Below are 57671 nucleotides of genomic sequence, written 5' to 3'. Positions count from 1 at the left end.
TCTCCGTGAAGTTCCGCAATTCTTCGGCGAGATACAGCCAGACGACTGCTCGATACCTGTTCAGGTAGAACTTCACCGGCGTCAGGAAGCCGGCGCGGGCGAGCCGGGTGAATCGGGCCGTAGTGATGTCCATGAGCTCCGCGGCTTCTGTGGTGCCCATGACTCTGACGCTCTCCCGCAACGCGCCGGGATAACTTTCGCTGCCGCGGACACGCTCGATCTCCGCGCGGGTGACTCGACGCTGTGCTCCGGGCGAGTCGGCGACGACGCGGATACGCCCGAGCAGTACGGCGAGATCGAACTCGCCGCGTTTCAAGCCCAGTTCTTTCGCCGCACCGCTCAGTGCGACGGAGGGCGGTGCCGCTGTCGTGGTGGGCGGCTGTGTGGTCATGACGTCCGTCATGTTCGTTCTCCCCCGCGAGACGTTCTTGCTCTCGGGAAAGACCGTAGCCCGGTCACGACGACCTCCGCTGGGCCTGTGGATAACTCCTGACAGGACAGCGTCAGGGCTGGTCAGAGGTCCACGACGGGTGCGCGCTCAGGCTGCCGTGCCTCCACGGCCAGATGCTCTCCGACGCGATTGACGAGCAACGTCATCTCATAGGCGACCTGGCCGATGTCAGCCTCCGCGGCGCTCAGGACGCACAGACAGCTGCCGTCGCCCGCCGCCGTGACGAAGAGAACCGCGTCATCGAACTCGATCATCGTCTGACGGACGTTGCCCGCGTGGAAGTGGCGCCCTGAGCCCTTGGCGAGGCTGTGCAACCCCGACGAGACCGCGGCCAGGTGCTCCGCGTCCTCCCGCCTCAGGTCCGAACTGGCCCCGGTGACCAGCCCGTCGTTGGACAGCACCAGCGCATGGCGAACGTGCTCCATCCGCTGCGTCAGGTCGTCCAGCAGCCAGCCCAGCCCCGTGCTCTGCACCATCGTTCCTGTCTCCCCGAGTCGGTCCTCCTGGCTGGAGGATCTGACCCGCCAGCCTTCCCCACGACCGGCGCCCCGGCAAGCATGATGGGAACATGGCACAAAAGATGACCGATGACCAATGGCGGGCATTCGTCTCGCAAGGCACGCGAACCGGCAAGCTGTCGACCGTCAGGGCCGACGGCAGCCCGCACATCGCACCGATCTGGTTCCTTCTCGACGGTGACGACCTGGTGTTCAACACCGGCAAGGACACTGTCAAAGGCCGCAACCTCGCCCGCGACGGCCGCGCGGCCCTGTGCGTGGACGACGACGAGCCACCGTTCGCCTTCGTCGTGCTGCAGGGCCGCGCCGAGCTGATCGAAGAGATCGACCAGGTCCGGCACTGGGCGGCCAGGATCGGCGCACGTTACATGGGCGAGGACCGGGCCGAGGAGTTCGGCGAACGCAATGGCGTGCCCGGTGAACTGCTGGTGCGCATGAGCATCGACAAGGTGCTCGCCCATACTGGAGTCTCCGAGTGAGGGCTTGTGCCGGCACCGGTCGTCGGCTCGCGTCGGCATCCGTCCTGAGGGCTCACCGACCGCGGCCCGTGGGTGCGGATCACCAACCGGACTGACGGTCAGCACCTCCTTCGAAGAGCAGGCTTTGAAGGACCACGCCACGCTCGAACGAGTGCACCGCTCGCACGTGCGGTGCACTGCGCAATCATGGGTCGCATGAGTGACGACCACGCAAAGGTCCAGGAGTTCTTCACGGCCCGAGCCGCCGATTGGGACGCCCGTTTCCCCGATGACGGCCCCGCCTATCGAGCCGCGGTCGCCGAACTCGGCCTCCGCGAGGGAGCGAGGGTGCTCGATGCGGGCTGTGGCACAGGGCGTGCCCTGCCGGCACTCAGGGAAGCCGTGGGGTCTTCGGGGGCGGTGCTGGGCGCCGACCTGACTCTCGCCATGCTGGAAGCAGCCCGGCGGGCGGGGAGGGACCGCGAGGGGCGGCTCCTCCTCGCCGATGTGGCACGCCTGCCGCTGGCCGCCGAATCGCTCGACGCCGTCTTCGGTGCCGGACTGATCTCACATCTCCCCCAGCCGACGGAGAACCTGGCGGAGTTGCGGCGTGTGGTGCGCCCCGGAGGGCTGCTCGCCCTCTTTCACCCCATCGGCCGTGCGGCGCTCGCGGCCCGGCAGGGGCGGCAGATCACACCGGATGATCTGCGGGCAGAGACCAACCTCGGCCCGCTGCTCGCACGCTCAGGCTGGCGCATGACGTCGTACGTCGACGAGGACGCGCGGTTCCTCGCGCTCGCCGTACGCGCGGATTGAGCAAGGCGCCTGAGGGGCCACTGTGTGGTTCTTGTGCAGCGGGTCAGGGGCGCCCCGCGACCGCGGTGGCGAACGCGTCGGCGTTGTCGAACATGACGTTGTGGCCCGCGTCCGGAACGGTCATGACCTGGACTCCGGTCGCCTCCAGGACGGCGCGCCCCACGAGGTCACCGCTGGACGCCCCCTGCAAGTAGACGCGCTCAATGGTCAGTCCTTCGAGCATCCGGCGCATCGTGGGCCGCGTGCCTCTGATGAGGCCGACGGCACTCCGATGCAGGGCACGCGGGTCGGCCAGGCGCATGGTGGCCGCCCAGGTGGGACCGACTTCTTCCAGCACGCGCGCGTAGCCGCCGTTTTCGACGAAGTCGTGTTCCTCGAAAGCGGCGATGCCGCTGCTGCCCGCTGTCGCCGGCGGATGCGGATCCAGGTTGGCCTCCGTGAGCACAAGGCGTGAGACCAGTTCGGGGCGCCGGTGCGCCAGGACGATGGCGACGGAACCGCCCATGCTGTGCGCGATGATCTCCGCTCCGGTCACACCGGCCTCGTCGAGAACCGCGGCCAGTGCGTCCGCGTGGTCCTCGAGCGTGTAGCCGAAGCCCGCGGGGCGGTCACTGATGCCGTGGCCGGGAAGGTCGACGAAGAGCGAGCGACGCCCCGCCAGTTCGGGCCTGGCGGCGATATGCGCGTGGTAGATCGTCGACGCCGCGCCGAGACCGTGCACGTACACGCGAGCGGCGTCGACGCCGTCGACCTCCGTCCATCGCACGCAGCTGCCCCCAGCGTCGAACCGTGCCTCACGCATCGTCGGGTCCCTCTCATGCCGAGCCGTCATGTCCACCGCCCACGCGGACGGGTTCACCACCCGACAATACATCGGTATCGATGTATTGCGGCCATGATGTACACCGCTCAGTGGGGTGAGGTGCGGCAGAATGCGAGCCATGCTCGAACTGGCCATCCTCGGATTCCTCTACGACGCCCCCCTGCACGGCTACGAGCTGCGCAAGCGCATCACCGCGCTCACCGGCCACGTACGACCCGTCGCGGAGAGCACTCTGTATCCCGCCATCAAGCGCCTGGAGAAGGCAGGGCTATTGGCCAGGGAGACGCAGCCGGGGGCGGTGGCCGCGCCGCGTCACGTCCTGAATCTCACGGAGGACGGCAGGCGGGAACTGCGCAAGCGCCTCGCGGAACCCGCGACAGGGGACATCACCGACGAGAACCGATGGTTCACGCTCCTCGCCTTCCTCCGCCACTTGGACGACGCGGCGGCCCAGGCCGCGGTACTGCGCAGACGGCTGGCCTTCCTGGAAGAGCCCGCCAGCTTCTTCTACGACGGGGAGCGGCCGCTGCGTGCGGAGGAGCTCGACGACCCCTTCAGGCGAGGCATCCTCACGATCGCGCGCGCCACCAGCCGAGCCGAACTGGCATGGCTGCAATCGACGCTGGCGTCACTCGGCGGCGCGGCCGCTCGCTGAGCTGTCCCCGTGCGGCACCGGGCACCCTCGGACACCGGGGACCGGGAACGTTCCGAGCGCGGAGACCTGGTAGCCGTTCGGGTACCCCTTGATCTCCCGGTTCTGCCGCGCGTAGTGCGGAGCCCTGCGCGGAGGCATCAGACGCACCGCGCGCCCCCTGAGCCGCACCGCGCCCCTGACCAGCGAACGAGAGATGACGCCCGGCCGCTCATAGCGGAAGGCCCGCAGCAAGGGCTCGTCGAGAAGCGCGAGAGTGGCGGTACGCAGCATGGGTGCCATCGGGCGCGGGTACCACGACGCCATCAGATCGAGGGTCGCGTCGGACACCTCGCGCGCTCCCTGGTCCCAGCCGAAGTGAGCCGCTTCGTAGTCATCGAGGCATTTCTCGAATGCGGCGTAGGAGGCCGGGATGCCCTTGATACCCATGTGCTGCCCGAGCGTGCGGTAATAGACGGCTGAGGCGGTCACCTCGTGATGCGAGAGCCTGCGCCAGCCGTAGGTGTCGATCCATCGCTTGGGCACCACGACGAACGTGCACAGGACGTAGCGCATGTCGTCATTGCTGATGTCATAGCTGCGGTGCATCTGGTTGATGCGACGGATCGCGGCCCTGCCTTCGTCGCCGGTGAAACCGTGCTCCACGACGGCGTCGAGCAGCAGAGCCGTATCGTCGTACCTCTTCTGCGTGCGGGCCGTGAGTTCGGCTGTCCTGGCAAGCAGGCGGCCGATGCTGGGGACGGCGTAGGTGCGGTAGAGGGCCAGTTCGAGGGCGCGGGTGTAGTCCCACGGGAATTCGAGCGTGGCGGTGAGCCGGTAGATCTCGAGGAAGTCCTTCTCCGGATCGAGGCGCCTGATCTGCTCCAGCCGCTGGAAACGCTTCACCGCGAAGCCCCCTTCTGTCACCGGAGCACTCACTCTACGTTGGAGTATGGCCATGCAGGCCTCCAGCGGCGGGAAGCTGTGCCCGGGAGAAGGTAGTCCAAAGTGATCGACAAGCTCCGTAAGTTCTGGCGTGCCGACAAACCTGCTGATGAGCGGGGCGCACCAACCGCCGGAGGGCAGAAGCGCACACACAATCTCTTCGAGGCGGCCGCCGTCTACGCCGCGGCCTGCGCCGAGGACGATCAGGACGAGATGGACCGAGCCAGGCAGTGGGTCTCTCCTGAGGCCTTGTCGTTCGGCCTCAGCGAGCTCGCCTGCCGAGCGGTCATCGCCCTTGCCCGGGAACGCGACGAGTCACCCCAGGAGGTGGCCCGCTCGCTCATGGGACTGCCTGCCGCCTGAACCCTCACCGCGGCCCCTGCGCGCTCGAAAGTCGTCGAACAAGGCTGCTCCTCGGTGATTTTCCTGGTCATCCGCCTCTCGACGATCTCTGGGGCGACTGGTTAGGGTGCGCCGACGGATGAAGCGATGCGGAGGCAGCCATGGCCGGGACAGATGACGCCGTCGGCGCCGGGGACGACGCGCTGTACGTGCTGACCGCGGTGCTGCTGACACCCGCGAAGTTTCCCAGCGTGCTGGGCGACGACTATCCGGAGGCGTGTGCGGCGCTCGGCCTCGCACCCCTCGCCGCGGGCTACGGCCTGGTCCTGGGCCAGGACGGCGAGGGGGCGCGCTGGACGGTCGTCGTCGACGACGTCTCCCTGGTGGCCGTGGCGATCGCTTCCTGGGACTGCGGCATGGAGTACGACCTGTCACCCGACGAACGCACCGTGGTCACCGCGCTGCCCGGCTGGCCTCTCGCGGTCGCCGTCGCGGCTCCTGGCGTCCCGGCGCCGCACGACCCGGAACCGGGAGCCGGCGAAGGACAGCCGCTCGCGCCACCGCCCTCCGACACCTGGGGGCCGGCCCAGCGGCGGCTGGGGGCCGACGAGATAGCACTGCAGTGGGCGACCTGGCGGGAACAGCTCGACGAGGCCGACTTCGCCACGGACGGCTCACCGGACCCTTCGAGCAGCCCGGACGGGGCTCCGCTGACCGGTGTGCGACGCGTGATGGCCGAAGCCCACTCGTACCTGGACTCCCCGCCGCCTCTGGGACGAGTCCGGTCGTCCTTCGCCTCCGGGGAAACACGCATCCTGCGTGCCGACGGGCCCGGCTGGTCGCTGGTCGCGAGGACCGACGACATCGCGTTCGTCCTGTTGGACGAGGAGCCCGGTGAAGTGCTGCCGGTCGGCCGCGGCCCGAGACTCCCCGCTCTGCTCGAAGCCCTCGACAAGATGGCGGTCCGCCCTTCGTAAGCCGGTCCGCCGCTCCCTCGTCACATCGGAACCAGTCGGCCCCCCGGAAGAAGCATTCCCCGCCTCACCGCTCCAGGGCCCTCAGTGGCCTACCTCCTTGCGTGTGACGCGACGCAGCCTGCGCCGCTGCCCGGGATCGAGCGCAAGATAGGCCGCGGCGGGGACCCCGAGCACGATCAGAAATGCGGCCCACCACGGCAACCAGATCAGCAGGATGAGCCCGGCTGCCACGCCCCCTGCGGCGATCTTCGCGTTCTTCGACATGTGCGTCGCCTCCTTCGCGGCTGCTGCCGCTCTCTGTCCGGAAAAACGGCCGTGGCGCTGACTCAGTTCCGGGCATCGACCCTGAGAGGTCCCTGAGTCCCGACCCCTACTGGTTCCGGGGCAGGGCAGCTCCCCACGACAGTGCGAGTGCCGCCCCAGTCCGTTCGACCACCTGCAGCCGCCTTCCCTCTACTCGGCCTGCTCGGCCTACTCGACCCGCAGGGGCTCACCGACCTCGTACATGTGGCGCAGCACCTGCCGGTAGGAGTCGACGAAGCCGGCTTCCGTGTAGGGGATGCCCACGGCGGCGCAGTGGGCGCGCACGGCCGGCTTCGCGAGCCGCAGGTGGGGCCGGGGCATGCTCGGGAACAGGTGGTGCTCGATCTGGTGGTTGAGGCCGCCGAGGAACCAGTCGATGACCGGGTTGCCGCGGATGTTGCGCGACGTCAGCACCTGGCGGTGCAGGTGCCCCCAGCGCTCGCCGTCGGGGTCCGGCATTTCCATGCCCTTGTGGTTCGGGGCGAAGGCGAGACCGAGGTGCAGACCGAACAGCGCCTGGTGCACAGCGGCGAACGCGAGCGCGTGGCCGACCGGCATGGCGGTGAACAGCAGCGTCACATAGCCCACCAGGTGAGCGACGAGGAGGAAGCCTTCCATCAGGCGCTCACGCGGAGGCTGGCGGCGCAGATCCTGGAAACCATAGATCTTCATGGCGATGCCCTGGAGGAGCGTCAGCGGGAAGAAGAGCCATGCCTGGTTCCGGGTGAGCCAACGACGAAAACCCATGCGGACCCTGGCCTGCTTGCTCGTCCACACGAGGACGTTGGCGGCCACATCGGGGTCCTTCTCGATGTGGTTGGGGTTGGCGTGGTGCCTGTTGTGCTTGTCGTTCCACCAGGCTGAACTCATCCCGAGCAGGAGGTTGCCGTGTATGAGGCCGATGGCACGGCCGACGGAACGCTTGCCGGTGATCTGGGAGTGCCCGGCGTCGTGCCCGATGAACGCCGTGCGGGCACACAGGACGGACAGCACGGGGGCGAGGAGAAGCACCCACCAGGAGCCGCCCACGAGGTACATCGCGATGCCCACCGCCGTGAGGGCGATGGCGTTGACCGCGATGGTGCGCGTGTACCAGCCGATGCGGCGATCCAAAAGACCCTGGCCCTTGACGGTACGCAGGAGGGGCGCGAAGTCGCTTCCGGCGGGCTGCCTGCCAGTGGATGATGGGGAGCGTTCCGCTACTGCTGCGGCCTGGGGCATGAATGGGTCTCCGGTCTCCGTAATGGCGGTCTGACCCGTTGAAACGTACGGATCGACACCTCGGGGCGACCATGGCGGCACCACCCGAGTCAGGGCGGGGGTCAGCCCCACCGCACCGGGGGGTTGCCCCCACCACCCCTGCCGCAGTGACGTGGATCACCCGGGAGCTGCTTCCCTATCGCCTCACCCGTCAGGTACTCTCGGCGGCTCCGGTTCAGTAGTCAAATTTGAGGAATGCGCTATCGCTGTGCAGAGGCTCCCTGTCGTCTCCCCTTCCGAGATCTCCGAACTGTCACGCTGTTCCGTCCTCTTCGCACCCGCCGACCCCGCTCGCGGCGGCAGGGTCGCCTTCTGGCGCCCGGACGGCACCGAGCCGCCTGCCTCTTCCGTGGGCACCACCGAGGAACTGGACATCGCCGTCCCTGGCGACGACGGCGCCGAACTCATCGCTGTGCCTGTGCTGCTCCTCCCGGTCCGCGACGCGCTGCCGGTCCTCACACGCGCGCGTGCCTCGTCCGAGGCACACCCGACGGCCCTCTTCTGGGGTACGGCCGGAGTGTTCGCCCTGCAACTGGCCGCCCGTGGACTCCTCCTCCCGGGGCTCACCGCCAGTGACCACGACGCCTGGCGTGCCGGCCCCCTGGGAGCCGAGGACGTGCGACGACTGCGCGAGCTGGCCGCGGCGATGCCCCCGGCCGCGCACGCGCTGCCATTGAGCGACGACGCGCCACTGCGGCTGCCCGAGCCGGAGCGTCTGCTGCGGCAGTTCCTCGACGCCGTGGCCGACACGCTGCCGCGCTCCCCCGCCGCGGTCGTGGCTGCTGGCGGGCCTCTCTTCGCGGCACGGGAGCCGCAACGGGCTCCGGAGCAGCGGGCCTGGGCGGCAGACGTCGCGGCCGGGCACGACGCGGGAGTGCGGATCTCGCTGCGGGTGGAGATCCCGGGCCTGTCCTCGGTAGCCGAGGAAGGCACCCGCCTGCCCTTCCGCGCCGTGCTGCAACTGCACAGCGTCAGTGACCCCACGCTCGTCGCGGACGCCACGGAGGTGTGGAGTGGCAGCGCAGCCTCGGAACGCTCCTTCGGGCCACGTGCGAAGATGGACGCGCTCCTCGCACTGCGCCGTGCCACGCGTGCGTGGCCACCTCTCGCTCCACTGCTCTCGGCCACCGTGCCCGACGCGATCGAACTCGCCGACGATGAGGTCACCGAACTGCTGGGCGAAGGGGCGCGCATGCTCGCCGCGGCGGGTGTCGACGTGCACTGGCCGAGGGAACTGGCCCGCAGCCTGACCGCGCGAGCCGTCATCGGCCCGCCGGACGACGGGCGGGACGGCACCGGGAAGAGCCTGGACAGACTGGCATCGGGCACGCCCTCGTTCCTCTCCGCCGACGCGCTGCTCGCCTTCAACTGGCGCTTCGCGCTGGGCGACCAGGAACTGACCCGCGAGGAACTCGAACGGCTCGCCGAGGCGAACCGTCCTGTGGTGCGCCTGCGTGACCAGTGGGTACTCATCGACCCCGAAGAACTGCGCCGCGTACGCAACCAGCAGGACCGCAAAGTCACCCCGATCGACGCCCTCAGCGCCGCCCTCACGGGTACGGCCGAGGTCGAGGGGCAGCACGTGGAGGTGGAGCCGACGGGATGGCTCGCCACCCTGCGCGAGCGCCTCGCGGACCCGGAGGGCATGCAGCCCGTCGGCCAGCCCGAAGCGCTCGCCGCGGAGCTTCGCGACTACCAGCTGCGAGGGCTGAACTGGCTCGCCCGCATGACCTCGCTGGGCCTCGGCGGTTGCCTGGCCGACGACATGGGGCTCGGCAAGACCATCACGCTGATCTCGCTGCACCTGCACCGTCAGACACAGCAGGACTCCGCCGGCCCGACGCTGGTGGTCTGCCCGACGTCGTTGATGGGCAACTGGCAGCGTGAAATCGAGAAGTTCGCGCCCGGCACACGCGTACGACGGTTCCACGGCGCCCAGCGCGGCCTGGAGGACCTGGCCGACGGTGAGTTCGTGCTGACTACCTACGGCACGATGCGGCTCGACGCGGAGAAGCTGGGGCGGACTTCCTGGGGCATGGTGGTCGCCGACGAGGCCCAGCACGTGAAGAACCCGTACTCGGCGACGGCCAAGCAGTTGCGGACCATCGAGGCACGCGCGCGTGTGGCGCTCACCGGAACTCCGGTGGAGAACAACCTCTCCGAACTGTGGGCCATCCTGGACTGGACCACGCCTGGACTGCTCGGCAGGCTCGGTACCTTCAGGACGCGCTACGCCCAGGCCGTGGAAGGCGGCTCGGACCCGGGCGCCGCCGAACGGCTGGGTCAGCTCGTACGCCCGTTCCTGTTGCGTCGACGCAAGTCGGACCCGGGGATCGCGCCGGAACTGCCACCGAAGACAGAGACGGACCGGGCAGTGGCCCTGAGCCAGGAACAGACAGGTCTCTACGAAGCGGTGGTTCGCGAGACCCTGGCGGAGATCGCGGAAGCCGACGGTTTCACGCGGCGCGGGCTGATCGTCAAGCTGCTCACCGCGCTCAAGCAGATCTGCAATCACCCCGCGCAGTACCTCAAGGAGGAGGAACCGCGCATCGCGGGCCGCTCCGGCAAGCTGGAGCTGCTCGACGAACTGCTCGACACGATCCTCGCCGAGGAAGCCGGCGTGCTCGTCTTCACGCAGTACGTCCAGATGGCGCGACTCATCGAGCGCCACCTCGCGGACCGCGGGGTCCCGTCGCAGTTCCTGCACGGCGGGACCCCGGTCGCCCGGCGTGAGGCAATGGTCCAGCGTTTCCAGAACGGCGAGGTGCCCGTCTTCCTGCTGTCCCTGAAGGCGGCGGGTACCGGGTTGAACCTGACACGTGCCGAGCACGTCGTGCATTACGACCGCTGGTGGAACCCCGCCGTCGAGGCGCAGGCCACCGACCGCGCGTACCGCATCGGGCAGACACAACCGGTGCAGGTCCACCGGCTGATCGCGGAGGGCACGATCGAGGATCGCATCGCCGAGATGCTGCTGCGCAAGCGTGAGTTGGCGGACGCCGTCCTCGGTGCGGGCGAGGCCGCCCTCACCGAGCTGACCGACGCCGAACTGTCGGATCTGGTGGAGCTTCGAGGGGGCACGCGATGAGTGACATCCATGACGACACGTACGGAACCGAAAACGACGACACGCGCGTGGACGCGCCCGCCCCTGAGCGCACGTTCGCAGCCATGCCGCCCGCGCACGGTCGTGCCTTCGCGCAGAGCTGGTGGGGTCAGGCCTGGCTGAAGGCGCTCGAAGAGACCGCGCTGGACAACGCCCAGCTGAAAGCGGGGCGCAAGCTGGCGCGCGCGGGCGCCGTGGGCGCCGTCTCGGTGCGGCCCGGCCGTATCACCGCGGTCGTCAAGGACTCCGACGGCACACCGCACCGGTCCGACGTGCTGCTCCAGGAGCTGAGCCCGGAGGAGTGGGACCGCTTCGCGGAGATGGCCATCGAGCGGGCCGGGCACATCGCGGCGCTCCTGGACCGCGACATGCCGCCCCACCTGGTGGAGGACTCGTCGGCCGCCGGCATCGACCTGCTGCCCGGCATCGGTGACCTGGAGCCCGAGTGTGACTGCGAGGCGTGGGACCACTGCGGGCACACATCGGCGCTCTGCTACCAGGTGGCACGCTTGCTCGATCAGGACCCGTTCGTCCTCTTGCTGATGCGGGGACGCGGGGAACGCGAGCTCCTCGATGAGCTCCAGGTACGCAGCGTCGCGCGGAGCGACGCGCCGCAGCGCAGTGAGGCGCCCCAGGGTGCCGTCCTGGAGGGCGTCAGCGCCACGCAGGCGTACGCGGAGGGCGACATCCTGCCTCCGCTGCCCGCTCCGCCCGAGCTGCCCTCAGGGCCCGGCCTGCCGCCGACGCTCGACACGGAGGCGGAGCCGGGTGCGGGCCTCGACGTGGCGGCGGTCGAGTTCCTGGCGACGCGGGCCGCAGCGGAGGCGTACCGTCTGCTGGCCGAGGCGCTGGCTCCGGGCCATGAAGAGCACGCCGTGCAAGCAGAGTTGCCCGCGGACGAGGACGCCGTGCGACTGGCCGCCGCGGAACCGGAGACCGAAGTGAAGAACCGGCTCGCGGCGGTGTCCGGGCGCGGACGCGAGGGTCTCGCGCTTGCGGTGCGGGCCTGGCGGTTCGGCGGCCGGGCGGGCCTGCACATACTGGAAGAGGAGTGGTCACCGGAGGCTGAGGCGCTGGCACGCGCGCGTACCGCACTGGACGCGGCCTGGGACGAGGGCGAACGGCCGCCGCTGCGGGCCTCGCACAACCACTGGACCGTGGTCGGCTCGAACGTGCAGTTGCGGCTTGGGCGTGACGGCCGCTGGTGGCCCTACCGAAAGGAACGCGGCCAATGGACCCCGGCAGGGCCGGCCGCGCACGATCCCGCCACTGTGCTGGCCGTGGCGAGCGGCAGTGAGTGAGGCGCTTCCGGCGAGTTGAGCCGGGCGCCGCCCCAGGAGCGCCTACCGGCGCGTGACGACCGTCCGACCGCGCGCCGGGAACACCGGCACGCGCGCTCCCCCTGACCAGCGATTGAGCGCGGCCACGTCATCGTCGACCGTAGAAACACGTCGGATCAGGGAGGTCTGACCACACGAGCTATTCGGGCTCACCATGGGGATGGCGAATTCATCGGCTCTGCCGGACGAGGCCCGGCTGAAGGGGGAGAATCAGGGACACTCTGCCGCACACGCACTGATCGGACCGGTGCGTGCCGACGCCGCCTCCCGCCCCTCGCGGGAGGCGGCGTCGGCGCGTCCGAGCCAGGGCAAAAGGCCGCACTGGACGTGGACACGGTGGTCTCCGGGAACGGTGACCCGATTTTTCGGACGGCGCGGCGGCCGCCTCGCGAGGAGCCGCCGCCTCAGCGGTGTGAAGATCAGGACAGCGGCTTGGTGAGCTTGTGCTCGCCCGCGCCGGCGTCTCCCGCCAAGCTGCACGCGACGTCATCGATGCCGATCCTGTAGCCGGAGACATCCGGGTACTGCACCAGAGTGCCTCGTACGGTGCCGGACGGCTGGCTGCGCGCCTTGCGTTCGAGCGGCTTGCGGCATAGTCGGACGCCGCCTTCTTCAGCTGCGCATTCGTCGTGTAGGAGCCCTTGAGGGTCGCGAAGGCCACCACTTCGGCATCGTGTGGGGTGCCACATGGCTTCTTCGCGGCGCGACCAGGCTTGCCGGCGTCGACGTCGAAGCAGTCGCCTGTCTTCAACCGGTAGTACGGGACTTCACCGGCCGCCGGTGTGGGGATGAGCGAATCGATGTCGCTCGGGAAGTCCGTCGGCAGCGAGGGGACCTCAGTCGGGAGGTCGGTGGGCACCTCGCTCGGCAGCTCCGAGGGGATGCTCAGGGAAGGCGTCGGCTCGGACTCCCTGCTGCTGCTCTCGATCGGCCTCTTCTTCTCCTTGCCGTCGCCGCCGTCCATGGCCACGAGGACGAGCGCGGCGACGGCCCCCACGGCCACGACGACCGCCAGCAGCACGAGGAGCCCCTTGTGCCGCCCTGGAGGCCCTCCAGGCGGCGGGCCGAACCCCCCGCCGCCCGCGGGAGGCGGGCCGACGGGAGGAGGAGGTGGCTGAGGCGGTACGGGCGGCATGGCCATACCGTCCAGAGTCGCCTCGAACCAGTCAGGAGGCGACCCCTACACGGAAGTTGCCGCGGGCTCGGCGGCGAACCCTAGCCGCGTACTCCCAAGAGGTGATCCATCGCCAGCTGGTCGAGGTGCTCGAACGCCATCCCGCGCTCGGCAGCCGCCTCCACGTCGAACGCCTCGAAGGCGCCCTGGTCGGAGAGCAGTCCGGAGAGACCGTCCTCGGCCGTGGGAACCGCCAGCTCGTCGAGGCGTGAGGCACGCAGCGCCTCCCGCACCTCGGGGTCGGCCCGGAAGGCGGCCGACCGCTCCCGCAGGATCAGGTAGTTGCGCATGCAGCCGGCGGCCGATGCCCAGACTCCTTCGTGGTCCTCCGTGCGCGGCGGCTTGAAGTCGAAGTGGCGCGGACCGTCGTAACCGCCCCTCTCCAGGAGGTCCACCAGCCAGAACGCGCTGCGCAGGTCCCCCGCGCCGAAGCGCAGGTCCTGGTCGTACTTGATGCCTGTCTGGCCGTTCAGGTCGATGTGGAAGAGCTTGGCCGCCCAGAGCGCCTGGGCGATGGAGTGCGGGAAGTTGAGGCCGGCCATCTGTTCGTGGCCCACTTCAGGGTTGACGCCGAACAGTTCGGGGCGCTCCAGGCGCTCGATGAAGGCCAAGGCGTGCCCGACGGTGGGCAGGAGGATGTCACCGCGCGGCTCGTTCGGCTTCGGCTCGATCGCGAAGCGCAGGTCGTAACCCTGGGACGTCACGTACTCGGACAGCAGGTCGAAGGCCTCCTTCATGCGGTCGAGCGCGTCGCGCACGTCCTTGGCGGCGCCGGATTCCGCTCCCTCCCTGCCGCCCCACGCCACGTACGTACGCGCGCCCAGCTCCACCGCGAGGTCGATGTTGCGGATGGTCTTGCGCAGCGCGTAGCGGCGTACGTCACGGTCGTTCGCGGTGAACGCGCCGTCCTTGAAGACGGGGTGCGTGAAGAGGTTCGTGGTGGCCATCGGCACGACGAGGCCCGTCGCGTCCAGGGCCTGCCGGAAGCGCTTGATGTGCCCCTCGCGCTCCGTGTCGGACGCCCCGAAGGGGATCAGGTCGTCGTCGTGGAACGTCACTCCGTAGGCACCCAGTTCGGCGAGGTGACGCACGGAGTCCGCCGGGTCGATCGCGCCCCGCGTGGCGTCGCCGAACGGGTCACGCCCCTGCCAGCCGACGGTCCACAGACCGAAGCTGAACTTGTCGTCCGGAGTGGGCTGGTAGTTCATGTACGGCTCCCTCGACTATTTCGTCATGGCCCTTTACAAATTAGTATCCGAGAGCCCCGCTGGGAAGGTCGTGGAGGAAACTACGGGGCAGCACCGGGGAAGAGCCGCAGGAACGGAGACCGGAATGTCATCAGCTCCATCGGCCCAAGGGCCTCTTGTCGTCGGCGTGGACACATCCACGCAGTCCACCAAGGCCCTGGTCATCGATGTGGCCTCCGGCCACGTCGTGGCGAGAGGCCAGGCCCCGCACCGGGTCAGCACGGGCGAGGGCCGCGAGAGCGACCCGCAGGAGTGGTGGGACGCGCTGTGTGCGGCCCTGGAGCAGTGCGGTCCCGCCGCGCGGGAGGCCGCCGCCGTGTCGGTCGGCGGCCAACAGCACGGTCTCGTGACGCTCGGCCGTGACGGCAACCCGGTCCGGCCTGCCCTGCTGTGGAACGATGTGCGCTCCGCCCCGCAGGCCAGGTCCCTCACCGAACGACTCGGCGGGCCCAAGGTGTGGGCGGACCGCGTCGGAAGCGTGCCGGGCCCCTCCTTCACCGTGACGAAGTGGGCCTGGCTCGCCGAGCACGAACCCTCGGCCGTCCGCGTCACGACCGCCGTACGCCTCCCCCACGACTACCTCACGGAACGCCTCACGGGACTCGGTACGACCGACCGTGGCGACGCCTCCGGCACGGGCTGGTGGGCGTCGGGCCCGGAGGCGTACGACGAGGAAATCCTCGGCATGGTGGGCCTCGATCCAGCGTTGCTCCCGCGCGTGGCCCGCCCCGGCGAGGTGGCCGGAACCGTGCGCGGCGGCGAACTGCCCTTCTCCAAGGGCACCCTGGTCGCACCCGGAACCGGCGACAACGCCGCGGCCGCCCTGGGGCTCGGGCTGCGACCCGGCACTCCGGTGCTGAGCCTCGGCACGTCCGGCACCGTGTACGCGGTCTCCGAGCGCCGCTCCGCGGATTCGACCGGCACCGTCGCGGGCTTCGCCGACGCGCGTGGCGACTGGCTGCCGCTGGCCTGCACGCTCAACTGCACGCTGGCCGTCGACCGGGTGGCCGCCCTCCTGAGCCTCGACCGCGAGGCGGTCGCACCCGGCGGCACCGCCACGCTCCTGCCCTACCTGGACGGAGAGCGGACCCCTGACCTGCCCCACGCCTCCGGCCTGCTGCACGGGCTGCGGCACGACACGACGCCGGAGCAGTTGCTGCAGGCCGCGTACGACGGGGCCGTGCACTCGCTGCTCGGAGCGCTCGACCTGGTCCTCGACGCGGACGCCGACAGGTCGACCCCGCTGATGCTGATCGGCGGCGGCGCGCGAGGGGCGGCCTGGCAGCACACCGTGCGACGTCTCTCCGGGCGCCCCGTGCAGGTTCCTCTGGCCCAGGAACTCGTCGCGATCGGTGCCGCGGCGCAGGCTGCGGGCGTACTGACCGGCGAGGACCCGGCGGCCATCGCCCGGCGGTGGGGCACCGCCGAGGGGCCCGTGCTCGACCCGGTGGAGCGGGACGAAGAGACGCTGTCCCGGATCTCCGGGGTACTCTCCGACGCGGCGGCGCTCCTGGACAGGGCGCCCAACGGGGAGTGAGGGCCGACCTGAGCATGACCGCACCGCTGCACGAGGATCGCCGGGGCGGGGCCGGTACGCCGCCTGGCGAGCAACGCCAGGGGGCTTCCGGACCGCCGCTGCGAGGGAGGCCCGGCACGCCACTGCTCGACACCCAGCAGGGAATGCGCCGCCGCAACCTCTCCCGGGTGATGTACGCCGTCGCCGCACACGGCCCTCTGTCCCGCGCCGCCGTGGCCTCCAGGATCGGCCTGACGCGGGCAGCCGTCTCCACGCTGGTGGACGAACTGATCCGGTCGGGCCACTTGGACGAGCTGGGCCCCGAGCGTCCCGGGCGGGTGGGCCGGCCAGGGTCCGCCCTCGCGATCAGCGCACGCGGACCCGTCGGCATCGGCGCCGAGGTGGGCGTCGACCATCTCGCGGCGTGCGCGGTCGACCTGCGCGGAGAGGTACGCGTGCGTGCCGTGCGGCGAGCCGGCAACCGCGACCGCTCCCCCGGTCCCGTACTCCAGGAGCTTGCCGCCCTGGTGCGAAGAGTGAGCGTGGAAGCGCTTGAGGCGGGCATGTCCCCCGCGGGCCTCGCGGTAGCCGTGCCCGGCCTCGTGGCCCGCGACTCACGAACGGTCGTACGTGCGCCCAACCTCGGCTGGCACGACATCGACCTCGCCCCGCTCCTCCCCGCCGAGCTACCGCTGACGGTCGACAACGAGGCGAACTTCGGGGCTCTCGCGGAGCTGTGGCTCGGCGAGGAGACCCCGGAGGACTTCCTGCACGTCTCCGCGGAGATCGGCGTGGGCGCCGCGCTGGTGGTCGACGGCCGGCTGCTGCGCGGGACACATGGCTTCGCGGGCGAGCTGGGCCACGTGCCGATATGGCCGGAAGGACCCGCCTGCCCCTGCGGCGGCCGAGGCTGTCTTGAGCAGTACGCCGGTCAGGAAGCAGTGCTGCGGGCGGTGGGCCTCGATGAGCGGGAGGACCGGGTGGAGCTGCTCGCGGAACGCGCCGACGCGGGGGACGAAACGGTACGCCGGGCGCTGAGCGACGCGGGCACCGCGATGGGTATCGCGCTCACCGGCGCCGTCAATCTTCTGGACCCGAGAGCCGTGGTGCTCGGCGGAGCCCTGTCACGCCTCGCGCCCTGGCTGCTGCCCGCGCTGGGGCGGGAGCTCGCCGAACGCACCGCGGGACGGGCCTGCCGGGTGACGGCGTCCACTCTGGGGTCGGACGGGCCGCTGCTGGGCGCGGCCCACTCGGTGGCGCGAGCCGTGCTGGACGACCCGGTGGGAGCGGGCGCGGGAGGCGGTTGATCACTCGGGTGTGATCCGGCGACACGGAAACGGCACATCAACCGCCCCATACCCCCGTAGGAGTGACCGGGATATCCACAATCACGCGACCGCCCACAGATGTGGGTTTCGCTCTTCCGCCCCAACCAGCGGGCGCTTTAACGTAATTCACGTGAGGCGCCACCGCACTGGCAGTACGGGCGCCTCGCGGACCGGGGGATTCCCGCATGTCGCGAGAGAGCAACCCGGCGCCATGCCGTGGCGTCGGCGGGTTGTGTGAGGCTCTGTCACATAGCCACACCGCAGCGTTCCGCAACTGGCGTTCCCGTACCGGTCCCCGACCGTTCGACGGCCCGTCCGGCCAGAGTGGAGCAGTACAGCGATGAGCGACCCCAGGATTCTGACCGTGCGGCCCGATCCGGGCGAGTACGCCTGGACGTTCGGCGGCGCACCGCCCATGGCGCGCGTCTCGCCGGGCACGGTCCTCGACCTCTTCACAGAGGACTGCTTCGCCGGGAAGGTGCGCTCGGAGAAGGACCTGGTCTCCGAGGTCTGCGAGTTTCCGTTCCTCAATCCGCAGACCGGCCCCTTCTATGTGGAGGGTGCGGAGCCGGGTGACACCGTCGCCGTGCACTTCGTGTCCATCGAGCCCGCACGCGACTGGGCGGCCTCCACGACGGTTCCGCTGTTCGGCGCCCTGACGTCCACGCACTCCACCGCCTCGCTCCAGCCGCCACTGCCCGAAGCCGTATGGATATGGCAGCTCGACCGGGCCAGACGCACCGCTCGGTTCACCGCGCGCGACGGTGATTTCGAGAAGGAGCTGCCGATGGACCCCATGCACGGCACGGTCGGTGTCGCCCCGGCCAACCTGGAGGTGCGCTCCGCTCTGGTGCCGGATGCCCACGGCGGGAACATGGATACGCCCGAGATGCGAGCCGGCGTCACCTGTTACCTCGGGGTGAACGTCGAGGGAGCCCTGCTGAGCCTGGGCGACGGCCACGCGCGACAGGGGGAGGGGGAGACGTGTGGGGTCGCCGTCGAGTGCGCCATGAACACGATGGTGATCGTCGAGCTCCTGAAGGGGGTGGCCACTCCCTGGCCGCGCCTGGAGTCCGACACGCACATCATCTCCACCGGTTCGGCGCGTCCGCTGGAGGACGCGTTCCGCATATCGCAGCTCGACCTGGTGCAGTGGCTCGTCCGTGACTACGGCTTCAGCGAGCTGGACGCCTACCAGTTCGCGACGCAGACGGTGGAGTCGCCGCTCGCCAACGTCTGCGACACCAACTACACATGCGTGGCGAAGATCCGCAAGGAGTGGCTGCCCGAGCGTGAGACACACCGCGGTCTGCATGCTCATCTGCGCGAGGTGGCCGCCTCGCTCCCCCGCGGGAAGTGAGGCGACACCCGGAAAGCATGAGCCTCAGTAGCCTCGCGTCCGCAAGGGATACGGCCCGCCGCCCCACGTCCCACCAAGCGGACACCGTCCTTGTCAACGCCGAGATCGGAGGTGCCTCCGGACAACACCAGCCGCACCAGCCGCACCAGCCGGTGGCCGTGGCCTATCCGGGCTGACAGCCCGCACGGCCTCTCACGATCAGCGCAGTCGAGCCGTTCCCCCACCGAGAGGCAGTTCCGTCATGGATCGAGAAAGACAGTTCCCGAACAGGCGCCGGCTGTTGCAGGGCGCGGTCGCGGCCGCCGTGCCGGCAGCGTTCCTGTCCCCCTCGTCCGCGCTCGCCGGCTCCCGGACGGCCGACGGCTCCCAGGCGGTCGACTATCCGGGCGCCGAATGGGTGCCGGCCAGCACCTCCAACTACACCGCCGCCAACCGTCCCAGCACCTACGCCATCGGCTACGTGATCATCCACGTCACCCAGGAGACGTATGCGGACACACTGGCCATCTTCCAGAACCCGGCGAAGCAGGTCTCGGCTCACTACGTGGTGCGCTCCAGGGACGGTCACATCGCCCAGTGCGTCCGCAACCGCAATGTCGGCTGGCATGCGGGCAACTGGTCCTACAACACACGCAGCATCGGAATCGAGCATGAAGGATGGGTCGACAAACCGGAGTACTTCACGCACGCCATGTACGAGCAGTCAGCTGCTCTGACCGCCGCCATCTGCACCAAGTACGGCATCCCGAGGGACCGCGAGCACATCATCGGGCACCATCAGGTGCCCGGGTCGGACCATACGGACCCCGGTCCGTACTGGGACTGGTCGAGGTACATCCGCCTCGTCAACTCCGTCTGAGGCGGTCTGAGGCGGTCTGAGGCGGCCGGTCCGGCGTACCAGTGGCCGGGAGGCCGAGGGATCTGTTCCCTGCGGCACGCTTGTCGGCTCTCGTTCCCGGGGCGACGATGGCAGCACCGCATCGCCGTTCCCGGGAGGCCGACTTGACCGATCCATGGGTGGCCTTGGCTCCGGGTGCCGATCCCGCCGAGCGGGTGCGGGTGCTGCGCCAGGCGCACGAGAGGTTCACCGCGGGCGGGACGGTCGTCAGGCCGGTGCGTTCAGTCGTCGCGGACTCCTGGCGCAGGTCGGCGAGGGCCCGGGTCAGTCCGGAGGGAGCAGGGGCCGCGGTGGAGCTCACGGACGGGGACCTCGGCGCGTACCGGGCCGAGCATCCGTTGGCGAGGGTGATGCCGCTGTTCCGCGAGTTGATGGGGACCTTCGCCGCGGACGGGGAGCACCTGCTGGCCGTCTGCGATGCCCAGGGCAGGCTGTTGTGGGTCGAGGGGCACTCGGTGACGCGGCGGCGGGCGGGGCGGATGAACTTCGTACCGGGTGCCCGGTGGGCGGAGGCGGACGTGGGGACCAACGCCCCAGGCACGGCGGTGGCCGTGGGGCGGCCGGTGCAGGTGTTCGCCGCGGAGCACTTCATGCGGACGGTGCAGCCGTGGACGTGCGCAGCGGCTCCGGTGCACGATCCGCGAACCGGGCGGCTGATCGGGGCGGTCGACATCACCGGGGGTGACGGCCTGGCGCACCCGCACAGTCTCGCCTTCGTGCAGGCGGTCGCCAGGGCGGCGGAGTCGCAACTCGCGCTGCTGTCACCGCCGGTGAGCAGCGGGGCCGCGCTGGAGCTGACGGTGCTGGGGCGGGATGAGGCACTGTTGCTGGCGGGAGGGCGCAAAGTGCGCCTCAGCCGTAGGCACAGCGAGATCGTCGTATTGCTGGCCCGTCACCCGGAGGGGCTGAGTGCGGACGAACTGCTGTTCGCGCTGTACGAGGACGAGTCGGTGCCTCAGGTGACGCTGCGGGCGGAGATGGCACGGTTGCGGCGGGTGCTCGGGGCGGATCTGCTGCGGTCACGTCCGTATCGGTTGGCGGTGCCGGTCGAGTGTGATGCCGACACGGTCGAGCGTCGTCTGGGGGCAGGGGCGGTGACGGCTGCGGTAGCCGCGTATGCCGGGCCCTTGCTGCCGCAGTCCCAGGCGCCGGCGCTGGTCAGGCTGCGGCGCAGGCTCGCCGAGCAGCTCCGGGCCGCGCTCGTCGCCCGCGATGATCCTGATCTGCTGGCGGACTGGGTACGTACGCCGTGGGGCGAGGACGATCTGGGCGTGTGGAGGGCCCTGGCGGCGCTGCGGCCGACGCCGTCGGTCCTGTCCCGACTGCGGGCGCTAGACGCCGAATTGGCCTCGACCGGTCGAGCCTGACCGCCACCACCGCCGCCCACTGCGTTACTCGTAGCGTGCCGTGCCGCATTGTCCCGCGCCGCGCCGCACCGCACCGCGCCTCCCGGACCGCGCCGCACCGTCCCGGGCCACTCCGCACCGCGTCGCAGTGAGCTTCTCGCCAGGCCACACAGCGGGTACCGGTTTCAGGTTGCCTTTTGCTCTGGTCAGCAGGCAGACGGCACGGGGAAAGCGGGCAGGCGGGAGCGGGAGGTGATGGTCCGCGGACTGCCTGGGAGGCATCGGTGGCGCTCGGCTCAGAGCGGGCGCTGGTAGCGGAGCTCCGTGAGCGTGGTCCCGTCGTAGACGTCGTCCTGGGTCACGCCATCGGCCTGGTAGCCGACCCGTTCGTAGAAGCGTCGGGCTCGGTGGTTGTCGCGTAGGACCCAGAGGGCTGATACCGCGAAGCCCTGGCCCTTCAGCTGAGCGTGCGCCTCGTCCAGGAGGGTCCGGCCGATGCCCTGGCCCGTCAGTCCCGGCGAGATGTACAGAGCGTAGATTTCTCCCGCCTTCGCCTGCCCCGGGTTCACCCCTTCCGGATCCATCCCTTCCGGATCCATCCCTTTCCAATCCACCGGATTCGCGTTTCCCGGATTCGCCTTTCCCGGGCCGGTTGTCTCGCTCCGGCACGGCCCGAAGCAGATCCATCCCACCGGGACGTGGTCATGGAGTGCCACGAGATCTCGTGACGTGCGGTCGGGGTGGGATAGCCACTGACGACGTTGTCCGGCGTCTCCCTCCACCGACATGGCGTCCAAGTACGTCTGGGGAACGATGCCGGCGTACGCCGCCCGCCATCCTCTGACTCGGATCGTCGAGACGGCCTCGATGTCGGCCGCGTCCATCTCTCGCACCTGCACCATCGCGTCACCGTAAGCGCACCGGCGCCTCAGGGCGAAGTGCTTTATTCGACCCCCCACACCTGCGCCGGCGAGAGCCTTCTCGTGACAGACGATCTCTTCCCGTGCTCCTGCAACGTCGACGCAACCTTGGTGTCCCTAGCCTCCCAGCGCGAGCTGCCCGAGGGTGGGCAGCGTTCCTCGGGAGGCAAGTCAAGATGACCCGTTACGCAGCGCCCGGCACCGAGGGTGCGATCGTCTCCTACCAGTCCCGCTATGACCACTTCATCGGCGGCGAGTACGTGGCGCCCGCGCGCGGCCAGTACTTCGAGAACCCGAGCCCGGTCAACGGGCAGCCGTTCACCGAGATCGCCCGCGGCACCGCCGAGGACGTGGAGCGGGCTCTCGACGCGGCACACGCGGCGGCGCCTGCCTGGGGACGGGCCTCCACGACCGAGCGGTCGGACGTCCTGCGCAAGATCGCCGACCGGATGGAGGCCAATCTCGAACAGCTCGCCGTCGCCGAGAGCTGGGAGAACGGCAAGCCGGTCCGCGAGACGCTGGCGGCCGACATTCCGCTCGCGATCGACCACTTCCGCTACTTCGCCGGGGTCATCCGCGCGCAGGAGGGGACCCTGAGCGAGGTCGACGAGGACACCATCGCGTACCACTTCCACGAGCCGCTCGGCGTCGTCGCACAGATCATCCCGTGGAACTTCCCGATCCTCATGGCGACGTGGAAACTGGCGCCGGCGCTGGCCGCCGGGAACGCCGTCGTCCTCAAGCCCGCGGAGCAGACGCCGGCCTCCATCCACTACTGGATGAGTCTGGTCGCCGATCTGCTGCCGCCGGGAGTCGTCAACATCGTCAACGGGTTCGGGGTCGAGGCGGGCAAGCCGCTGGCCTCCAGCCCGCGCGTCGCCAAGGTGGCGTTCACCGGGGAGACGACCACGGGGCGGTTGATCATGCAGTACGCCTCGGAGAACATCAAGCCCGTCACCTTGGAGCTCGGCGGCAAGTCGCCCAACATCTTCTTCGACGACGTGTGGGCGGCTGACGACGACTTCAGGGACAAGGCCCTGGAGGGCTTCACGATGTTCGCCCTCAACCAGGGCGAGGTCTGCACGTGTCCGTCGCGGGCCCTCGTGCAGCGCGGGCAGTACAGCGAGTTCCTGGAGGCGGCGGTCGCCAGGACCGAGCAGATCAAGGCCGGGCATCCGCTCGACACCGACACGATGATCGGCGCGCAGGCTTCCAACGACCAGTTGGAGAAGATCCTCTCCTACCTGGACATCGGCCAGCAGGAGGGCGCCAAGGTCCTCACGGGCGGGCAGCGGATCGATTATGACGGGGAGCTTGCGGGCGGCTACTACGTCCAGCCCACCATCTTCGAGGGCGACAACCGCATGCGGATCTTCCAGGAGGAGATCTTCGGTCCCGTCGTCTCGGTCGCGTCGTTCAACGACTTCGACGACGCCATCAAGATCGCGAACGACACGCTCTACGGCCTGGGCGCAGGGGTGTGGACACGCGACATCAACACCGCCTACCGGGCGGGCCGGGCCATCCAGGCGGGCCGCGTCTGGACGAACTGCTACCACGCGTATCCCGCGCACGCGGCGTTCGGCGGCTACAAGCAGTCGGGCATCGGACGCGAGACGCACAAGATGATGCTGGAGCACTACCAGCAGACGAAGAATCTTCTGGTGTCGTACTCGGCGAAGAAGCTCGGCTTCTTCTAAGGGTACGAAAAAAGGCGCCTGCCCTGGGCTTTTGCCCGTCAGGCGCCTTCCACTCGGCCCGCTCGGCGCAGAGCCCGGTTTGTATGGTAATTACCAGTTCCTCCCTCCGCTATCGTGTTCCTGACCAGCTCTTCCGGTCTGTTTCCGGTCCCAGATCCCGGCTCACCCGGCAGACGCCCCACCCTGGCTGACGCGGTCCCACTCCGCCATGGACTGCTCGATGAGGCGGTCGGGCTGCTCCCGGACGCCGCCCAGGAACTTGGCGTAGTGACGGAAGGAAGAGGCCCTCGATGCTCTGACCCGCGCGGCGAGCGCAAGGGGCCGGGCCCACACCGGAGTGGAGCCAGAACGAGATCCCGGCGTGCCGGAGGTCGTAGGGCCGCTTGGCCAGGCCGGAGGCGAGTTCCGTGCGGGTCAGGACATACTTCCGTCTCCGCCGGACGCATGGCCGCGTAGTACATGCAGCCGAAGAACGCCTCAAGGTGAGGACCGCGCCCACGCGACTCGGCGACCGCCGTGAGCAGGCGACCTGAGCCAGATTGGGGACGGCAACCGGGTCCACCTCCTCGTCGACCGCCGGAGCGCTCCACCGGAGCCCCTTGAGGGGGTTCTCCGTGAAGTAACCCTTCTCCACAGCACTTGTTGAACGCCTACGAGTACAAAGCACCCCGCAGCACCCGTGGCTCCGGACAACTTGCGCCCCGGTGCACCAGAGCGGGCGTGATCGTGGCGAATGCGTCGGCCAGGGTGCGGCGGGCGTTCCCCGGCGTGCGGTCCCACCGCTGGTCGAGGTATTCGTGGGCAAGGTCGTACCACGTCGTCCGCTGCTTGATAGCCCGCAGCTCGGACGCCGGCAGGCCCGTGTGCTCGTCGAACGGCTCGCCATCGCGCGCCGCCGTCATGAGCTTCGCATGCCTGCTCTCGGTGAGCCCGACAGTGCTGAACGATTCTGCTTCCCACCAGGCGTCCAGGTCTGCGCGACGGCACCGGAGTTCGCCATTGGGCAGCTTGATCGTGTGGGGGGGGCTTGCCCGCGAGCGCGCATTCGGTAGAACGCTGACGGACTCATGCGGATCTCCGCCAGAACCTCGGCGAGCTTCAGGAAGGGAGGGCGAACCATGCGATGTCACCTTCATGTGCGTCAAGGCTTTACGCCGGAATGCGTGCGGCGCTGCCAACTACGTCCGCACGGGCTCCACCGCCAAGCACATCCGCACGCGAACACCATCAACGCTCTGGAGAATTCCCGGTTTCGCTGACCGGGGGTCGTCTGATATGTATCGCCCAGCACGAAGCGAAGCACCCCTGGCGCTTGTGTCGCCTGCTTCAGCAAGCCGGATGATAGGACCGGAGAGCAAGGGTCGCTCCATCCGTGACCAGCAACAGAAGCCCGTCTTCGGTGAGTCGCCTGAGGCGACGGGCCACCACACGCTCGGAGGAGCCAAGGGATTGGGCGACGTTCGAGTTGCGGCTCCGAGGTGCACCTCGATGTGCGCGAAGGCCGCTCGATCACGACGATAGCCCCGCTGCACCAGGTTCTCGCCGAACAGTCCGGTCGCGCAGACGCATAGACACAGCGCCGCGAAAAGGGCACCTAATTCTTCCGTCTCCTGTGCGGTCCACGCATTCAGAACGCCGGGCCAAGAGGATGAGGGAAGCGAAGTGGGCGGATCGGAGAGCGGGATTCGACAGATTTACCTCCTTTAGACGGGCCTCCACGGTGAGACCGATGGGGACGGAAGTCGGGGCTGCCAAGGTGCCCGACCTGCCTGCCGGTCGGTCCGGAGGCCCGCATCCCTTGACTGACCAGCAGCGGCGAGGCCAGTGTCCGCAGGGCCGGGGTGTGGGCGAGTTCGCCCTTGGCGGCGAAGCCACGTTCGGCCGGGATGCGGGCTTGGAACCGTGCGGGCCACGGTCGCCTTGGATGCTTCGCAGTGCGCGAACCGGGGGAAGTCCACCCAGTACGGGCTCTGACCCAACAGCCGGTACCTGTCCAGGACATATCGTCGTACGGGCGCGATTCGCCCTGCTTGACCGGGATGGCATAGGTCTGCCCGCAGTCGTTGCCGGTGTCGACCTCGTTCATGCCGCCCATGCCGCTGGGGTCGTAGACAGAGGCCCGGGCGAACTCGTCACAGGACACCTTGTCGGTGGAGCTGGTCTCGGTGACCTTGCCGGCATCCGGGTGGCCATAGCTGGCCGCCCAGCCGTCAGGGCGGATCACCTCGCGGTTGTCGTCCGGATTGCGGTTGTGCCGGTCCCTGTCCGCGGAGGGGAGGCAAAGCCCGAGCTGTCGTCATTTTCGTCAGTACTCCGCAAGTTTCGACCCAACTCCTTGACAGGTGCACCCCACTACAGCACTTTGGGAGCGCTCCCACGACTTCAAGACTTGCACTGTCTCCCATCAGGGTCGCGGGGAGGGGACGGAGCGTCGCGACCGGCTGGACCCCCGTCGCAGGGCTTCGGTGAAACCCGAGCAACCCCCTCCCGCATTCGGAGAGAGGAACCAGCATGACGCTGGCACCCACACCCCCCGCCCGAAGACGGGCGTCTCGGAGCGTCGCCGCCCTGATCGCCACCCTCGCCCTGGCGGCGGCCGCGATCGGGCTCACGCCGTCGCCGGCGTCCGCGGCCGAGCCGCGGACGCTGCATCAGCTCGCCGACGCCAAGGGCAGGTACTTCGGCTCGGCGACCGACAACGGGGAACTGTCCGACGCCCCGTACACCCAGATCCTGGGCTCCCAGTTCGGTCCGATCACCCCCGGCAACTCCATGAAGTGGGACAGCACCGAGCGCACCCAGGGGCAGTTCAGCTTCGCGGGCGGCGACCAGGTCGTGGACTTCGCCCAGGCGCACGGCCAGAGCGTTCGCGGCCACACCCTGGTGTGGCACAGCCAGCTGCCCGGTTGGGTGGGGCAGCTGCCCGCCTCGCAGGTGCGCCCCGCCATGGAGAACCACATCGCCGAGGTCGCCGGCCACTACCGCGGCAAGGTGTCCGCCTGGGACGTCGTCAACGAGCCCTTCAACGAGGACGGCAGCTTCCGCGACTCGCCGTTCCACAACGCCATGGGCAAGGATTTCATCGCCCACGCCCTGCGCGCCGCCCGGGCCGCCGACCCCGACGCCAAGCTGTACATCAACGACTACAACGTCGAGGGGATCGGCGTGAAGAGCGACGCGCTCTACGCCCTCGCCCGCGATCTGAAGGCGGCGGGCGTGCCACTCGACGGTGTCGGGCTGCAGGCTCATCTGGCGATCCAGTACGGATTCCCGAACCAGATGCGGCAGAACATCGAGCGCTTCGCCGACCTCGGCCTCGACGTGGCCATCACCGAGCTCGACGTGCGGATGCAGTTGCCGAAGGACTCGGCGAAGGAGGCCACCCAGGCCGACTACTACCGCCGGGTCACCGAGGCCTGCCTGGCCGTCACCCGGTGCGTCGGGATCACGGTCTGGGACTACACCGACAAGTACTCCTGGATCCCCGGCGTCTTCGACGGCGAGGGTTCGGCCCTCCCGTGGGACGGGAACCTGCAGCCCAAACCCGTCGTCATGGACGCGATCCGCAAGGCCCTCGGCGACACCGGCGCGGTCGACACCCAGGCCCCCAGCGTGCCGTCGGAGCTGCGGGTGACCGGCACCACATCGACCTCCGTCTCCCTGACGTGGAACGCCGCCACCGACGACACGGGCGTCACCGGGTACGACGTCCACCGCGGCGGCACGAAGGTGGGGACGGCCTCCGGTACGTCCTTCACCGACAGCGGGCTCGCCGCCTCCACCGCGTACGCCTACACGGTGCGGGCCCGCGACGCCGCCGGGAACGCCTCGGCGCAGTCCGCCCCGGTGAGCGCGACGACGCGGCCGGCGGGGACGGGCGACGGCGATCTGAAGGTCCAGTACAAGAACAACGACCAGTCCGCCGGCGACAACTCGATCAAGCCCGGACTGCAGCTGGTCAACACCGGTGACTCGGCCGTCGATCTCTCCAAGGTGACCGTCCGCTACTACTTCAGCAGCGGGTCCGGCGCCACGACGTACAGCACTTGGTGCGACTGGGCGGTGCTCGGCTGCGGGAAGCTCACGCACCGGATCGCCGCGATGAGCGGCCCGAAGGTCGGTGCCGACCACTACCTGGAGGTGGGCTTCGCCGCCACGGTGGGCAGCCTCGCCCCGGGGGCCTCCAGCGGCGAGGCACAACTGCGGTTCAACAAGAGCGACTGGTCGAACTTCAGCGAGGCCGACGACTACAGCCGCGGTACGAACACCTCCTTCGCGGATGCGCCGAAGATCACCGTCCACCTCGACGGCCGGACGGTCTACGGCACCACCCCCTGAACCGCGGTCCGGGCGGCCGGCCCCGCCCGCCCCGACCGTTCCGCCGGCACCACCACCACTCCCACCCGGAGCCCCTCTTGGAGGACCTGTGTCCGCACATTCCGAATCACCCGAAAGACCTGAAAGATCCGCGTTACTCTCCCGGCGTTCCTTCGTCGGCGTGACCGGCGGCGCGCTCGTCGCCCTCGGCGCCGGGCAGGCGTTCGCGCGGGCTGCCGAGGCCCCGGCCGGGTCCGCCGCGCAAGCGACCGCCGCCGCCGCCGACGGCCCCTACACGGAGGCCTTCCTCACTCAGTACAACAAGATCAAGAGCCCGGACAGCGGCTACTTCAGCCCGGACGGCATCCCGTACCACTGCGCCGAGACCCTGATCGTCGAGGCTCCCGACCACGGCCACCAGACGACCTCCGAGGCGTTCAGCTTCTGGATCTGGCTGGAGGCGGCGTACGGCCGGGTCACCGGCGACTGGGCCCCGTTCAACAAGTCCTGGGAGGTCGCCGAGGCCTCGATCATCCCGCCGCACATCGACCAGCCCACCAACGACTCGTACACCCCCTCCAAGCCCGCCACCTACGCGCCCGAGCATCCGCAGGTCACCAGCTACCCGTCCGAGCTGAACGCATCCGTCTCCGTCGGCTCCGACCCCATCGCCGCCGAACTCGCCTCCGCGTACGGGACGATGGACGTCTACGGCATGCACTGGCTGATGGACCTCGACAACGTCTACGGCTTCGGCAACAAGCCAGGCACCGGCGACGAGCTCGGCCCCGGCAAGATGGCGTCCTTCATCAACAGCTACCAGCGCGGCGCGCAGGAATCGGTCTGGGAGACCATCCCGCAGCCCAGCACCGACCTCTTCAAGTACGGCGGCCCCAACGGTTACCTCGACCTCTTCGTCAAGGACTCCTCGTACGCGAAGCAGTGGAAGTACACCAACGCCCCCGACGCCGACGCGCGCGCCGTGCAGGCCGCGTACTGGGCGCTGACGTGGGCGACGGCGCAGGGCAAGGCGAGCCAGGTCTCCGCCTCCGTGGCCAAGGCCGCGAAGATGGGCGACTACCTGCGCTACTCGATGTTCGACAAGTACTTCAAGAAAATCGGCGACTGCACCAGCCCGACCGGCTGCCCGCCCGCCTCAGGCCGCGATGCCCAGCACTACCTGCTGTCCTGGTACTACGCCTGGGGCGGCTCCGCAGGCACCGGCGGCGGCTGGGCCTGGCGCATCGGTGACGGCATCGCCCACCAGGGCTACCAGAACCCCCTCGCCGCCTGGGCGCTGTCCACCGTCCCCGCCCTCACTCCCAAGTCACCGACGGCGAAGAGCGATTGGCAGAAGTCGCTCACCCGGCAGCTGGAGTTCCTGCGCTGGCTCCAGTCCTCCGAGGGCGGGCTCGCCGGCGGCTGCTCCAACAGCTGGGACGGCCACTACGGCACCCCGCCGTCCGGCACACCGACCTTCTACGGTATGGCGTACGACTGGCAGCCCGTCTACCACGACCCGCCGAGCAACAACTGGTTCGGCTTCCAGGTCTGGTGCATGGAGCGTGTCGCCCAGTACTACTACGTCACCAACAACACGACCGCCAAGGCGGTTCTCGACAAGTGGGTGGCCTGGGCCTCCGCGGAGACCACCGTCGGCGCCGACGGCAGCTACCGCTTTCCCGCCACCCTGCGCTGGACCGGTGCTCCCGACACCTGGAACGCCACGAACCCCGGCGCCAACACCGGCCTGCACGTGTCGGTCGTCGACTACGGCGACGACGTCGGCGTGGGCGCGGCGCTGTCCATGACCTTGATCTATTACGCCGCGAAGTCCGGGAACGCCGACGCCGCCGGACTCGCCAAGTCCCTGCTCGACGCCATGGCCGAACACGCCGACGCCAAGGGCATCGCCGTCCCCGAGACCCGCCGCGACTACGACCGCTTCGACGACCCGGTGTACTTCCCTGCGGGCTGGTCCGGCACCTCCCCGCAGGGCGTGAAGCTGGGCTCCGGCACGACCTTCCTCGGCATGCGGCCTTGGCTCAAGCAGGAGCCGGGCTGGTCGAAGGTGCAGACGTACCTCGACGGCGGCGCCCCGCCGGTCTTCACGTACCACCGCTTCTGGGCGCAGGCGGCGCTGGCGCTCTCCTTCGCCTCGTACGCCGAGCTCCTCGGCGACGAGGGCGGCCCCGGCGGCGGCGACACCACCGCGCCGACCGTTCCGACCGGTCTGACGGTGACGGCGACGACCGGCACCAGCGTGTCGCTGCGCTGGTCGGCGTCCACCGACGACACCGGCGTCGCGGCGTACGACGTCTACCGCGACGGCACCCCGGTCGGCACCCCTACCGCGACCACCTACACCGACACCGGGCTCTCCGCCTCCACCGCGTACCACTACCGGGTCGCCGCCCGCGACGCCGCGGGCAACGCCTCCGCGCTGTCCGCCGAGGTCACCGGCACGACAAAAGCCGGCGGCGGTACGGGCGGGGCCAAGGTCCAGTACAAGAGCACCGATTCCAACGCCACCGACAACGCCCTGCGCATGTCCCTGAAGGTCGGCAACACCGGCGGCGGCGCGCTCAGCCTCTCCACGGTGACCGTCCGCTACTACTTCACCGGCGACGGCGGCCCGTCCACGTACAGCACCTGGTGCGACTGGGCGATGCTCGGCGCCGCCAACATCACCCACCGGGTGGTCGCCATGAGCAGTCCGAAGACCGGCGCGGACCACTACCTGGAGGTCGGCTTCAGCGCCGGCGCGGGCAGCGTCGCCGCGGGCGGCGACTCCGGCGAGATACAGCTGCGCGTGCACAGGAGCAATTGGTCGAACTTCAACGAGACCGACGACTACAGCCGCGGCACCAACGCGTCGTTCGCGGACGCCTCCAAGATCACCGCGTATGTCGGCGGCGAGCTCGTCTGGGGGACGGCGCCGTGAGGGGACGACGCCCGCGCGGCGCCCTCGCCGGCACCGCCGCGGGCATCCTGCTCGCCGGGCTCGCCCTGTTCACCGGCGCGGGCTCGGCGGCGGCCGCGCCGGTCACCGACTGCACCCAGTGGGGCACCACCGAGTTGCAGGGCGGCGCGTACACGTACCAGCAGAACGAGTGGAACTCCTCGGCCCGCCAGTGCGTCAGCGTGGACACCACGACCGGCGCCTGGAAGCTGACCGAGGCGAACTTCTCGCTCACCACGGCGGGGCCGCCCGCCACCTATCCGTCCAGTTACAAGGGCTGCCACTGGGGCGCGTGCACCGTGAACAGCGGCCTGCCGATCCGGGTGAGCGAGCTGGGCGGCGCCCGGTCGACGTTCGACACCACGCAGGTCGCCTCCGGTGCCTGGAACGCCGCGTACGACCTGTGGTTCAACTCCACGCCCACCACCGACGACCAGCCGGACGGCACCGAGTTGATGATCTGGATCAATCACCGCGGCGGCGTCCAGCCCATCGGCTCCCGTACGGCGACGATCACCGCGGACGGCCGGACGTGGGACGTGTGGACCGGTCCCGGCGCGTCCGGGTGGAAGGTCATCTCGTACGTATTGCAGGGCGGTGCCACCGCGGTGACCGACCTCGACGTGAAGCGCCTCGTCGACGACGCCGCCGCGCGCGGACAGATCAACCCCGCGCACTACCTGATCGACGCCGAGGCCGGCTTCGAGATCTGGCAGGGCGGCCAGGGACTGGGGGTGAACTCCTTCTCGTTCGACGCCCGCAAGGGCTCGGGCGGCGGGGACACCACGCCGCCGACCGCGCCCAGCAACCTGCGTTCCACCGGCGCGAGTTCGTCGTCCGCCTCGCTGGCCTGGGATCCCGCCACGGACGACGTCGGCGTTACGTCGTACGACGTCTACCGCGGCGGCACGCGAGTCGGCTCCACCGGCGGCACGACGTACACCGACACCGGACTGACGGCGTCCACCGCGTACAGCTACACCGTGCGCGCCCGGGACGCGGCCGGGAATGTCTCGCCGCCCACCGGTCCGGTGAGCGTCACCACCGAGTCCGGCGGCGGGACCGGCACCGGCAATCTGAAGGTGCAGTACAAGACGAGCGACACGAGCGCCACGGACAACACCATCGGGATGAACCTGAAGGTGGTCAACACCGGCAGCGGTACGCGGAGTCTGAAGGACGTCGAGATCCGCTACTGGTTCGACGACTCGGCCTCCTCGTACACCACCTGGTGCGACTGGGCACAGATCGGCTGCTCGAACCTCACCCACTCGGTGTCGACGAACGGCACCACGACCGGAGCCAACCGCTACCTCAAGGTCAACGTCACCGACGGCACACTCGCCCCGGGCGCCTCGACCGGCGACATCCAACTGCGACTGCACCGCAGCGACTGGTCGAACCTCAACGAGGCCGACGACTACAGCCACGGCACCGCCAGCACATACACGGACGCACCGAAGATCGGCATCTACTCCGGCGGCCGGCTGCTGTGGGGCACCGCCCCGTAACCCGCAAGGCCTGACGCACGTACGGCACGACGCGCCCCCGGTGCCCTTCCGCCCCGGGGGCGCCGAGCCGAGCGCGGCCTCCGGCGTGCCCACTCGGGCCCCGGAGCCTTTCACGTCACCGCCTCGACAGGGGTGTTGACGTTTCCGGAAGACTTTCGGGAAAAGGCCGAAAGTCTTCCGCGCACGGCATTGACCGGGCTCCGTCAAGCGACCCATTATTCCTGCGTCCGACGATCCGACTGTCGTTCGGTATATCGACCAAAGCTCGGGATGATCCGGCCTGGACCGGACAGTCGGCCCCCCCATGCAAGGAGTCGCACATGTCGTTGAGTCGACGCACCTTCCTCGGCCTGACCGCGGCCGCGACAGCGGGCCTGAGCTCCCCCCTGCTCGGCTCCGCACTTCACCCCGCCTCCGGCGCCGAACTCTCGGCTCCCGACACGGAGTTCGCCGTCGGAGTGCGTCAGTTCAACTGGAGCCGCGGCGCCCGCTCGCTGTACACCAAGGTCTTCTACCCCACCCCCGGCGCCCCCGGCGGAGCCCCCGTTCCCAACGCCCCTGTCGCCGACGGGCTGTTCCCCGTCGCCGAGTGGAACCACGGCATGGGCGGCAACTCCGACTCCTACGCCTCGCAGACCCACGCGATAGCCTCCGCCGGCTTCATCTGCCCAGCCCCCTCGATCTCCGACAACACGAACATCGGTTCTGTATACGGAGGGCAGTGGTCGAGGGACGTCTCCGAGGTCATCACCCGGACCCTGGCCCTGAACGGGAGCGGCCCCTTCGCCGGGCACATCGACACCGCGGCCGGCGTCGGCGTCTCCGGGCACTCGATGGGCGGCATGACCATTCACGGCCTGGTGACCGCCTGGCCGGACGAGCGGATCGTCGCCGCCGTACCGGTCGCCTGCGTGGACATGGGCACCCCCGCCGCCTCGGCCCGGGCCGGCGTGCTGTTCATCCACGGTGACAAGGACCCGACCTGCGACTACGCCCTGGCCCGGCGGGCGTACGAGAACTGCCCGCGCCCAAGGCGTTCCTCACCCACGTCGGCGCGGACCACGCCGCGTACCTGAATCCGGGGTTCCCCACCTTCGACCGGACCCAGAACACCCTCGTGGACTGGTTCCGCTGGCGTCTGTACGACGACACCGCCGCCCGCGACCGCCTCCCCGCCGACGCCACCGGTGAGGGCACCCGCTGGGAAGCCGCCCTGGCCTGAGGGCCCAGGCCGTACAAGTTCAGGCCCCGCACCGCCACCCGCCCCCCCACCAGAAAGGGACACCCAATGACCAGCAGTTCTCCACAAGGGCACACCCGCACCTCACGGCGCACCCGATCCGCCGTCACCGTCGCGGCGAGCGGCGTCCTGGCGGCAGCGGGCGTCCTGGCGTTCTCGCCGACCGCTCCGGCCGCTGAACCCGCATCACCCACCGTCCAGGCCGCCGGCACCCTCGGCGCCGCGGCCGCCCAGAGCGGCCGGTACTTCGGCACCGCGGTCGCCGAGCACTACGGTGAGGCCGACTACGAGGGCACTCTCAACCGGGAGTTCTCCAGCGTCGTCGCCGAGAACGCGATGAAGTGGGACGCCACCGAGCCCAACCGGAATCAGTTCAACTTCAGCGGTGGCGACCGACTCGTCAACTACGCCCAGCAGCGCGGCAAGTACATACGCGGCCACGCCCTGGTCTGGCACGCCCAGCAGCCCGGCTGGGTCCAGGGACTGACCGGCGACAACCTGCGCCAGGCGATGCGCAACCACATCTCCAGGGTCGCCGGCCACTACGCGGGCAAGATCGACTCGTGGGACGTGGTCAACGAGGCGTTCGAGTGGAACGGCAGCCGACGCCAGTCCAACCTCCAGAAGCAGCTCGGCGACGGCTGGATCGAGGACGCCTTCCGCACCGCGAAGACGGCCGACCCCAAGGCCAAGCTCTGCTACAACGACTACGGCACCGACGCCATCAACGCCAAGAGCGACGCCATCTACCGCATGGTCAAGGACTTCCGCGCCCGCGGCGTCCCGATCGACTGCGTCGGCTTCCAGAGCCACCTCTCCCAGAACGAGAACCTCAGCACCTACCGCCAGAACCTCCAGCGCTTCGCCGACCTCGGCGTGCACGTACAGATCACCGAGCTCGACGTCGGCGGCTCCGGCGCGGCACAGGCCAACGTGTACCGGCAGGTCACCCAGGCGTGCCTGGCCGTCGCCCGGTGCAACGGCATCACCGTGTGGGGCGTCACCGACAAGTACTCCTGGCGCGCCCGGGAAACCCCGCTGCTCTTCAACGGCAACTACCAGAAGAAGGAGGCCTACGGCGCGGTCCTCGCGGCGCTGAACAGCGCGGCGGGCTGAAGCTGGCCGGGACCCGGCAGCCGTTCTGCCGGGCCCCGCGTCCGTGCTGCGCAGTGCCCACGCCAGGCAGGCGCTCGGCGGCCCGGTCCGCATCCTGCGGTTCGAGCTGTCCACGCCCTGACCCGGTCGCCCCTCCGACGCACCCCTGTCTGAAAGCCGAGGTACCGTCATGCGCCGCAGACTCCTCACCCTGGTGGCAGCGCTCTCCTGGCTGCCGCTTGCGCTCGCCGCCGCACCGCCCGCCCACGCAGCCGACCCGACGACCATGACCAACGGGTTCTACGTGGACCCCGACTCCAGCGCGAAGCGGTGGGTCAACGCCAACCCCGGTGACGGCCGGGCATCCGCGATCAGCACTGCCATCGCCAACACCCCGACGGCCCGCTGGTTCGGCTCCTGGAGCGGCACCATCGGCACTGCCACCGGCGCGTACGTGGGCGCCGCGGACGCCCGGGACAAGCTGCCCCTCCTCGTCGCCTACAACATCTACAACCGCGACTACTGCGGCGGGCACTCCGCGGGCGGAGCCTCCTCGCCGGCCGCCTACGCCGACTGGATCGCCCGGTTCGCAGGCGGGATCGCCAACCGCCCGGCACTGGTCGTCCTCGAACCGGACTCTCTCGGGGACTACGGCTGCATGACCCAGGCCCAGATCGACGAACGCGAGGTCATGCTCACCGGCGCGCTCGCCGAGTTCAACCGCCAGGCTCCCAACACTTGGGTCTATCTCGACGCCGGCAACCCGGCCTGGGCGAACGCGGCGACCATGGCACGGCGCCTCCATGAAGCCGGTGTCCGACAGGCCCACGGCTTCTCGCTCAACGTCTCCAACTACCTGACCACGGCCGAGAACACCGCGTACGGCAACGCCGTGAACAGTGAACTCAAGGCCCGGTACGGCTACACCAAACCGTTCGTCGTGGACACCAGCCGCAACGGCAACGGTTCAAACGGCCAGTGGTGCAACCCCTCGGGCCGCCGCATCGGCACCCCCACTCAGTTGGGCGGAGGCGCCGAGATGCTCCTGTGGATCAAGGTCCCGGGTGAGTCCGACGGCAACTGCGGCGCCGGAAGCGGTTCCTCGGCCGGACAGTTCCTCCCCGAGGTCGCCTACAAGATGATCTACGGCTACGGCTTCGGAGTCACCACCTGACGAACATGGGCTTCACCGTGGGGCAGCCCTTGCAGTCTCCTACCGCCCGTACGACCACCCAATCGCATGCGGGCGGCAGGCCCGAGTGACGCTCCCTCTCCTACCCCTCCGCTCCGGTCCAAAGCGCACACATGTCTTCCGTGAATCCCACCAAGGACCGGCAGATCAGCCTGAGCAAGTCCGACGGCGCCACCCTCAGCGTTGTCCGCATGGGGCTGGGCCGGCAGGCCGCTCCCCGCAAGGGCTTCCTCACCAAGCTGACCGGCAACCGTGAAATCGACCTCGATGCCTCAGCCGTACTCGTCGCCGGCAAGGAGTACGTCGACGTTGTCTTCTCCCAGCAACTGACCAGCACGGACGGCTCGGTTCAGCACAGCGGCGACAACCTCGTCGGCGGCACGGTCCAGACCGACGACGAGTCGATCGCTGTCGACCTGCAGCGCGCCCCGGCGCGCGTGGACCAGATCATCTTCACCGTGAATTCCTTCACGGGACAGACATTCCAAATCGTCGTCATGCTCGCCTTCGGCGCCCAGAAACTCCCCGAGCTGGCCCGCTCCGCAGGCAAATCTGCGCGCATCGGAATCCGCACTCGGGGACTGATCGGTGACAAGGCTGCGGACTGCACTGAGGTAAAGGGCCGGAGAGAACCCCGGGCGTAAGTCCATGGGCTGTGCCAAATCATCACTACCGCCTCATGAAGGTGCGCCCGGGGATTCGCCGCTCGTCCCTCCTCCCTGGACAGCCATCATGACGGCGGGATCCGCGGGGCGGGGCCGTGCAGGGGGACGAGGACCCCTGAGGGCCCCATAGAACGCACCCGAAGAGGAAGCCTCCGCGGTGGGCGACGGGGCTACCCGCCGCGCTCGGTAGACCCGAATTCCTGTACGACTCCGGCGGCAGAATCCTGGATGGGATCGTACGGAAATTCGATAATAGTTCAGTGAGTCACGGCTTCGAGGTGCGAGTTCAGGTCAAGCGAACCCAAGGTGGCGAGGAATGACTTTCTTGAGGTCGCGCGCACCGGACAGCTGCTCCGAACGCTGCTCAGACTGCTCGGTCCATATATGCCGGCTCCCGCTGCACCGCCTCATGGCTCTCGGGGCGCATGAGGCCGCAATGGGCAGGGGGATGGCCGCATTGAGGAGGTCGCCGGCCCGGCAGGTGTCGCGGAACCATGTCCCTCGTTTCACGGGCGACTCATAGTTTCTCACCCGTTCTGTATCGGGTCCTGGTCGCTGCTGTGCGGGGGATGCCGTCCTGAATGATCGTACCGCTCGATTTCGGGGTCGCCGAGTGGGCCTGACGATTGGCCAGAATGCGCTACCGAACGTGTGATTGCATTGACGGTCCATCCTGGGATGTTGGAGCCTTTCTATACGTGACGCATGAAGCCTCTTCCGTCTAGGCATTCACGGACACGTAGGTGAGAGCTGACGATTACGCCGGAAAATCACGTCGAGGCGGTGCCTTAGAAGGCATGTCCAGAGAAAATGACGACAGCCCCGCGGTCCCGCCCGATGGCGGTATACCACCCATGGCGACCCTGATGCGTTTGATGTACCGGCAGTGGGTGTCCCCAGCCCTTCACACCGTTGTCACGCTGAGAATTCCCGACGCGCTCGGCGACAGTTCACTCACAGCGACGGAACTGGGAACGAGGACCGGCGCACATGTGCCTTCGCTGTACCGCCTCTTGCGAGCCCTGGCACACATCGGTGTCTTTACCCGGCTCGACGAGACCCATTTCGCCAACAACGCCGAGTCGCGTCTTCTCCGCTCCGACGTATCCGACTCCGTGGCGGACATGGTGATGACGACCTGCGGCCTGATGCACGGCGCATTCACCGAACTGCTCCACACCGTGCGCACCGGCGAGCCGGGATTCGGGCGTGCTCACGGCGTGCCGATGTGGGCCTACCTGAGCGAGCGCGACCCAGCCGCAGGGGCAAGGTTCAACAAGGCCATGGCCCAGGCCTCCGGCGTGGTCGACCCTTCCCTGGTCCGCGCCGCCGCCCTGGCCGACTCCGGTGTCCGCAGCGTCGTGGACATCGGGGGCGGCCGCGGCGGACTGCTGCGCGCCCTCCTTGACAGCAGTCCGCACACCGAGCGCGGGGTGCTCTTCGACCGCCCCGCCGTGATCGAGGACACCCGAGCGGAATCCGGCATCACGTCCGACGGCCGGATCGAGCTGGTCGCGGGTGACTTCTTCTCGGCTGTGCCCGCCGGCGCGGACCTCTACGTCATGAAGTGGATCCTCCACGACTGGGACGACGAGGCTTGTGTGCGGCTGCTGAACGTCTGCCGACAGGCGATGCGCGGCGACAGCCGACTGCTCGCCGCCGACGCGGTGATCGATCCTCGACGCGACGACGAACTGGTCCACGGCATGGACCTGGAGATGCTCGTGTCCCTCGGTGGCAAAGAACGCACGGCCGCGGAGTTCGCCACCCTCTACGACGCGGCTGGACTGCGGCTGACCCGCATCGTCCCCACCGCCTCCATGTACTCCCTCGTCGAAGGCGTGCCGCAGAGCAAGGGACAGGACACAGGATGACTCTCTCGCCCACCACCGACATCCTCCTCCCCCTGTCCGCGGGCCAGCGGGAGATCTGGCTCGCCGAACAGCGGATCGGCGCGCCCAACAGGGTCTATCACGCGGGTGAGTACCTGGAGATCCACGGTTCGGTCGACCCGGCGCTGTTCGAAACGGCGTCGCGGCGGGTCGTCGAAGAAACCGACGCGGTCCGTGTCCGGTTCGTCGAGACCGAGGACGGGCCCCGGCAGGTCCTGCGACCGTTGGGGGACTGGAAACCGGATGTCGTCGACTTCGGCCAGGACCCCGACCCGATGGCGGCGGCGCGGTCATGGATGCGCGCCGCCCTCGCCCAGCCGGTGGATCTCACCCGCGGACCGCCCTTCCGTTTCGCACTGCTGAGGCTCGGACCCTCCCACTTCGTGTGGTACCAGGCCTACCACCACATCGTGATGGACGGATACGGGTACTCGCTGGTGGCCCGGCGACTGGCCCAGGTCTACACCGCGCTGGCCCGACGGCACCGAGGTGCCGCCCTGCCCGTTCGGATCGCTGGCGGACGTGCTCGACAGCGACGCGGTCTACCGCGGTTCCGCGCAGTACCGGCAGGACCGGGAGTACTGGACGCGGCGCTTCCGGGACGCTCCTCCGGAGGGCACGCGGCTGGTGCCCCGAGCGTCGGCCGCCTCCCCCGATCACCTTGAGGAGCGGGTCACCGCGCTCACCGAGTCCACGGTCGGCGCGCTGGCGGCCCTGGCCGACCGGGCCGCGGCACCCTGGTCGGTCGCGGTGATCGCCGCATGCGCCCTCTACACGCACCGCGTCACGGGCACACGCGACGTGGTGCTGGGATTCCCCGTCACCGCACGGACCGGACACCTGCTCAAGCGGACACCGGGCATGGTCTCCAACGTGGTGCCGCTGCGCCTGAGCCTCCGTCCGGAGATGACACCGGGCGAACTCGTGGCGCAGGTGGCGGAGGCGATCGCCGAGGCGGCGGAACACCAGCGCTACCGGGGTGAGGACCTGCACCGCGACCTCGGCCTGCCCGGAGGGGTCACCAGCTCGTTCGCCCCGCTGACCAACATCGCTGCCTTCGGCTATGACCTGTTCTTCGGCGGCCATCGCGCCACCGCGCGGAACCTCGCCTTCGGCATGATCAGCGACCTGGCCATCGTCCTGTGGGACAGGCGGGACGGCTCGGCGCCACGGATCGGCTGGCACGCGCACCCACAGGCGTGTGACGCGGACGAACTCGCCGCCCACCACGACCGCTTCCTCCGGCTGCTACACGTCCTCACCCATGCCGACCCCCGTACACCCATCGGCCGGCTCGACCTGGTGACCGCGGACGAACGCGCGGCACTCCTCGTCGGCCGCAACGCCACCAGAACAGCCGTCGCGCCGACCACACTGCCCGCGCTGGTCGAGGCACGGGCCGCAGCCGATCCGGCCGCCACCGCGGTGATCTGCGGCGACACCACGATGACCTACGTGGAGCTGAACGCGCGGGCGAACCGCCTTGCCCACCGGCTGATCGCCCTGGGGATCGGCCCCGAGCAGTACGTGGCACTGTCGCTGCCACGGTCGACTGAGCTGGTCGTGGCGGTGCTCGCGGTGGTCAAGTCGGGAGCGGCGTATCTGCCCCTGGACCCGGACCACCCCGCCGCGCGCACCGAGTCGGTGCTGGACGACGCTCGCCCGGCGTTGCTCCTCACCATTGACGACGTGGGGGACGGTGTACCGGCCGGGTACCCGGACAGCGACCCGACGGACGCCGACCGTGTCCACCGGCTCCTTCCCCAGCACCCGGCATACGTGATTCACACGTCGGGTTCCACCGGGCGGCCCAAGGGCGTCGTCGTGCCGCACGTCGGTATCGTCAACCGCTTGCTGTGGATGCAGGACCAGTACCGTCTGGACGCTGCCGACCGTGTGCTGCAGAAGACACCGTCCGGTTTCGACGTGTCGGTGTGGGAGCTGTTCTGGCCCTTGATCACTGGGGCCGCCGTGGTGGTCGCGCGACCGGACGGCCACCGCGATCCCGCCTACCTGGCCGCGCTGATCCGTTCCGCGGCCGTCACCACGGTGCACTTCGTCCCGTCCGTGCTGCGGGAGTACCTGGCGGCACCGGCCGCAGCCGACCGCACCGCGCTGAAGCGGGTGATCTGCAGCGGCGAGGCGCTCCCCGGCGAGCTGTGGCGGCAGTGCGCCGACCGTCTCGGCGTGGCCCCGCACAACCTCTACGGACCGACCGAGGCGTCCGTGGACGTGACGTCGTTCACCCGTGCTCCCAGGCCCGGCGCCGACACGGTGCCCATCGGTACGCCCGTCTGGAACACCGGTGTGTACGTCCTGGATGCGGTGCTGCGCCCGGCGCCGACGGGAATCGTCGGCGAGCTGTATCTGGTCGGCATCCAACTGGCCCGCGGCTACCTGGGCCGCGCCGGACTGACGGCGGAGCGTTTCGTGGCCTGCCCGTTCGGCCCCCCGGGATCCCGGATGTACCGGACAGGTGACCTGGTCCGGTGGAACGGTGAGGGACAGCTGGAGTACCTCGGCCGGGTCGACGACCAGGTGAAGGTGCGCGGAGTCCGCATCGAGCCCGGCGAGATCGAGGCGGTCCTCGCCCGCTGCCCCGGGGTGCGCCGGGCAGCGGTGACCGCGCACCGGGACCGGGCCGACGACGTACGGCTCGTGGCGTACGTGACCGGGGATGTCGACCGGCCCGAACGGCTGCGCGCGTGGGCGCGTGAACGGCTGCCCGAGCACATGGTGCCTGCGGCGGTGGTCGTGCTGGACGGGCTGCCGCTGACACCCAACGGCAAGCTCGACCGGGCGGCGCTGCCCGCCCCCACCTTCACGCCGCCGGGCACCGGCCGCGCCGCCCGCACACCGCGGGAGCACCTGCTCGCCGAGCTGTTCGGCGACGTGCTCGGCGTGACGGCGACCGCAGTCGAGGACGACTTCTTCGCCATGGGCGGGCACTCCCTGCTCGCCACCCGACTCGTCGCACGGATCAGGGCGGCCTTCGGGGTCGAGCTGGAGCTGCGCGATCTCTTCGAGAACCCGACGCCCGCAGCGATCGCCGGCCGACTGGCGCACGCCGGCCCCGCCCGCGTCGCGCTGACGCGGCGGGAACGCCCGGCACGGGTACCGTTGTCGTTCGCGCAGCGCCGCCTGTGGTTCTTGCAGCAGATGGACGGGGCGGGCGCGACGTACAACATCCCCCTGGCGCTGCGCCTGCGCGGACCGGTGGACCATGCGTCACTGAGCGCGGCTCTGGCCGACGTGGTCGAGCGGCACGAGAGCCTGCGCACCCTCCTGCCCGAGCACGACGGAGTGGCGTACCAGCACATTCTCGAACCGTGCGCCGCGGTACCCCGGCTGAGGATCAGCCGGATCGACCGCGGGGACGTCGACGCCGCGGTGGCGGCGGCGGGACGCGGCCCCTTCGACCTGGCCACCGAACCCCCGTTGCGCGCGGAGCTGTTCGTCGTGGCACCGGACGACCAGACCCTGCTCATCGTCCTGCACCACACCGCCGGTGACGGCGGGTCATGGGGGCCGCTGTCACGCGATCTGGCGACGGCGTACGCCGCCCGGTGCGAGGGCCGCGCGCCGCGCTGGGAGCCGTTGCCCGTGCAGTACGCGGACTACACGCTGTGGCAGCACGAGCTGCTGGGCGATCAGTCCGATGCGGACAGCCTGTTCGCGACCCAGCTGAGGTACTGGTCGGCGGCGCTCGCCGGACTGCCTGACTTTCTCCGGCTGCCCACCGACCGGCCGCGGCCCGCCGTTGCCTCCCACCGGGGTGGGTATGTCCTCGTGCGCATTGATGCCGGGCTGCACCAGCGGTTGCAGCGGCTGGCCCGAGACAACGGGGCGAGCCTGTTCATGGTGCTCCAGGCGGGACTCGCCGCCCTGCTCACCCGCCTGGGCGCGGGCACCGACATCCCGATCGGTTCACCCGTCGCCGGCCGGACGGACCAAGCCCTCGACGAGCTGGTCGGGTTCTTCGTGAACACGCTGGTGCTGAGGACGGACACGTCCGGCCACCCGAGCTTCACCGAGCTGATCGGCCGCGTCCGCGAGACGGCACTCGCCGCGTACGACCACCAGGACGTGCCGTTCGAGCACCTGGTGGAGGTGCTCAACCCGACCCGCTCACCGGCGCACCACCCGCTGTTCCAGGTCATGCTGGCCCTTCAGGACCTGCCCGCGGCGGACGCCGGCCTGCCCGGCGCGGACACCGGGCTCGTCCCCACCCCGACCGGCACCTCGAAGTTCGACCTCTCCTTCCACCTGTGGGAACGGCGCACACACGAGGGCGATCCAGGAGGACTCGACGGGACGGTCGAGTACGCCGAAGACCTCTACGACCCCGCCACGGTACGGGAGCTGGCCGCCCGATGGGTACGGCTGCTGAAGGCCGTCACCTCCGGCCCCGACGTGCCGATCAGCCGGATCGACGTGCTGACACCGGCCGAGCGCTCCCGTCTGCTCGTCGAGCGCAACGCCACCGAGGCACCGGTCCCGGTGGTCTCACTGCCGAAGTTCTTCGCGGCCCGGGTGGCGGCGACGCCGGACGCGGTCGCGGTTGTCTCGGACACCACGAGCCTGACCTACGCGCAGCTCGACGCCAGGGCCAACCGGTTGGCTCACCGACTCGTCGCGCTCGGCATCGGCACGGAGAGCGCCGTGGCGCTGCTGCTCGACCGGTCCGCCGACCTGGTGGTCGCGATCCTGGCGGTGGTCAAGGCCGGTGGCGCCTACGTACCGCTCGACTCCCGGTACCCCGCCGCCCGCCTTGAGATGATCGCCGCCGAGACGGGTGCCTCGGTCCTCGTCACGGACCGGGCCGATCCCTTGCCGGGCCCCATGGCCATCGGCGTGGACCCGGACGGCAGCGACGCGGACCCCGGTGTCCCGTGCGACCACGAACAGCTCGCCTGCGTGATGTACACCTCCGGCTCGACGGGCGCGCCCAAGGGCATCGCGGTCACCCATCGCGACGTCGTGGAGCTGGCGGCGGACCCGTGCTGGCAGGGCGGGGACCACCAGCGGGTGTTGGTGCACTCGCCGCCCGCATTCGATGCCTTCACGTATGAGATGTGGGTGCCGTTGCTGACCGATGGTCAGATCGTCGTCGCTCCGCCGGGGGACGTGGACGGCCCCGTGTTGCGGCGGCTCGTCACCGAGCACGCCGTCACCAGCCTGTGGCTGACGGCGAGCCTCTTCCACCTGATGGCCGAGCAGGACCCCGGCTGCCTGGCCGGCGTCCGGCAGGTGTGGGCGGGTGGGGAAGCGGTCTCCGGCTCCTCTGTCGCCCGCGTACTGGCGGCCTGCCCGTCCATCGCCGTGGTCAACGGATACGGCCCGACCGAGGCCACGACTTTCGCCGCGCACCACCTACTGCGCGCACCGTACGAGGCCGCGCCCACAGTGCCGATCGGCAGGCCGATGGCGAACACACGGGCATACGTCCTGGATGCCGGGCTCTGCCCGGGCCCGTCGGGTGTGACCGGCGAGTTGTACCTGGCGGGCGCGGGGCTGGCGCGCGGGTACCTCGGCCGGCCGGGACCGACGGCCGAGCGGTTCGTGGCATGTCCGTTCGGGCCCGGCGGCGAGCGGATGTACCGGACGGGAGACCTCGTCCGGTGGAACGCTGACGGTGAGCTGGAGTACCACGGCCGCGCGGACGACCAGGTGAAGATCCGCGGGTTCCGGGTCGAGCCCGGCGAGGTGGCGGCCGCGCTCGAGGAGCATCCCGAGGTCACCCGGGCGGCCGTAGTCGCCGGGCGCGGCCGAAACGACGACCTGCTGCTGGTCGCATACGTGAGCGGGGACGCCTGCCGGGCGGAAGCCCTCCAGGACTGGGTGCGCGCCCGCGTTCCCGAGTACGCAGTGCCCTCCGCCGTCGTGGTGCTCGACGCACTGCCGTTGTCACCGAACGGAAAGCTGGACCGGGCCGCGCTTCCGGCACCGGAAATCCCCGTCGCTCCCACCGGCCGCGCCCCGGGCACACCGCAGCAGCAGATACTCTGCGACCTCTTCGCCGAAGTACTGGGCGTGCCGTCGGTCGGTGCCGACGACGACTTTTTCGGCCTGGGCGGACACTTACTGCTCGCCACCCGCCTGAACGCACGGATTCGGGCAGCCTTCGGGGTGGAACTGGAGCTGCGGACAGTATTCGAAAACCCGACGCCCGAGGGAATCGCGGAACGTCTCGCGGGAGCACGACAGGCGCGCCCCGTCCTGCGCCCGTCGCGACGGCCGCAGCAGGCACCCTTGTCGTTCGCCCAGCGCCGCCTGTGGTTCCTGCACCGCATGGAAGGCCCGAGCGCCACCTACAACATCGCGCGTGCGCTGCGGTTGCAGGGCGGTCTGGATCGCTCGGCGCTGCAAGCGGCACTGGCCGACGTGGTCGAACGGCACGAGAGCCTGCGGACGGTGTTCCCCGAGCACAACGGCGTGCCCCACCAGCGCGTGCTGCAGCCGGAGTTGGCAGGGGTGCCGCTGGGGGTCACGCGGACCACCGCCCGGACGGTGTCCGGGGCCCTGGCCGCGGCGGCGCGGCAGCCCTTCGATCTGGTGGCCGAGCTGCCGGTGCGGGCGGAGTTGTTCGTGGTCGCGCCGGACGAGCATGTGTTGTTGATCGTGGTGCATCACATCGCCGGTGACGGGTGGTCGCTGGGGCCGTTGCCCCGGGACCTGGCCACGGCGTACGCGGCACGTCGTGCGGGGCGTGCGCCTGACTGGGCGCCGTTGCCGGTGCAGTACGTGGACTACACGGTGTGGCAGCACCAGCTCCTTGGTGACCCGTCGGAACCGGACAGCCTCTTCGCGACACAGCTGCGCTACTGGACCGAGGCGCTCGCGGCACTGCCCGAACGGCTGGAGCTGCCTGCCGACCGACCCAGGCCCTCGGTGGCCACATACCGGGGCGGATACGTCCCCGTACGAATCGACGCCGGTCTGCACCGGGCGCTGACGGCTTTGGCGCGCCGTAACGGTGCGAGCCTGTTCATGGTCCTCCAGGCGGGGCTCGCCGCTCTGCTGACGCGGCTCGGCGCGGGCACGGACATCCCGGTCGGTTCGCCGGTCGCGGGCCGCACCGATCACGCCCTGGACGACCTGGTCGGGTTCTTCGTGAACACCCTGGTGCTGCGCACCGACACCTCCGGGCACCCGAGCTTCACCGAGCTGCTCGCCCGCGTACGGGAGACCGCGCTGAACGCGTACGACCACCAGGACGTGCCGTTCGAACACCTCGTGGAAGTGCTCAACCCGACCCGCTCGCTCTCCCACCAGCCCCTGTTCCAGGTCTGGCTGAACGTGCGCAACATCCCCGAGAGCGGATTCGAACTGGTCGGTCTGGAGACCGCGCTGACGCCTGTCCATACCGGTGCGGCCAAGTTCGACCTCGCCTTCCACCTGTGGGAGCACCACGACGCCCGCGGCGACCTCGACCTACTCGGCACGGCGGAGGCCGGCTGGTCGATCCGTGACTCGCGCACCGGGGTTCCCTCGGACCACCATGTCGAAGAACCGACGCTCCGCCTGCTGCAGCGGCTCTCATCGCCTCGCCGCCGCACGACCCTTGCCACTGATGCCGATGTGGCCGCGCGGCTTGAGTGGCTGACTGAGCGAGGCTTCCTCTTCGAGGAGGACGGTCGTGTGCTGAGCCTCGTACTGACTGACGTCCAAGATGCCGTCGAAGACGATCCCGACGGCCCCCCGGCCGCCGGGGATCGGAGCCTGCTGCCCGTGTTCGGCGAGTCCGACCGGTAACAGGACGGTCGCCATCCGTGTCACGAGAGCTCGTCTTGCGCGGCGAGGTTCTGTACGGCGATGTTCTGCCATGGACGAGTGCTGCGCCGGCCCGCCGGGCGCTGACGACGGACAGTACGGCGATCGGGACCCACGGGGGACGGTCACCTTCCGGGCGGTGGACGCGGCCAGGGGCGGCGCCCGATACGGACGCCGCCCCTCTTACGTGGCCGGTCGAGGTTACTTGACGTTGACGCCGGTCCAGGCGGCGGCCACACGCTTGTACTCGGTGGAGTTCGCGCCGTAGAGGTCCTTCGCGGCGCTCAGCGTGCCCTTACGGGCCGCCTTGTAGTTGGTGGTCGACGTGAAGTACGTCGTCAGGGCCTTGTACCAGATCTTCTCGGCCTTGGCGCGGCCGATGCCGAGCACCTTGGTGCCGTCGGCGGTCGGCGAGTTGTAGTTGACGCCGTTGATCCGCTTCTTGCCGCTGCCCTCGGACAGCAGGTAGAAGAAGTGGTTGGCGACGCCCGAGGAGTAGTGGACGTCGACGTTGGCGGCGTTGGCGCTCCACTTGTCCAGGGAGCCGCCGTCCTTGCTCGGCTTGTCCATGTAACGCAGCGGGGAGCCGTCGCCGTTGATGTCGATCTTCTCGCCGATGAGGTAGTCACCGACGTCCTTGGGGTTCTTGGCCTTGAACTCCACGGCGGTGGCGAAGATGTCGGAGGTGGCCTCGTTCAGGCCGCCGGACTCGCCGCTGTACTCCATGTTGCCGGTGGCCGAGGTGACACCGTGCGTCATCTCGTGGGCCGCGACGTCGATCGAGGTGAGGGGCTTCTTGTTGCCCTCGCCGTCGCCGTACGTCATGCAGAAGCAGCTGTCGTCCCAGAAGGCGTTGACGTAGCCGTTGCCGAAGTGGACCCGCGACTTCGCGCCCTTGCCGTCGCCGTTGATGCCCTTGCGGCCGTGGACCGACTTGTAGTAGTCCCAGGTGAGCTGGGCGCCGTAGGCGGCGTCGACGGCGGCGGTCTGCGCGCTCGAGGGCTTGCCGTTGCCCCAGACGTCGTTGGAGTCCTTGAAGAGCTTGCCGGCGCCGCTCTCCGCGTGCTTCAGGTCGTAGGTGCGGTGGTTGCCGCGCGCCTTGTCGGTCAGCTCGTAGCCGCTCGTGACCTTCTTCGAGCCGACCGTGACCTTGCCGCTGTACTGGCTGTTGCCGGTGCCGTTCTCGATGTCCTGGTACTGGTACAGCTTCTTGCCGGTCGCGGCGTCCGTGATGACGTGGAGCCTGCTGGGCGTGCCGTCCTTCTGCACGCCGGTGACGACGGTTTCGTACGCGAGGACGGGCTTGCCGGAGGCGGCCCAGATCACCTTGCGCGGCGACTGCGCGTCGGCCTCGGCGGTCTTCGCCTTGGAGGCTGTGGACTCGGCGGACTTCGCGACGGCGGACTTGGCGAGCTTGGCGTCCGTGGAAGCGACCTTCACGGTGGCCTCGGTCGCCTTGGTGACGCTCTTGACCTTGCCGCTCCCGGCGGTGTGGACGACGAGGTCGCCGCCGAGGACGGGCAGGCCGTCGTAGGTGCGCTCGTAGCGGGTGTGGACGGTGCCGTCGGCGTCCTTGACGACGTCGCGGACGACCAGCTTCTCCTCGGCGCCCAGGCCGATCCTGTCGGCGGTCGCCGATCTGTCGGCGTTCGCGTCCTGGAGGAGCTCCGCACGGGCCGATGCCGAGAGAGCGACAGGGAAGCCGGACGGCTCGGTGTCGTTGTCCGGCTGGGCGGAGGCGCCGGTGGTCAGCGCCGTGGTGAGCACTGCTCCGGCGGCGGCGATCGCGAGCGTCGCACGCTTACGGGATATGTGAGAGGTCACTCGGGTTCCATCTGTGGGGGCCCGGGAAGCACGAAGTGCCGCCCGGGACGGAAGAAAGTCACGATGCTGGCATGCAGCGAGTTGCCGCACGTGCTGCGTGTTGCGAGGAAGCGTGCCATTCGAGCCAGGTACATGTCAGCCTTTTTAATGGATGTTGGCCGAATATGGTTCGTTGGGAGATGGTCGAGCTACGCCATGCGAACAGGCCGTGATCGAGGCCGCCGCAGGCAACGCCCGGGCGGGTGCGGGAGCTTGGCGACCCGGGGCAGTGGCCGCCTCGGTGAGAGTGCGGCCTCTGCGTGGGATGAGCTGTGGGGTGAGCCGTGCGGGGTGAGCCGTGCGGGTGGGCCAATTTCTCGACGTAGGCCGCGGAGCCCGGACTGCTCGCCGGCCTCCGCGAGTCGGCCGTGCCGCCGGAGCCCATGACGAGGCCCCGCACACCCGCCTCGACGCCGGCGGGACGCGGCGTGCCTGCGGCCGGCTTTCGCTGACGCAGTGCCATGCGGAGGGCGCAGACCGTGCGGCAGACCGCTGGCCGTCGAGGGGCAGCAGTTGAACAGCCGCAGCCTCAGGACTCCGGCCGGGGGCTACTCTGTGCTGGTTCCGCCCGGCTGGGCTCGTGGGTACCGGTGCCGACGAAGTCCGTAGAGGGCATGGGCTGTAGACGTTGCGACCGCTTGCCCGTTCGGCGTCTTCGCTCCACCCATCAGGAACTTGCTGGCGTGCACGTGACGTGACCTCGGAAACCCAGACCATCACGGAGGAAGACGACCATGCAGCGATTCACTTGGGCGAAAACGATGGCGGCACTCTCGGCGGCTGCGTTGTGCCTCGCGATGGCCCCGGCAGCGACCGCCAGGACCGCCGCACCCACTTGCGTCACCGACAGCGCGACAAAGGCGTTCGGCCGCGGCGAGATCAGCATCTGTATCGAAAACGGCCGGGCGCACGTGACCGGGTGGGCGGAGGACCTGAAACCAGGTGGTTGGCTTGATGGAGAGTGCGTGGCCTGGTACATGACCTGGGAAACCGCCACCGGAGACTTCCTGAGCTTCGCGCCCGTGGTCTGCGGGCACGCGGGCGGCCCGTACGAGACCTTCGACTACGACCCGTCGGACTGGTCCGAGGGCCCGCAGAACATCACCGGCGTCAGGAACGTGTCATTGGGCCTGTTCGACGCCTGAAGCCTGTCGCAGCAGGCCGCGCACGCACCGTCAGGAGTGGACTGTTGAGCGGTGCGCTGTCGCACAGTCGCGTTGGCGTGTGCGGCCATGCTGCGAGAGCGTTGCCGCTACGACGTGGTCCGGGTCGGGTCCTGCGTCTCGTCGCTCACGGTATGCCTGCGCTCGCCCAGCTCCTTCGCGATCTCTCTCCACGTCTCCGAGTACCGTCTCGCAAGGTCGGCGACCAGGCCCCCACAGTGCGAAGGCACTACAGCGGTCAGTTTTGACCACTCCTGCATATCGATGGCGTTTTGCTGCAGTATCCGGAGCAGGTTGCGTCCCTCTTCCTTGTGCCGCAGAGACGGATCGCGCAGCAACTTCTCGATCAGGGAGACAGGGTCGGATGGCATGAAGCAGACTTTGCGCGCCGCCGGGGGTCGATCCGGCGCCACGCGATCCGCCGGCGCTAGCGCTACGCGATCCGGCGGCGGCATACCATCCGGCGGCGTACGATCCGGCGAACCGCTGTGATCGTCGTCCGGTTCGCGACCTCTCTGCCTACCTTCCGGCACCGGCGGCTCGCCTGACAGGAGCCGCTTGCGGACATCGCTCACCGTGGCCGGCGAGATTCTCGCGCGCCGAGCCACCTCACGCAGTGACGCCTCCGGGTGCTCGGCCAGCAGCTCGGCTGCGCGCCTCCGCCCCTCCGAGCTGTTCAGTGGACGCACCTTGCCGTCCCGGCCGATACGTCCGGTCAGCTGCGACGTCGTATCCGCCGAACTCCGCCGGAGAGCGGCGACCGCTTTTGCGCCCAAACCTGCGGTACGCGCAATCGCCCGGTCCGACATCTCGGGGTGCGCAGCGATGATTCGCGCGGCTGCCGCCCTGCGATCCTCCTTCGTCAGAGGAAGGCCATGCGTCACATTCGCTTCGACGGCACGCAGGAAGGCTTCCTCCTGGGTGCCGTCGAAGAATTCGACATCAATTGTCTCCCGCCCTCTCAACAGGGCGACCATCAAGCGGTGCATTCCATCGATCACGCGCATACTGCGGCGATGCACGAGGATAGGAGGAAGCGCCACGTCAAGTTCCCCCAATTGGGCGACGTGCTCGGCGTCCTGCCCCTTCAGTCGCGGAGACTCACCAGGCAGCAGCGACGCGATCGGAACGGGTACGACCTCTCGCACACGAGCCCCCATCGGCACAGCCGGTCGGGCCACACCGATCGCACGCTCACCTCGCACTTCGGGCATCAGGTCGGAATCGTGGCGATTCGGAAGCATCTCTCTCCCCCATTGACACAGGATCAAAATCTACTTGCTACAGAACTTTCCGGCTGGAAGGTCGCGCGTGCGGGTAGCGTGCGTTCAACTGCGGCTCCGACAGTTGCATGACGGAGCGACCTGCGGCGAGCGGTTTTCGGGGCCCGGACGAGCCCGGTCAGTGTCATCGATCACTGCCACGCCCCCGGCGTCGAGGGGGGATTTCCGCCGGGGCGGGCACTCTAAATGCAGACAAAATTGGGAGTTAAATCTTCATTCCACCGGCAGAGCGATCCGCCCGTTGTCCCGCTACTCACCCACGGCCACCTGGTTCGGCGACCGCGTCTGTTCGTCGAGGTCCTGGGCGAACCGCAGCCAGGTCTGCGCATACTGCTCGGCCAGTTCCATCACCAGCGCACCGCAGTGCGAAGGGACCGCGTCGGTGAGCTCGGTCCAGCGCTGCGTGACGACGGCGTTCTGGTGCAGCAGTCGCAGGAGGTTCCGGCCCTCCTCCTTGTGGCGCAGGGCCGGGTCGCGCAGCAGCTTCTCCAGTACCTGCTGGGGGTCGCTGTCGAGCGTCTTCTCTCTGCTTCGTCCGGTAGGCAGTGAGCGCACCGTGCCGGCACCCCGGTCCGCCCGGTTCCGGTGCTCCGTTTGTTCGTGCGTGATGACCGGGCTCTCGCTGGCCCGGAGCCGCTTCCGCACATCGCTCACAGTCGCCGGAGAGAGTCCCGCCAGACGCGCGATCTCGCGCAGCGAGGCCTCCGGACGCTCGGCGATCAGCTCCGCCGCCCGCCTGCGGCCCTCATCGCTGCTGAGCGGACGGACCTTGCCGTCCATGCCGAGCGTCGCGCGCAGTTGCCCAGCTCCACCGGACTGTCGGCGGATGGCGGCCACGGTCTTGGCTCCGAGACCGGAGGCGTGCGCGATCGCCCGGTCCGACAGAAAGGGGTGCGACTTCAGGATCTTCGCCGCCGCGGCCCGTCGGTCGGACTGCGAGAGCGGCAGGCCATGCGTCACGTTCGCCTGCACGGCACGCAGGAACGCGTCCTCGGCGCTGCCCTCGAAGAACTCCACCCTGACGACTTGCTGGCCCCTGAGGAAGGCGGCCATCAGGCGGTGCATTCCGTCGATCACGTGCATGGTGCGGCGGTCGACGAGAATAGGCGGAAGTGGTCCTTCCATTTCCGCCAGACGCGCCACGTGCTCCGCGTCCGGACCCCGCGACCGCAGAGAGACGCCCGGCATGATCGAGGAAATGAGTACGTCCTCCACCGTCGGCTGTTTCACCTGTGCGGCACTCATCGATACCGGGCACCCGGTGCCGAGGTCGGCGGCTCCGGTGACGCCTCTGTCTTCGTCGGTGGGTCTTCGAGGTACGCCGGTCGATTGATCCATTCTGTCCACCCCGCTGATCGACAGCTCACAGCACATGACACACGCGGCAATCGGGCGGCCTCAGCAGCGCCGGGCCGCACTGCTGGACCGGGCCGATTCTCGACCTCGGCCCGGTCCTGGGCACTCTCGCCCAGGGCACTCGCGACTAGCGGAATAGCGAATTCCGCTCACCTTGGCGGTACGTCGAAATACTGGTACCCGAGCCACCAACCATCGCCTTGGACTCCGTCCTGAGATGCTTCAACCCGCGCGCTCCACCAATCCTCACGTGTCACTCTAGTCATTGTCGACCCCTCAGATAGAGGAACGTCTCATTCACGGGCAGGCCCAAGTGTGGGAGCCGCCGCCTGTCGTGACGGCGCGTCACCTCGACCGATGAAGCCACGCGGGCTGCCGGGTAGTGGCGGGTGACAGGGCTGCGCCGATCGGATGTGTTGCCACACGCAACCGGCGCAAGCCAGTCAGTACTGCCCCCGATCGTCTCCAGTCATCTGTCAGGCGTCTCTGCCCGGGGCCACGAGGCCCGTCTCGTAGGCGAAGACGACGGCTTGGACGCGGTCGCGCAGGTCCAGCTTCGACAGGATGCGGCCGACGTGGCTCTTGACCGTCGTCGGGCTGAGGAAGAGCTGTGAGGCGAGTTCGGCATTGCTGAGGCCGGTCGCGAGCAGACGGAGCACTTCGAGCTCACGCGGGGTCAGGCCGGACAGATCACTGTGCGTAGCGGTGGTCTGCGGTTCATCGTGCTGGGCGAAGCGCTCGACCAGCCGACGGGTGATCGCGGGTGCGAGGAGGGCGTCGCCGGACTGGACCAGACGCAGGGCGGAGACGAGGCGCTCAGGAGTGACGTCTTTGAGCAGGAAGCCGCTGGCGCCGGCCCTGAGCGCGGCATAGACGTAGTGGTCGAGGTCGTATGTCGTGAGGATGATGACCCGCGTTCCCTCCGAGCCCGCGCCTTCCGTGATGCGCCTGGTGGCCTCGATGCCGTCCATCTCCGGCATGCGAATGTCCATCAGGACGACGTCGGGCCGCGTACGACGGACCGCCGCGACGGCCTCGACCCCGTCGGCCGCCTCGGCCGTGACTTCGATGCCGTCCGCGGCCAGGATCATCTTGAATCCGGTGCGTACGAGGGCTTGATCGTCGGCGATGACTGCGCGCAGCGACGGCTGGTCCATGCTCATGTGGTCCTCCACGGGATACGGGCCGTGACCTTATAGCCGCCGGCGGGATTCGGTCCTGCCGCCAGCTCGCCCCCGTAGACGGCCAACCGCTCGCGCAGCCCCATGTGACCACGGCCGTTGCTCTCCACCGGCGGGGAGCCGTTGTCGCCGCCGGTGTCCGTGACCTCGATCTCCAACCAATCGTCGGTGTACCCGATGGCGACAGCGGCCTCCGCGCCGCGCGCGTGCTTGATCGTGTTGGTCAGCGCCTCCTGCACGACGCGATACGCCGCGAGGTCCACTCCCTGCGGCAACGGATCCGGCGGCAACGACATACTGACGCTCACGGGCGTCCCCGCGGCGCGTACCCGTGATACCAGCGCGTCGAGTTGAGGGAGCCCGGGCTGCGGCTCCAGGCCGTCGAGCTTCTCGTGGTCCGGGGCGGCCAACAGTCCCATCACGTGGCGTAGTTCGGCCATGGCGGCCCGGCCGCCCGCCTCGACGGCCAACAGTGCCTCCTTCGACTGCTCGGGTACCACGTCCATCACTTTGCGGGCCGCACCCGCCTGGATCACCATCACGCTCACATTGTGGGTCACGACGTCGTGCAGTTCGGCGGCGATGCGGGCACGTTCCTCCTCGACAGCCCGGCGCATCGCCTCTTCCTGGGCCTCCTGCAGTTCCGCTACCCGGTCCCTGCTGGACACCAGTTTCAACTGCAGGAAGCGGACCAGGCTGGCCAGCATTCCGGCCACCAGGAGAACGAATCCCGGACTGGACCAGCCCGGGAGCACCGGTTCCGCGTTGCGGAAGGCGAAACCGGACAGTGCGGCGGCGACGACCAGGACGGCTATCGCCGCTATCCGGTAACGGCTGTACACGACAGCGCTGTAGGCGGCGATGACACAGGCCAGGACGGTGATCCAGGAGGCGGAGCTGCCGATGGCCAGTGCCACGCCGAGCACCACCACGAACTGGGACAGCGGATACCGGCGGCGGGCCGCCAGCGGAAGCGTCGTCAGGACGACCAGGTGCCAGGGCGCGGAGGCGGACTCCTCGTCCGGGGGCTCCACCACCTGGCCCGGGTCGGGCGGCGGGGGCGGGGCGGGAACCCCTGTCCCGACGTCGGCCTTCGGGTTGATGTTCACCGGACCGTCGCCGGGATAGCGCACCGCCACGAACAGGGCGATGACGGTCAGTACGACGGCGAGCACCACGTCGACGCGGACCGCCCGCCGGGACAGGGGGGCCGCCTTCGGCTCGGGGCGGAGGGCGTCGATGAGCTGCTGACGCCAGTCGCGCCGGTCTTCCGTCTCCATGCGTACATTGTGCTGCGCTCTTCGCCCGGTCGGCGTCCATCTGTCTGATCACGGTCTTGTCCCAGAGGTCTACTTCTCAGGTAGGAGTCCGTGGTCGAATCCTCCGGAGGGAGGGCCCGATGTTGGTTCCGCGGCCGACGCGACCTTCCCCCAATGACCTTTAGGTTCTCAGGGTCGGCAACGGCATGTGCCTCTCGCGACCGTAAGGACGGACAACTCGTATGCAGCAAGTGATCGAACTGGAGCGTGTGGCGAAGCGCTACGACAGCGCCGGCATGCCGGCGCTCGGACCGCTCACGCTCAGCGTCGCCAAGGGTGAGGCCCTTGCCGTGACGGGCCCCTCCGGCAGCGGCAAGTCCACGCTGCTGAACCTCGTCGCCGGATTGGACAAGCCCACCGACGGCGCCGTGATCGTGGCGGGGCAGCGGATCGACCAGCTGAGCGAGCACGCCCTCGCCAAGTTCCGTCGCGAGCACATCGGCATGGCCTTCCAGTTCTTCAACCTCCTGGACGACCTCACCGTCACCGACAACATCCAGCTTCCCGCGCAGCTGACCGGGAGCAGCCGGCGCGCGGCCGCGGCCCGCGCCGGTGAGCTCATGGAGATGCTGGGCATCCAGAAGCACGCCCGCGCCTATCCGGGCCGCCTGTCCGGAGGCGAACGTCAGCGGGTCGGTGTCGCGCGGGCGTTGGTCAACCGGCCGGCGCTGCTGCTCGCCGACGAGCCGACCGGTGCGCTCGACACGGCTTCGGGTCACGACGTCCGTGATCTCCTCCTCGACCTGCACCGCGCCGGTCAGACGATCGTGCTTGTGACGCACGACCTGTCCCTCGCGGAGGCGTGCGCGAGCCGCACGATCCACCTGGTCGACGGCCACCTCGCTCTCGACACGTACGCGCAGTCCGTCCGATGAGCCTCTTCGGTGGCGCGCTCGGCCGCGTCGTACGCTCCGGTGTCGGCAGGCGGCGTGTGCAGACCGTGGTGATCGCCGTGGCCACGATGATGGCCGTGGCCTCGGCCGTGGTCGCGGGGTCGCTGATGGTCGCCGCGGCCGCTCCCTTCGACAAGGCCTTCAAGAAGCAGCGGGGCTCGCACATCACCGCGCAGTTCGATCCGGCCAAGGCGAGCGCGGCCGACCTCACGAGGACCGGGAAGCTGCCCGGTGTCGCCGCGAGCGCGGGACCGTACCCGTCCACGTCGGTCCGTCTGGTGGACCGGGCGGGCTTCCCACTGCCGTCGCTGGCCCTGGTCGGGCGGTCCTCGCCGGACGGCGCCGTGGACCGGGTGGACCTGAAGTCGGGGCGGTGGGCGCAGAAGCCCGGTGAGATCGTGCTCGACGCGTCGTTCGAGGGGCCCGCCATCGGGATCGGCGCGCCCATGAAGACGTCGGAAGCCAAGGACGCCGCGACCCTCTCGATCGTCGGCTTCGCCGTGTCCGCCAGCAAGACCGCCGACGCCTGGGCGGCTCCCGCGCAGGTCGAGGCGCTGGCGTCGCAGGGCCATCCGGTCACGCGTCAGATGCTGTACCGCTTCGATTCCGCGAGCACGAAGCAGCAGATCGTCGCCGAGCGGAAGAACCTCGCCGCCTCCGTGGGGTCAGGGGCGCTGCTCGGGACCCAGTCCTGGCTGGACACGAAGCGCGCCGCCGATCAGGGTGCGGCGGCGACCGTCCCGTTCGTGATGGCCTTCGGCGCGCTCGGCATCGTGATGTCAGTGATCATCGTCAGCAGTGTGATCAGTGGTGCGGTCGGCACCAGCCTGCGCAGGATCGGCATCCTCAAGGCCATCGGCTTCACCCCGCGCGAGGTCGTGCGCGCCTACGTGGCCCAGGCCCTGATCCCGGCAGTCGTGGGCATCGCCCTGGGTGTCGTCCTGGGCAACGTCCTCGCCGTGCCCCTGCTGGCCGACACCGAGTCGGTGTACGGCGGCGTCTCACTCTCGGTGGCCTGGTGGGTGGATGTCGCCGTACCGGCCGTCACCCTGGTCGTCGTGGGGATCGCGGCGCTGATTCCCGCGCTGCGGGCCGGCAGGCTGCGTACGGTCGAAGCCATCGCGGTCGGCCGGGCGCCGCGGACGGGGCGCGGCCAGTGGGCACACCGGGCGATGGGCATGCTGCCGCTGCCGCGGCCGGTGACCTACGGTCTCGCCACCCCCTTCACGCATCCGGTCCGTACCCTCGCGATGCTGCTCGCGGTGGCGTTCGGGACGGTCGCGGCAACGTTCGCGGTGGGTCTCACCTCGTCGTTGAACGCGATCGGCAGCTCGCAGGACCCCGAGAACCGGGCCGCGGTCACGGTCACGACGACCAGGGCGATCGAGGTCGCTCCCCCGCCGCCGCCTCCCGTGGGCGGCGACGCGGGAGATCCGCCTCCCCCGGGCGGCGACGCGGGCCCGCCTCCCGTGCAGGACAGCGCGCCGAGCACCGTCAAGAAGCCCAAGGTCGCCGATTCCGCGAAGGTGCGCGCCGCCGTCACGTCGCAACCGGGCGTGGAGTCGTACTACGGCAAGACCGAGACCGAGGTCGCCGTCGCCGGAGTCTCGGGATCGATCCAGGCCAGCCTCTACGAGGGTGACGCGCGCGCCGGAAGCTACGAGATGCTCTCCGGGCACTGGATCACCGGCAAGGGACAGGTCGTGGTGCCCACGCGCTTCCTGGAGAGGACCAGCACCAAGCTCGGTGACACGGTGCGCGTGACCTACGAGAAGGAGACCGCGAACCTGCGCATCGTGGGTGAATCCTTCGACACGTCGGGCAGCCAGCTGGCGATCCACGCGGACATGGCCGACTTCAAGTCGGCCGAGCCCAGCACCTTCCTCGTCGAGACCAAGTCCGGGGTCTCCGCCGACGAGTACGCCAGGAAGGTCGCCGCGGTGGTGCAGCCGCTGGGCGGCGACGCGACGACCACCACTGAGGAGGGTCAGGACGGTGTCATCCTCATCATGGCGGCGATGGCGGTGCTGCTCACCCTCATGCTGATCATCGTGGCCGGTCTCGGCGTGCTGAACTCCGTGGTCCTCGACACCCGCGAACGCATCCACGACCTGGGTGTCTGCAAGGCGATCGGTATGTCGCCGCGGCAGACGCTGAGCCTGGTGCTCGCCTCGGTGGCCGTGATCGGCGTGATGGGCGGGGTGATCGGCGTGCCGGTGGGGTACGCGCTGCACAGCGTCGTCATGCCGGTGATGGGCCGTGCCGTGGGCACCACTCTGCCGTCGCTCGTCCTCGACGTGTACGGGCCCTTCCGGCTGCTCCTGCTGGGGCTCGGCGGCGTCGTGATCGCGATGCTGGGCGCACTGGTCCCGGCGGGCTGGGCCGCCAGGGCGCGTACGGCGACTGCGCTGCGCACCGAGTAGTTCCTGTAGGACAGACGAAGAGTCCGGGGTACGGAGCGGTCGCTCCGTACCCCGGACTCTTCGTCTGTCTGGGTGAGTCCCCAC

At 69.4% G+C, this 57671-nt stretch carries 40 protein-coding genes and 3 pseudogenes (1 of these 43 running past the window's edge); 26 read left to right on the top strand and 17 right to left on the bottom strand.

Annotated elements, in window-relative coordinates; translation table 11 throughout:
• On the bottom strand, positions 1-403 hold the 5' end (the start) of the coding sequence (locus AB0I16_RS12365) for a DUF6397 family protein (RefSeq protein ID WP_363249273.1). 545 nt of this gene lie to the left of the window's left edge; 403 of the gene's 948 nt are visible here — the first part of the coding sequence; it begins with the start codon at positions 401-403; its stop codon lies off the left edge, out of view.
• A 110-nt stretch (positions 404-513) separates the two neighbouring features.
• Complete coding sequence (locus tag AB0I16_RS12360; RefSeq protein ID WP_363249272.1) at positions 514-927, bottom strand: roadblock/LC7 domain-containing protein; 414 nt, start codon at positions 925-927, stop codon at positions 514-516.
• Between the two features lie 92 nt (positions 928-1019).
• On the opposite strand from AB0I16_RS12360, the gene AB0I16_RS12355 reads away from it, so the two are divergent.
• Both AB0I16_RS12355 and AB0I16_RS12350 read left to right on the top strand, forming a co-directional pair.
• The gene (locus AB0I16_RS12355) at positions 1020-1448 is read left to right on the top strand and encodes a PPOX class F420-dependent oxidoreductase (RefSeq protein WP_363249271.1); all 429 of its coding nucleotides are present in this window, start codon (positions 1020-1022) and stop codon (positions 1446-1448) included.
• Between the two features lie 195 nt (positions 1449-1643).
• A complete protein-coding gene (locus tag AB0I16_RS12350; protein WP_363249270.1) occupies positions 1644-2243 on the top strand; it encodes a class I SAM-dependent methyltransferase in 600 nt (199 codons plus the stop codon).
• 43 nt (positions 2244-2286) lie between these two features.
• Here the strand turns inward: AB0I16_RS12350 and AB0I16_RS12345 are convergent, their stop codons facing one another.
• A complete protein-coding gene (locus AB0I16_RS12345) occupies positions 2287-3045 on the bottom strand; it encodes an alpha/beta hydrolase (protein ID WP_363249269.1) in 759 nt (252 codons plus the stop codon).
• A 139-nt stretch (positions 3046-3184) separates the two neighbouring features.
• Between AB0I16_RS12345 and AB0I16_RS12340 the strand changes: the two genes are divergently transcribed.
• A complete protein-coding gene (locus AB0I16_RS12340; protein ID WP_363249405.1) occupies positions 3185-3721 on the top strand; it encodes a PadR family transcriptional regulator in 537 nt (178 codons plus the stop codon).
• Here AB0I16_RS12340 and AB0I16_RS12335 read toward each other — a convergent pair.
• Positions 3695-4603: an oxygenase MpaB family protein gene (locus AB0I16_RS12335; RefSeq protein ID WP_363249268.1), complete on the bottom strand. Its 909-nt coding sequence runs from the start codon at positions 4601-4603 to the stop codon at positions 3695-3697. The two genes, AB0I16_RS12340 and AB0I16_RS12335, sit on opposite strands and share 27 nt — an antisense overlap.
• Positions 4604-4708: 105 nt before the next feature.
• Here AB0I16_RS12335 and AB0I16_RS12330 point away from each other — a divergent pair, with 105 nt between their 5' ends.
• Both AB0I16_RS12330 and AB0I16_RS12325 read left to right on the top strand, forming a co-directional pair.
• Complete coding sequence (locus AB0I16_RS12330; protein WP_363249404.1) at positions 4709-5005, top strand: hypothetical protein; 297 nt, start codon at positions 4709-4711, stop codon at positions 5003-5005.
• Positions 5006-5145: 140 nt separating this feature from the next.
• Positions 5146-5961: a hypothetical protein gene (locus AB0I16_RS12325; protein WP_363249267.1), complete on the top strand. Its 816-nt coding sequence runs from the start codon at positions 5146-5148 to the stop codon at positions 5959-5961.
• 81 nt (positions 5962-6042) lie between these two features.
• Here AB0I16_RS12325 and AB0I16_RS12320 read toward each other — a convergent pair whose 3' ends face one another.
• Positions 6043-6225, bottom strand: a complete 183-nt coding sequence (locus AB0I16_RS12320) for a hypothetical protein (protein WP_363249266.1) — start codon at positions 6223-6225, stop codon at positions 6043-6045.
• A gap of 207 nt (positions 6226-6432) precedes the next feature.
• Positions 6433-7485 (bottom strand): acyl-CoA desaturase, encoded by a 1053-nt coding sequence (locus tag AB0I16_RS12315; protein WP_363249265.1) that lies wholly within the window; start codon positions 7483-7485, stop codon positions 6433-6435.
• Positions 7486-7732: 247 nt separating this feature from the next.
• On the opposite strand from AB0I16_RS12315, the gene AB0I16_RS12310 reads away from it, so the two are divergent.
• Together AB0I16_RS12310 and AB0I16_RS12305 are read left to right on the top strand one after the other, a co-directional pair.
• Positions 7733-10612, top strand: coding sequence for a DEAD/DEAH box helicase (locus AB0I16_RS12310; RefSeq protein WP_363249264.1), 2880 nt, complete (start codon positions 7733-7735; stop codon positions 10610-10612).
• Positions 10609-11931 (top strand): SWF or SNF family helicase, encoded by a 1323-nt coding sequence (locus AB0I16_RS12305; RefSeq protein ID WP_363249263.1) that lies wholly within the window; start codon positions 10609-10611, stop codon positions 11929-11931. The genes AB0I16_RS12310 and AB0I16_RS12305 overlap by 4 nt, the downstream gene beginning before the upstream one ends.
• Positions 11932-12139: 208 nt before the next feature.
• Here the strand turns inward: AB0I16_RS12305 and AB0I16_RS12300 are convergent, their stop codons facing one another.
• Together AB0I16_RS12300 and xylA are read right to left on the bottom strand one after the other, a co-directional pair.
• Complete coding sequence (locus AB0I16_RS12300) at positions 12140-12991, bottom strand: hypothetical protein (RefSeq protein WP_363249262.1); 852 nt, start codon at positions 12989-12991, stop codon at positions 12140-12142.
• Positions 12992-13185: 194 nt separating this feature from the next.
• Entirely contained in the window at positions 13186-14352 is a 1167-nt protein-coding gene (xylA, locus tag AB0I16_RS12295; protein WP_363249261.1) for a xylose isomerase, read from the bottom strand.
• Between the two features lie 124 nt (positions 14353-14476).
• On the opposite strand from xylA, the gene xylB reads away from it, so the two are divergent.
• From xylB to AB0I16_RS12270, 5 genes are all read left to right on the top strand, one after another.
• The gene (xylB, locus tag AB0I16_RS12290; RefSeq protein WP_363249260.1) at positions 14477-15928 is read left to right on the top strand and encodes a xylulokinase; all 1452 of its coding nucleotides are present in this window, start codon (positions 14477-14479) and stop codon (positions 15926-15928) included.
• A gap of 14 nt (positions 15929-15942) precedes the next feature.
• Positions 15943-17214 carry an ROK family protein gene (locus tag AB0I16_RS12285; RefSeq protein ID WP_363249259.1) on the top strand — a complete coding sequence of 424 codons (1272 nt, stop codon included), beginning with the start codon at positions 15943-15945 and terminating at the stop codon, positions 17212-17214.
• Positions 17215-17575: 361 nt separating this feature from the next.
• On the top strand, positions 17576-18595 hold the full coding sequence (locus tag AB0I16_RS12280) for an acetamidase/formamidase family protein (RefSeq protein ID WP_363249258.1): 1020 nt from the start codon (positions 17576-17578) through the stop codon (positions 18593-18595).
• A gap of 241 nt (positions 18596-18836) precedes the next feature.
• Positions 18837-19454: a peptidoglycan recognition family protein gene (locus AB0I16_RS12275; protein ID WP_363249257.1), complete on the top strand. Its 618-nt coding sequence runs from the start codon at positions 18837-18839 to the stop codon at positions 19452-19454.
• A gap of 143 nt (positions 19455-19597) precedes the next feature.
• Entirely contained in the window at positions 19598-20860 is a 1263-nt protein-coding gene (locus tag AB0I16_RS12270) for a GAF domain-containing protein (protein ID WP_363249256.1), read from the top strand.
• Positions 20861-21135: 275 nt separating this feature from the next.
• On the opposite strand, the gene AB0I16_RS12265 is transcribed toward AB0I16_RS12270, so the two are convergent.
• Positions 21136-21741, bottom strand: coding sequence for a GNAT family N-acetyltransferase (locus tag AB0I16_RS12265; RefSeq protein WP_363249255.1), 606 nt, complete (start codon positions 21739-21741; stop codon positions 21136-21138).
• Positions 21742-21935: 194 nt separating this feature from the next.
• On the opposite strand from AB0I16_RS12265, the gene AB0I16_RS12260 reads away from it, so the two are divergent.
• On the top strand, positions 21936-23459 hold the full coding sequence (locus AB0I16_RS12260; RefSeq protein WP_363249254.1) for an aldehyde dehydrogenase family protein: 1524 nt from the start codon (positions 21936-21938) through the stop codon (positions 23457-23459).
• 650 nt (positions 23460-24109) lie between these two features.
• Here the strand turns inward: AB0I16_RS12260 and AB0I16_RS12255 are convergent.
• From AB0I16_RS12255 to AB0I16_RS12245, 3 genes and pseudogenes are all read right to left on the bottom strand, one after another.
• Entirely contained in the window at positions 24110-24361 is a 252-nt protein-coding gene (locus tag AB0I16_RS12255) for a hypothetical protein (RefSeq protein ID WP_363249415.1), read from the bottom strand.
• 54 nt (positions 24362-24415) lie between these two features.
• Positions 24416-24579, bottom strand: a pseudogene (locus AB0I16_RS12250) (helix-turn-helix domain-containing protein); the annotation flags it as partial.
• 206 nt (positions 24580-24785) lie between these two features.
• A pseudogene (locus AB0I16_RS12245) lies at positions 24786-24896 on the bottom strand (MarR family transcriptional regulator); the annotation flags it as partial.
• Positions 24897-25970: 1074 nt separating this feature from the next.
• Between AB0I16_RS12245 and AB0I16_RS12240 the strand changes: the two are divergent.
• The 10 genes and pseudogenes from AB0I16_RS12240 to AB0I16_RS12195 all read left to right on the top strand — a co-directional run bounded on the left by AB0I16_RS12240 (position 25971) and on the right by AB0I16_RS12195 (position 46088).
• Positions 25971-27797, top strand: coding sequence for an endo-1,4-beta-xylanase (locus tag AB0I16_RS12240; RefSeq protein WP_363249253.1), 1827 nt, complete (start codon positions 25971-25973; stop codon positions 27795-27797).
• Positions 27798-27957: 160 nt separating this feature from the next.
• Positions 27958-30720 carry a glycoside hydrolase family 48 protein gene (locus AB0I16_RS12235; protein ID WP_363249252.1) on the top strand — a complete coding sequence of 921 codons (2763 nt, stop codon included), beginning with the start codon at positions 27958-27960 and terminating at the stop codon, positions 30718-30720.
• Positions 30717-32249 (top strand): cellulose binding domain-containing protein, encoded by a 1533-nt coding sequence (locus tag AB0I16_RS12230; protein WP_363249251.1) that lies wholly within the window; start codon positions 30717-30719, stop codon positions 32247-32249. The genes AB0I16_RS12235 and AB0I16_RS12230 overlap by 4 nt, the downstream gene beginning before the upstream one ends.
• Positions 32250-32569: 320 nt before the next feature.
• Complete coding sequence (locus AB0I16_RS12225; protein WP_363249250.1) at positions 32570-33325, top strand: alpha/beta hydrolase; 756 nt, start codon at positions 32570-32572, stop codon at positions 33323-33325.
• A gap of 212 nt (positions 33326-33537) precedes the next feature.
• Positions 33538-34605, top strand: a complete 1068-nt coding sequence (locus AB0I16_RS12220) for an endo-1,4-beta-xylanase (protein WP_363249249.1) — start codon at positions 33538-33540, stop codon at positions 34603-34605.
• A gap of 169 nt (positions 34606-34774) precedes the next feature.
• A complete protein-coding gene (locus AB0I16_RS12215; RefSeq protein ID WP_363249248.1) occupies positions 34775-35758 on the top strand; it encodes a glycoside hydrolase family 6 protein in 984 nt (327 codons plus the stop codon).
• A 131-nt stretch (positions 35759-35889) separates the two neighbouring features.
• The gene (locus tag AB0I16_RS12210) at positions 35890-36420 is read left to right on the top strand and encodes a TerD family protein (protein ID WP_363249247.1); all 531 of its coding nucleotides are present in this window, start codon (positions 35890-35892) and stop codon (positions 36418-36420) included.
• A 1034-nt stretch (positions 36421-37454) separates the two neighbouring features.
• The gene (locus AB0I16_RS12205; RefSeq protein WP_363249246.1) at positions 37455-38315 is read left to right on the top strand and encodes a methyltransferase; all 861 of its coding nucleotides are present in this window, start codon (positions 37455-37457) and stop codon (positions 38313-38315) included.
• Positions 38312-38809: pseudogene (locus AB0I16_RS12200) on the top strand (condensation domain-containing protein); the annotation flags it as partial. The gene AB0I16_RS12205 and the pseudogene AB0I16_RS12200, both read left to right, overlap by 4 nt.
• A gap of 46 nt (positions 38810-38855) precedes the next feature.
• Positions 38856-46088 carry an amino acid adenylation domain-containing protein gene (locus AB0I16_RS12195; protein ID WP_363249245.1) on the top strand — a complete coding sequence of 2411 codons (7233 nt, stop codon included), beginning with the start codon at positions 38856-38858 and terminating at the stop codon, positions 46086-46088.
• A gap of 219 nt (positions 46089-46307) precedes the next feature.
• Here the strand turns inward: AB0I16_RS12195 and AB0I16_RS12190 are convergent, their stop codons facing one another.
• Positions 46308-47930 (bottom strand): M4 family metallopeptidase, encoded by a 1623-nt coding sequence (locus AB0I16_RS12190; protein ID WP_363249244.1) that lies wholly within the window; start codon positions 47928-47930, stop codon positions 46308-46310.
• Positions 47931-48703: 773 nt separating this feature from the next.
• Here AB0I16_RS12190 and AB0I16_RS12185 point away from each other — a divergent pair.
• Positions 48704-49114 (top strand): hypothetical protein, encoded by a 411-nt coding sequence (locus tag AB0I16_RS12185; RefSeq protein ID WP_363249243.1) that lies wholly within the window; start codon positions 48704-48706, stop codon positions 49112-49114.
• A gap of 107 nt (positions 49115-49221) precedes the next feature.
• On the opposite strand, the gene AB0I16_RS12180 is transcribed toward AB0I16_RS12185, so the two are convergent.
• The 4 genes from AB0I16_RS12180 to AB0I16_RS12165 form a co-directional block, all read right to left on the bottom strand.
• The gene (locus AB0I16_RS12180; protein WP_363249242.1) at positions 49222-50280 is read right to left on the bottom strand and encodes a ParB/RepB/Spo0J family partition protein; all 1059 of its coding nucleotides are present in this window, start codon (positions 50278-50280) and stop codon (positions 49222-49224) included.
• Between the two features lie 384 nt (positions 50281-50664).
• Positions 50665-51789: a transcriptional regulator gene (locus AB0I16_RS12175; RefSeq protein WP_363249240.1), complete on the bottom strand. Its 1125-nt coding sequence runs from the start codon at positions 51787-51789 to the stop codon at positions 50665-50667.
• A 458-nt stretch (positions 51790-52247) separates the two neighbouring features.
• On the bottom strand, positions 52248-52934 hold the full coding sequence (locus AB0I16_RS12170; protein ID WP_363249239.1) for a response regulator transcription factor: 687 nt from the start codon (positions 52932-52934) through the stop codon (positions 52248-52250).
• Positions 52931-54232: a histidine kinase gene (locus tag AB0I16_RS12165; RefSeq protein ID WP_363249238.1), complete on the bottom strand. Its 1302-nt coding sequence runs from the start codon at positions 54230-54232 to the stop codon at positions 52931-52933. Before AB0I16_RS12165 ends, AB0I16_RS12170 begins: the two co-directional genes overlap by 4 nt.
• Positions 54233-54453: 221 nt before the next feature.
• Between AB0I16_RS12165 and AB0I16_RS12160 the strand changes: the two genes are divergently transcribed.
• Both AB0I16_RS12160 and AB0I16_RS12155 read left to right on the top strand, forming a co-directional pair.
• A complete protein-coding gene (locus AB0I16_RS12160) occupies positions 54454-55146 on the top strand; it encodes an ABC transporter ATP-binding protein (protein ID WP_363249237.1) in 693 nt (230 codons plus the stop codon).
• Positions 55143-57587, top strand: a complete 2445-nt coding sequence (locus tag AB0I16_RS12155; protein ID WP_363249236.1) for an FtsX-like permease family protein — start codon at positions 55143-55145, stop codon at positions 57585-57587. The genes AB0I16_RS12160 and AB0I16_RS12155 overlap by 4 nt, the downstream gene beginning before the upstream one ends.
• Positions 57588-57671: the final 84 nt, after the last annotated feature.

The organism is Streptomyces sp. NPDC050703 (genome assembly GCF_040654435.1).
GTDB lineage: Bacteria > Actinomycetota > Actinomycetes > Streptomycetales > Streptomycetaceae > Streptomyces.
The sequence above is the reverse complement of the archived record's forward strand: the minus strand, read 5'-3'. Positions and strand labels throughout refer to the sequence as shown.

Bases quoted from the DNA above. Each gene is read 5' to 3' on its own strand.
- AB0I16_RS12360 (WP_363249272.1), bottom strand. From the start codon at position 927: ATGGTGCAGAGCACGGGGCTGGGCTGGCTGCTGGACGACCTGACGCAG.
- AB0I16_RS12355 (WP_363249271.1), top strand. From the start codon at position 1,020: ATGGCACAAAAGATGACCGATGACCAATGGCGGGCATTCGTCTCGCAA.
- AB0I16_RS12350 (WP_363249270.1), top strand. From the start codon at position 1,644: ATGAGTGACGACCACGCAAAGGTCCAGGAGTTCTTCACGGCCCGAGCC.
- AB0I16_RS12345 (WP_363249269.1), bottom strand. From the start codon at position 3,045: ATGCGTGAGGCACGGTTCGACGCTGGGGGCAGCTGCGTGCGATGGACG.
- AB0I16_RS12340 (WP_363249405.1), top strand. From the start codon at position 3,185: ATGCTCGAACTGGCCATCCTCGGATTCCTCTACGACGCCCCCCTGCAC.
- AB0I16_RS12325 (WP_363249267.1), top strand. From the start codon at position 5,146: ATGGCCGGGACAGATGACGCCGTCGGCGCCGGGGACGACGCGCTGTAC.
- AB0I16_RS12320 (WP_363249266.1), bottom strand. From the start codon at position 6,225: ATGTCGAAGAACGCGAAGATCGCCGCAGGGGGCGTGGCAGCCGGGCTC.
- AB0I16_RS12315 (WP_363249265.1), bottom strand. From the start codon at position 7,485: ATGCCCCAGGCCGCAGCAGTAGCGGAACGCTCCCCATCATCCACTGGC.
- AB0I16_RS12305 (WP_363249263.1), top strand. From the start codon at position 10,609: ATGAGTGACATCCATGACGACACGTACGGAACCGAAAACGACGACACG.
- xylA (WP_363249261.1), bottom strand. From the start codon at position 14,352: ATGAACTACCAGCCCACTCCGGACGACAAGTTCAGCTTCGGTCTGTGG.
- xylB (WP_363249260.1), top strand. From the start codon at position 14,477: ATGTCATCAGCTCCATCGGCCCAAGGGCCTCTTGTCGTCGGCGTGGAC.
- AB0I16_RS12285 (WP_363249259.1), top strand. From the start codon at position 15,943: ATGACCGCACCGCTGCACGAGGATCGCCGGGGCGGGGCCGGTACGCCG.
- AB0I16_RS12280 (WP_363249258.1), top strand. From the start codon at position 17,576: ATGAGCGACCCCAGGATTCTGACCGTGCGGCCCGATCCGGGCGAGTAC.
- AB0I16_RS12275 (WP_363249257.1), top strand. From the start codon at position 18,837: ATGGATCGAGAAAGACAGTTCCCGAACAGGCGCCGGCTGTTGCAGGGC.
- AB0I16_RS12265 (WP_363249255.1), bottom strand. From the start codon at position 21,741: ATGGTGCAGGTGCGAGAGATGGACGCGGCCGACATCGAGGCCGTCTCG.
- AB0I16_RS12260 (WP_363249254.1), top strand. From the start codon at position 21,936: ATGACCCGTTACGCAGCGCCCGGCACCGAGGGTGCGATCGTCTCCTAC.
- AB0I16_RS12255 (WP_363249415.1), bottom strand. From the start codon at position 24,361: ATGACGGCGGCGCGCGATGGCGAGCCGTTCGACGAGCACACGGGCCTG.
- AB0I16_RS12240 (WP_363249253.1), top strand. From the start codon at position 25,971: ATGACGCTGGCACCCACACCCCCCGCCCGAAGACGGGCGTCTCGGAGC.
- AB0I16_RS12225 (WP_363249250.1), top strand. From the start codon at position 32,570: ATGTCGTTGAGTCGACGCACCTTCCTCGGCCTGACCGCGGCCGCGACA.
- AB0I16_RS12220 (WP_363249249.1), top strand. From the start codon at position 33,538: ATGACCAGCAGTTCTCCACAAGGGCACACCCGCACCTCACGGCGCACC.
- AB0I16_RS12215 (WP_363249248.1), top strand. From the start codon at position 34,775: ATGCGCCGCAGACTCCTCACCCTGGTGGCAGCGCTCTCCTGGCTGCCG.
- AB0I16_RS12210 (WP_363249247.1), top strand. From the start codon at position 35,890: ATGTCTTCCGTGAATCCCACCAAGGACCGGCAGATCAGCCTGAGCAAG.
- AB0I16_RS12185 (WP_363249243.1), top strand. From the start codon at position 48,704: ATGCAGCGATTCACTTGGGCGAAAACGATGGCGGCACTCTCGGCGGCT.
- AB0I16_RS12175 (WP_363249240.1), bottom strand. From the start codon at position 51,789: ATGTGCTGTGAGCTGTCGATCAGCGGGGTGGACAGAATGGATCAATCG.
- AB0I16_RS12170 (WP_363249239.1), bottom strand. From the start codon at position 52,934: ATGAGCATGGACCAGCCGTCGCTGCGCGCAGTCATCGCCGACGATCAA.
- AB0I16_RS12165 (WP_363249238.1), bottom strand. From the start codon at position 54,232: ATGGAGACGGAAGACCGGCGCGACTGGCGTCAGCAGCTCATCGACGCC.
- AB0I16_RS12160 (WP_363249237.1), top strand. From the start codon at position 54,454: ATGCAGCAAGTGATCGAACTGGAGCGTGTGGCGAAGCGCTACGACAGC.
- AB0I16_RS12155 (WP_363249236.1), top strand. From the start codon at position 55,143: ATGAGCCTCTTCGGTGGCGCGCTCGGCCGCGTCGTACGCTCCGGTGTC.